At 60.0% G+C, this 47,524-nt stretch carries 46 protein-coding genes, 1 tRNA gene and 1 pseudogene (1 of these 48 only partly in view); 23 read left to right on the top strand and 25 right to left on the bottom strand.

Annotation, left to right across the window (positions count from 1 at the left end; all coding sequences use genetic code 11):
• Nucleotides 1-269: 269 nt before the first annotated feature.
• Nucleotides 270-737 (bottom strand): GNAT family N-acetyltransferase, encoded by a 468-nt coding sequence (locus tag HBR94_RS15790; protein WP_170045164.1) that lies wholly within the window; start codon nucleotides 735-737, stop codon nucleotides 270-272.
• A gap of 224 nt (nucleotides 738-961) precedes the next feature.
• On the opposite strand from HBR94_RS15790, the gene HBR94_RS15785 reads away from it, so the two are divergent.
• Entirely contained in the window at nucleotides 962-2,212 is a 1,251-nt protein-coding gene (locus HBR94_RS15785; RefSeq protein ID WP_170045163.1) for a ribonucleotide-diphosphate reductase subunit beta, read from the top strand.
• A gap of 52 nt (nucleotides 2,213-2,264) precedes the next feature.
• Here the strand turns inward: HBR94_RS15785 and HBR94_RS15780 are convergent, their stop codons facing one another.
• Complete coding sequence (locus tag HBR94_RS15780) at nucleotides 2,265-2,564, bottom strand: putative quinol monooxygenase (protein ID WP_057441906.1); 300 nt, start codon at nucleotides 2,562-2,564, stop codon at nucleotides 2,265-2,267.
• Between the two features lie 83 nt (nucleotides 2,565-2,647).
• On the bottom strand, nucleotides 2,648-3,658 hold the full coding sequence (locus HBR94_RS15775; RefSeq protein WP_170045162.1) for a zinc-binding alcohol dehydrogenase family protein: 1,011 nt from the start codon (nucleotides 3,656-3,658) through the stop codon (nucleotides 2,648-2,650).
• 112 nt (nucleotides 3,659-3,770) lie between these two features.
• Here HBR94_RS15775 and HBR94_RS15770 point away from each other — a divergent pair, with 112 nt between their 5' ends.
• Together HBR94_RS15770 and HBR94_RS15765 are read left to right on the top strand one after the other, a co-directional pair.
• The gene (locus HBR94_RS15770; RefSeq protein ID WP_057441899.1) at nucleotides 3,771-4,661 is read left to right on the top strand and encodes a LysR substrate-binding domain-containing protein; all 891 of its coding nucleotides are present in this window, start codon (nucleotides 3,771-3,773) and stop codon (nucleotides 4,659-4,661) included.
• 36 nt (nucleotides 4,662-4,697) lie between these two features.
• Complete coding sequence (locus HBR94_RS15765; RefSeq protein WP_057441896.1) at nucleotides 4,698-5,186, top strand: DUF1289 domain-containing protein; 489 nt, start codon at nucleotides 4,698-4,700, stop codon at nucleotides 5,184-5,186.
• Nucleotides 5,187-5,318: 132 nt separating this feature from the next.
• On the opposite strand, the gene mdeB is transcribed toward HBR94_RS15765, so the two are convergent.
• Nucleotides 5,319-7,997: an alpha-ketoglutarate dehydrogenase gene (mdeB, locus tag HBR94_RS15760; protein WP_169990552.1), complete on the bottom strand. Its 2,679-nt coding sequence runs from the start codon at nucleotides 7,995-7,997 to the stop codon at nucleotides 5,319-5,321.
• Nucleotides 7,998-8,189: 192 nt separating this feature from the next.
• Between mdeB and HBR94_RS15755 the strand changes: the two genes are divergently transcribed.
• A complete protein-coding gene (locus HBR94_RS15755; RefSeq protein WP_057959537.1) occupies nucleotides 8,190-9,128 on the top strand; it encodes a class I SAM-dependent methyltransferase in 939 nt (312 codons plus the stop codon).
• 150 nt (nucleotides 9,129-9,278) lie between these two features.
• Nucleotides 9,279-10,001 carry a phosphatidylcholine synthase gene (gene pcsA / locus HBR94_RS15750; protein WP_057441892.1) on the top strand — a complete coding sequence of 241 codons (723 nt, stop codon included), beginning with the start codon at nucleotides 9,279-9,281 and terminating at the stop codon, nucleotides 9,999-10,001.
• A 58-nt stretch (nucleotides 10,002-10,059) separates the two neighbouring features.
• Here pcsA and HBR94_RS15745 read toward each other — a convergent pair whose 3' ends face one another.
• Complete coding sequence (locus HBR94_RS15745; RefSeq protein ID WP_170045161.1) at nucleotides 10,060-10,845, bottom strand: sulfite exporter TauE/SafE family protein; 786 nt, start codon at nucleotides 10,843-10,845, stop codon at nucleotides 10,060-10,062.
• Nucleotides 10,846-11,048: 203 nt separating this feature from the next.
• On the opposite strand from HBR94_RS15745, the gene HBR94_RS15740 reads away from it, so the two are divergent.
• From HBR94_RS15740 to HBR94_RS15715, 6 genes are all read left to right on the top strand, one after another.
• Nucleotides 11,049-11,570: a DUF3455 domain-containing protein gene (locus tag HBR94_RS15740; protein WP_057959536.1), complete on the top strand. Its 522-nt coding sequence runs from the start codon at nucleotides 11,049-11,051 to the stop codon at nucleotides 11,568-11,570.
• Nucleotides 11,571-11,661: 91 nt separating this feature from the next.
• The gene (locus HBR94_RS15735; protein WP_170045160.1) at nucleotides 11,662-12,201 is read left to right on the top strand and encodes a sigma-70 family RNA polymerase sigma factor; all 540 of its coding nucleotides are present in this window, start codon (nucleotides 11,662-11,664) and stop codon (nucleotides 12,199-12,201) included.
• Nucleotides 12,198-12,890 carry an anti-sigma factor gene (locus HBR94_RS15730; protein ID WP_170045159.1) on the top strand — a complete coding sequence of 231 codons (693 nt, stop codon included), beginning with the start codon at nucleotides 12,198-12,200 and terminating at the stop codon, nucleotides 12,888-12,890. Before HBR94_RS15735 ends, HBR94_RS15730 begins: the two co-directional genes overlap by 4 nt.
• 84 nt (nucleotides 12,891-12,974) lie before the next feature.
• Nucleotides 12,975-13,532 (top strand): UPF0149 family protein, encoded by a 558-nt coding sequence (locus tag HBR94_RS15725; protein ID WP_170045158.1) that lies wholly within the window; start codon nucleotides 12,975-12,977, stop codon nucleotides 13,530-13,532.
• A gap of 102 nt (nucleotides 13,533-13,634) precedes the next feature.
• A complete protein-coding gene (gene aroA, locus HBR94_RS15720; protein WP_170045157.1) occupies nucleotides 13,635-14,891 on the top strand; it encodes a 3-phosphoshikimate 1-carboxyvinyltransferase in 1,257 nt (418 codons plus the stop codon).
• A 32-nt stretch (nucleotides 14,892-14,923) separates the two neighbouring features.
• Entirely contained in the window at nucleotides 14,924-15,325 is a 402-nt protein-coding gene (locus tag HBR94_RS15715; protein ID WP_057959531.1) for a hypothetical protein, read from the top strand.
• A 41-nt stretch (nucleotides 15,326-15,366) separates the two neighbouring features.
• On the opposite strand, the gene HBR94_RS15710 is transcribed toward HBR94_RS15715, so the two are convergent.
• Complete coding sequence (locus tag HBR94_RS15710) at nucleotides 15,367-16,047, bottom strand: GNAT family N-acetyltransferase (RefSeq protein WP_057441879.1); 681 nt, start codon at nucleotides 16,045-16,047, stop codon at nucleotides 15,367-15,369.
• Nucleotides 16,048-16,074: 27 nt separating this feature from the next.
• Nucleotides 16,075-16,980 (bottom strand): LysR family transcriptional regulator, encoded by a 906-nt coding sequence (locus HBR94_RS15705; RefSeq protein WP_057441905.1) that lies wholly within the window; start codon nucleotides 16,978-16,980, stop codon nucleotides 16,075-16,077.
• 119 nt (nucleotides 16,981-17,099) lie between these two features.
• Here HBR94_RS15705 and HBR94_RS15700 point away from each other — a divergent pair, with 119 nt between their 5' ends.
• The 6 genes from HBR94_RS15700 to HBR94_RS15675 all read left to right on the top strand — a co-directional run bounded on the left by HBR94_RS15700 (nucleotide 17,100) and on the right by HBR94_RS15675 (nucleotide 25,042).
• Complete coding sequence (locus HBR94_RS15700) at nucleotides 17,100-18,320, top strand: MFS transporter (RefSeq protein ID WP_170045156.1); 1,221 nt, start codon at nucleotides 17,100-17,102, stop codon at nucleotides 18,318-18,320.
• A 54-nt stretch (nucleotides 18,321-18,374) separates the two neighbouring features.
• Nucleotides 18,375-19,085, top strand: coding sequence for a FadR/GntR family transcriptional regulator (locus HBR94_RS15695; protein ID WP_057441875.1), 711 nt, complete (start codon nucleotides 18,375-18,377; stop codon nucleotides 19,083-19,085).
• Between the two features lie 109 nt (nucleotides 19,086-19,194).
• Nucleotides 19,195-20,388: an L-2-hydroxyglutarate oxidase gene (lhgO, locus tag HBR94_RS15690; protein WP_169961162.1), complete on the top strand. Its 1,194-nt coding sequence runs from the start codon at nucleotides 19,195-19,197 to the stop codon at nucleotides 20,386-20,388.
• 173 nt (nucleotides 20,389-20,561) lie between these two features.
• Nucleotides 20,562-21,890, top strand: coding sequence for an MFS transporter (locus HBR94_RS15685; RefSeq protein ID WP_169961161.1), 1,329 nt, complete (start codon nucleotides 20,562-20,564; stop codon nucleotides 21,888-21,890).
• Between the two features lie 80 nt (nucleotides 21,891-21,970).
• A complete protein-coding gene (locus tag HBR94_RS15680; RefSeq protein WP_120732807.1) occupies nucleotides 21,971-22,822 on the top strand; it encodes a CAP domain-containing protein in 852 nt (283 codons plus the stop codon).
• A gap of 27 nt (nucleotides 22,823-22,849) precedes the next feature.
• Entirely contained in the window at nucleotides 22,850-25,042 is a 2,193-nt protein-coding gene (locus HBR94_RS15675) for a response regulator (protein ID WP_170045155.1), read from the top strand.
• On the opposite strand, the gene HBR94_RS15670 is transcribed toward HBR94_RS15675, so the two are convergent.
• From HBR94_RS15670 to HBR94_RS15655, 4 genes are all read right to left on the bottom strand, one after another.
• Nucleotides 25,039-26,166 carry a GGDEF domain-containing protein gene (locus tag HBR94_RS15670; protein ID WP_170045154.1) on the bottom strand — a complete coding sequence of 376 codons (1,128 nt, stop codon included), beginning with the start codon at nucleotides 26,164-26,166 and terminating at the stop codon, nucleotides 25,039-25,041. The two genes, HBR94_RS15675 and HBR94_RS15670, sit on opposite strands and share 4 nt — an antisense overlap.
• 191 nt (nucleotides 26,167-26,357) lie before the next feature.
• Nucleotides 26,358-26,921, bottom strand: a complete 564-nt coding sequence (locus tag HBR94_RS15665) for a nucleotidyltransferase family protein (RefSeq protein ID WP_115128065.1) — start codon at nucleotides 26,919-26,921, stop codon at nucleotides 26,358-26,360.
• Between the two features lie 54 nt (nucleotides 26,922-26,975).
• On the bottom strand, nucleotides 26,976-27,455 hold the full coding sequence (locus tag HBR94_RS15660; protein WP_169961157.1) for a VOC family protein: 480 nt from the start codon (nucleotides 27,453-27,455) through the stop codon (nucleotides 26,976-26,978).
• A 71-nt stretch (nucleotides 27,456-27,526) separates the two neighbouring features.
• Nucleotides 27,527-28,741, bottom strand: coding sequence for an EAL domain-containing response regulator (locus HBR94_RS15655; protein WP_115128063.1), 1,215 nt, complete (start codon nucleotides 28,739-28,741; stop codon nucleotides 27,527-27,529).
• A gap of 241 nt (nucleotides 28,742-28,982) precedes the next feature.
• On the opposite strand from HBR94_RS15655, the gene HBR94_RS15650 reads away from it, so the two are divergent.
• The 6 genes and pseudogenes from HBR94_RS15650 to HBR94_RS28715 form a co-directional block, all read left to right on the top strand.
• Entirely contained in the window at nucleotides 28,983-30,203 is a 1,221-nt protein-coding gene (locus HBR94_RS15650; RefSeq protein WP_170045153.1) for a multidrug effflux MFS transporter, read from the top strand.
• A gap of 15 nt (nucleotides 30,204-30,218) precedes the next feature.
• Nucleotides 30,219-30,830, top strand: a complete 612-nt coding sequence (locus tag HBR94_RS15645; RefSeq protein WP_115128061.1) for a TetR/AcrR family transcriptional regulator — start codon at nucleotides 30,219-30,221, stop codon at nucleotides 30,828-30,830.
• Nucleotides 30,831-31,192: 362 nt separating this feature from the next.
• A tRNA-Leu gene (locus HBR94_RS15640) sits at nucleotides 31,193-31,279 on the top strand.
• A gap of 169 nt (nucleotides 31,280-31,448) precedes the next feature.
• The gene (locus HBR94_RS15635) at nucleotides 31,449-31,655 is read left to right on the top strand and encodes a hypothetical protein (protein WP_128593564.1); all 207 of its coding nucleotides are present in this window, start codon (nucleotides 31,449-31,451) and stop codon (nucleotides 31,653-31,655) included.
• A 97-nt stretch (nucleotides 31,656-31,752) separates the two neighbouring features.
• The gene (locus HBR94_RS15630; protein WP_092239207.1) at nucleotides 31,753-32,100 is read left to right on the top strand and encodes a hypothetical protein; all 348 of its coding nucleotides are present in this window, start codon (nucleotides 31,753-31,755) and stop codon (nucleotides 32,098-32,100) included.
• Nucleotides 32,101-32,122: 22 nt separating this feature from the next.
• Nucleotides 32,123-32,392 (top strand): annotated as a pseudogene (locus HBR94_RS28715) (SOS response-associated peptidase family protein); the annotation flags it as partial.
• Nucleotides 32,393-32,396: 4 nt separating this feature from the next.
• Here the strand turns inward: HBR94_RS28715 and HBR94_RS15625 are convergent.
• The 14 genes from HBR94_RS15625 to HBR94_RS15560 form a co-directional block, all read right to left on the bottom strand.
• Complete coding sequence (locus tag HBR94_RS15625) at nucleotides 32,397-33,896, bottom strand: acyltransferase (RefSeq protein ID WP_170045152.1); 1,500 nt, start codon at nucleotides 33,894-33,896, stop codon at nucleotides 32,397-32,399.
• Nucleotides 33,897-34,257: 361 nt separating this feature from the next.
• Nucleotides 34,258-34,770, bottom strand: coding sequence for a lysis system i-spanin subunit Rz (locus HBR94_RS15620; RefSeq protein WP_170045151.1), 513 nt, complete (start codon nucleotides 34,768-34,770; stop codon nucleotides 34,258-34,260).
• A complete protein-coding gene (locus HBR94_RS15615) occupies nucleotides 34,767-35,300 on the bottom strand; it encodes a glycoside hydrolase family 19 protein (protein ID WP_170045150.1) in 534 nt (177 codons plus the stop codon). Before HBR94_RS15615 ends, HBR94_RS15620 begins: the two co-directional genes overlap by 4 nt.
• 61 nt (nucleotides 35,301-35,361) lie before the next feature.
• Entirely contained in the window at nucleotides 35,362-35,910 is a 549-nt protein-coding gene (locus tag HBR94_RS15610; protein WP_170045149.1) for a tail fiber assembly protein, read from the bottom strand.
• A 2-nt stretch (nucleotides 35,911-35,912) separates the two neighbouring features.
• On the bottom strand, nucleotides 35,913-36,671 hold the full coding sequence (locus HBR94_RS15605) for a hypothetical protein (protein ID WP_170045148.1): 759 nt from the start codon (nucleotides 36,669-36,671) through the stop codon (nucleotides 35,913-35,915).
• 38 nt (nucleotides 36,672-36,709) lie between these two features.
• Nucleotides 36,710-37,435, bottom strand: a complete 726-nt coding sequence (locus HBR94_RS15600) for a hypothetical protein (RefSeq protein ID WP_170045147.1) — start codon at nucleotides 37,433-37,435, stop codon at nucleotides 36,710-36,712.
• Nucleotide 37,436: 1 nt separating this feature from the next.
• The gene (locus HBR94_RS15595; protein WP_128593550.1) at nucleotides 37,437-37,832 is read right to left on the bottom strand and encodes a hypothetical protein; all 396 of its coding nucleotides are present in this window, start codon (nucleotides 37,830-37,832) and stop codon (nucleotides 37,437-37,439) included.
• A gap of 20 nt (nucleotides 37,833-37,852) precedes the next feature.
• Nucleotides 37,853-41,728, bottom strand: a complete 3,876-nt coding sequence (locus HBR94_RS15590) for a DUF1983 domain-containing protein (protein WP_170045146.1) — start codon at nucleotides 41,726-41,728, stop codon at nucleotides 37,853-37,855.
• A gap of 59 nt (nucleotides 41,729-41,787) precedes the next feature.
• The gene (locus HBR94_RS15585) at nucleotides 41,788-42,399 is read right to left on the bottom strand and encodes a tail assembly protein (protein ID WP_170045170.1); all 612 of its coding nucleotides are present in this window, start codon (nucleotides 42,397-42,399) and stop codon (nucleotides 41,788-41,790) included.
• Nucleotides 42,400-42,878: 479 nt separating this feature from the next.
• Complete coding sequence (locus HBR94_RS15580) at nucleotides 42,879-43,976, bottom strand: hypothetical protein (RefSeq protein WP_170045145.1); 1,098 nt, start codon at nucleotides 43,974-43,976, stop codon at nucleotides 42,879-42,881.
• A 103-nt stretch (nucleotides 43,977-44,079) separates the two neighbouring features.
• Nucleotides 44,080-44,868 carry a C40 family peptidase gene (locus tag HBR94_RS15575; RefSeq protein ID WP_170045144.1) on the bottom strand — a complete coding sequence of 263 codons (789 nt, stop codon included), beginning with the start codon at nucleotides 44,866-44,868 and terminating at the stop codon, nucleotides 44,080-44,082.
• A gap of 2 nt (nucleotides 44,869-44,870) precedes the next feature.
• Nucleotides 44,871-45,623, bottom strand: coding sequence for a phage minor tail protein L (locus HBR94_RS15570; protein WP_170045143.1), 753 nt, complete (start codon nucleotides 45,621-45,623; stop codon nucleotides 44,871-44,873).
• Nucleotides 45,624-45,634: 11 nt separating this feature from the next.
• On the bottom strand, nucleotides 45,635-45,973 hold the full coding sequence (locus HBR94_RS15565) for a phage tail protein (RefSeq protein ID WP_170045142.1): 339 nt from the start codon (nucleotides 45,971-45,973) through the stop codon (nucleotides 45,635-45,637).
• Nucleotides 45,973-47,524: the 3' portion of a phage tail tape measure protein gene (locus tag HBR94_RS15560; RefSeq protein WP_170045141.1), read on the bottom strand. The gene runs 1,511 nt beyond the window's last position; 1,552 of the gene's 3,063 nt are visible here — the last part of the coding sequence; its start codon lies off the right edge, out of view; the stop codon is at nucleotides 45,973-45,975. Before HBR94_RS15560 ends, HBR94_RS15565 begins: the two co-directional genes overlap by 1 nt.

The raw sequence follows: 47,524 nt of genomic DNA, 5'->3' as shown, positions 1-47,524 counted from the left end.
GGATGGCCGATCGCGGCGGGCCCACGGAGCAATGCCTGACTGCGGGCATGCCGAGCCTAGGCGAGGCACCGAGTGGTGGGGCAAGAGCCCTTTTGGTTACTTTTGGGGCTCTTTTCCAAAAGTGACCCGCCGTAAGGGCGGAACCAATAGCCGCCGTCATACAAAAAACGGATATGCCCCCCGAAGAACCCACAGTGTTGTTCCGATCTTCCAGAGCAGACGCAAGCAGTCTTGCAGGACCAGCAAGAAGCAACTGGTAGAGCACCGAACTACAAAGCCCGCTCCATCTTGATGATCTCAATAGACACCGGGCTATTGCCCCGGCTGAATGTTCCCTCTCCAATCTTGCGGAAGCCATGCGAGGCATAGAATTTTTCGGCGGTCAGGGTCGCCTCCAGATAGGCCCTGTCATGCCCAGCTGCGGCGATGCGCTGCAAAGCTTCGGCCAGCAGACGCGCACCAAGCCCCTGCCCGGCTGCCTCCCCGCGAATAAACAACTTGCTGACTTCATGGCCGTCGATCTCCACGAAGCCCTGGAGCGTGTCGTTGCAAGCCAACCACAGGTTGCCCGCGTCGATGGCCGAGCGGTAGGTCTCAGGTGAGCGACCGTCGAGCCACATGGCAATCTGCTCGGGACCGTAGTCGGCATTGCACAGGTTTTCGACGGAGTTTTTATGCACTAGGAAGATGCTCTCGGCGTCTTCTGGGGTCGCTGGGCGGATCAGTAGATTTTTCATTCCCTTGAGATTCCGAGTGTGGCCAGTAAACCCAGGCGTTATAGCCGATCTTGCGCCGGGCAGCGACCGAAGACCGCACATCTTGTGCGTTGACCAACTTTCCGACACACCATATAGTGTGCCCACCCAGGCAGCCGACCACTACATAGTGTGCGAAGCCGGTAATTATCGAGTTTTCTGGACGGTTTCATACGCCGCCAGAACAGACCAGGAAGGAGTATTTCATGCTGAGTTGGGACGAAGTCGACAACGAAGACACCGGTGCAGCGGTCATCCGTGGCACCAACGCCGGCCACGCCACCGAAGCCAACATGGACCGCCTCGACGGTGCCGGCGCTGCCGCCGCCATCGAAGCCCGCGCCGTCACCGCCAACGACTCCGCCGCCATCGTGCGCGCCAAGGCGGCCCTGGACAAACTCGACGTTGCCGAAGGCCTCGCTGAACTCGAAGGCGCTTCCGCCCGTGTCGCCGTTGACGAAAAGCGCATGATCAACTGCCGCGCCGACCTCAACCAACTCGTACCCTTCAAGTACGACTGGGCCTGGCAGAAGTACCTCGACGGCTGCGCCAACCACTGGATGCCGCAAGAGGTCAACATGACCGCCGACATCGCCCTGTGGAAAAACCCCGAAGGCCTGACCGACGACGAACGTCGCATCGTCATGCGCAACCTGGGCTTCTTCTCCACCGCCGACTCCCTGGTCGCGAACAACCTGGTGCTGGCCGTGTACCGCCTGATCACCAACCCGGAGTGCCGCCAGTACATCCTACGCCAGGCCTTCGAAGAAGCGATCCACACCCACGCCTACCAGTACTGCATCGAATCGCTGGCCATGGATGAAGGCGAGATCTTCAACATGTACCACGAGATCCCATCGGTCGCCAAAAAGGCAGCCTGGGGCCTGAAATACACCCGTTCGATCTCCGATCCGAAGTTCGAAACCGGCACCGTCGACACCGACAAAGAGCTGCTGCGCAACCTGGTCGCCTACTACTGCGTGCTGGAAGGCATCTTCTTCTACTGCGGTTTCACCCAGATCCTGTCCATGGGCCGCCGCAACAAAATGACCGGCGTGGCCGAGCAGTTCCAGTACATCCTGCGCGATGAGTCGATGCACCTGAACTTCGGCATCGACGTGATCAACCAGATCAAAATCGAAAACCCACACCTGTGGGATGCCGACATGAAGGAAGAAGCGACCCAGATGATCCTGCAAGGGACCCAGCTGGAGATCGAATACGCACGCGACACCATGCCGCGCGGCGTGTTGGGCATGAACGCGGCGATGATGGAGGACTACCTCAAGTTCATCGCCAACCGTCGCCTGTCGCAGATCGGCTTGAAAGAAGAATACCCAGGGACCACTAACCCGTTCCCGTGGATGAGCGAGATCATGGACTTGAAGAAAGAGAAGAACTTCTTTGAGACCAGGGTGATCGAGTATCAGACCGGTGGGGCGTTGAGCTGGGATTGATCCGATGCTATCGCCGGCTTGCCGGCGATAGCGATCTATCAGGCGCCACGCATCAGTTCGAGACTTGCTCAAGAAAGATCAGTTTCAGGGGTTCCTGGAGCAAGTCATCCGCCGTGGCGGCAAAGCGCTGGAAGTACGGCATTGCGAAATGCGCATCGAGGGCCGCCTGGTTTTTGAACGCTTCACGCATATAGAACGTGCCCGGCTCATCACGCAGTTCGAACAACACGTAATCCAGGTTGCCAGGCTCGGTGCGGGTTGGCTCGACCAAGGCCAGCAGGCCTGCCTTGAGTGCTTGTTCCTGGCCTGGCTTGGCCTTGAGTACGGCGATGGATATCAAAGGTTTGGTCATGCTGGCGACTCCGTTGGTAGGTTGGCTGGCACATGCAGCGAGCATCATACACAGCGATAAGCCCATGGCTTTGATCAGGGTGGTCATTGGAAATCCTCAAGCACAATCTTGCCCCGCGCCTTGCCGCTTTCGACCAGGGCATGGGCGCTGCACATATTGGCCGCGTTGATCGCACCGAAATGTGCGCCCAGGGTGGTGTGCAACACGCCCTGGTCGATCAGTTGTGCAACCCGGTTGAGCAGGTGGTGTTGCTGGATCATATCCGCCGTTTCAAACAACGAGCGGGTGAACATCAGTTCCCAGTGCAAGGACAAGGATTTGAGCTTGAGCGGCATCACATCCAGGCTGGCGGGATCGTCGATCAACCCCAGCCGCCCTTGTGGGCGCAGCACTTCGACCAGTTGCGGCAGGTACTCCTCGGTATGCGTGAGGCTGGCGACATGGCTGACCGCGTCAATGCCCAACGCTTGGAGCTGGGCCAGCATCGGCCGGCGATGGTCGATCACATGATGGGCCCCCATGCGCTGGACCCACCCAATGGTTTCCGGGCGCGAAGCCGTGCCGATCACCGTCATGTTGGTGAGTTGACGGGCCAGTTGCACCAGGATCGAACCCACGCCGCCGCCAGCCCCCACCACCAGCAGCACATCGCCCTCGCCGCCGCCTTCGGTCACGCCCAGGCGGTCGAACAGCAGCTCCCAGGCGGTGATCGAGGTCAGCGGCAAGGCGGCGGCGTGCGCCGCATCCAGTGTGCGCGGACGATGGCCGACGATGCGCTCATCAACCACCTGGAACTCGCTGTAGCTGCCGGAGCGGATCAGGGAGCCGGCGTAGTACACCGCGTCGCCCGGTTTGAACAAGGTCACGTCGGCGCCCACCTGGCGCACGATGCCCGCCGCGTCCCAGCCGAGGATTTTCGGCTCCTTGGCAAAGGTGCCGGAACGCACCTTGGTATCGACCGGGTTGACCGCCACGGCCTGCACTTCCACCAGCAGGTCCCGAGGGCCCGGCTGCGGGGCTTCGATATTCACATCAATCAGCGAGCGCGGGTCGTCGATGGGCAGGCCATGCTCGGTAAAGGTAATTGCTTTCATGGGAACTCACGAGTGATGAGGGGCGATGGCCCTCGATGGCTTGCATCTTTACCGTTCCCAGGGAGAAGAAAAATCGACAAAATGCAGCAACACTTTCATTGTTGGAGTGAAAATGATCCGCATCGATGATCTCGGGCTGTTTCTGCGCAGCGCCGCCCTGGGCAGTTTCACCGCCGCGGCCGTGGAGGCCAACCTGTTGCCGGGCCAGGTGGCGGCGGCGATCAAGCGCCTGGAGCGGGAGCTGGAGGTGCGCCTGTTTACCCGCACCACCCGCAGCCTGCGCCTGAGCGCCGAGGGCGAACAGTACCTGCCCACCGCCCGTGGCGTGCTGGAGCAATTGGAGCTGGGCCGCGAACGCTTGCGCGGCGATGACGCGCCACTGCGTGGCACCTTGCAGATCGCCGCGCCGTCGGACCTGGGGCGCAATATCCTGCTGCCGATGCTCACCGAGTTTCGCCGCCAGCACCCTGAGTTGAGCTTGCGCTTTCTGGTGTCGGACCAGGTCACCAACCTGTTTCGCGACCCGGTGGACGTGGCTCTGCGTTATGGCTGGAACGAGGACGCCAATTACATCGCCCTGCCCCTGGCGCCCTGGAACCGCCGGGTGCTGGTGGCATCACCGGACTACGTGGCGCGCCACGGCACACCGACATCCGTCGACGACCTGACCCGCCACCCGTGCCTGCTCTACCTGCAAAACGGCCGCCTGCATGACCGCTGGGAGCTAGGCGAACAGACCGTGCAAGTCACCGGCCCCCTGTTCAGTGACGACGCCGATGTGGTGCGGCGCTGGGCCGTCGCCGGTGAAGGCATCGCCTACAAGACCTGGCTGGATGTGTATGCCGATGTGCAGGCCCAGCGCCTGGTGGTGCTGTTGCCGGAGATTCCCGGGGATGTGTACCCCTTGAGCTTCGCCTGCCCCCATCGCGGGCAGATGTCGCGGGCGGTCACCCAGTTGTATCAGTGGTTGAACCAGCAGTTCAGCGCTCTGCAGCGCCTGTGAACCCTTTTGTAGTGGATTAGGAAAGACGCGGTTTTTATGCCCAATCAAACCATCAAGACGCCGTGCGTCGGCCTGTGTTCCACCGTGTATGGCGACCTGGTGTGCCGTGGCTGCAAGCGCTATCACCATGAAGTCATTCAGTGGAATGGCTACAGCGCCGAGGAAAAACAAGCGGTCTGGCTGCGCCTTGAGCAGTTGCTGGTGCAGGTCATGACCAGCAAGCTGGAGGTGTTTGACCCGGCGCGCCTGCGCCAGCAACTGGAAGAGCGCAAGATCCGTTTTATGCCGCACCAGTCGCCTTATTGCTGGGCCTATCAACTGATTGCCCGGGGCGCGCGGGTGATTTCCAGGCTGGATGCGTATGGCTTGGCGTTGCTACCGGAGTTTCGCGAGCGGCACCTGGCGGATTTGCGTGATGCGATTGATCGGGAGTTTTTCCTGTTGTCGCAGGCGCATTACCAACGCTACATCGCGCCGGATTTTTTGCGCGAGGCGTTTGGGCCGGCGTTAATTGCTACCCTCTAAAGCACACCCAACCCCCCCTGTGGGAGCGGGCTTGCTCGCGAAGGCGGTGAATCAGTCACCTATGCACCAACTGACACTACGCCTTCGCGAGCAAGCCCGCTCCCACAATTGGTCCTCATTTACCTTGAGGTGTCAGTGAGTCCACGACGCCGCACGCTCGGTGTGCAGGCCGTATCGCTCAATCGCCCGCTGACACACCTGCGCCTCCAGGCTGCCCTGTTCCACCAGGGCGGCCAGCGCGGCGAGCACGATGTGGTGGCGGTCCACCTCGAAGAAATCGCGCAACGCCGCACGGGTGTCGCTGCGCCCGAAGCCATCGGTGCCGAGCACGGTGTAGTGGGCCCCCAGGTAGGAACCGATCATCTGCGGCACCGCCCGCACGTAGTCCGAGACGGCAATCACCGGCGCGCCGTCGGGCAGGCAGGTCGCCAGGTGGCTGCGCTGCGGGATTTGCAGTGGATGCAGGCGGTTCCAGCGCTCCACCTCACGCGCATCGCGGGCCAGTTCGCTGAAGCTGGTCACGCTGAATACCTCGCTGTCGATCTGCCAATCGTCCGCCAGTAACTGCGCGGCGGCCTGGGCCTCGCGCACCAGGGTGCCGGAGCCGAGCAGGCGCACCTTGGCCCCGGCACTGCCCTCAAGGCGGTACATGCCCTTGATAATCGCCGCCTCGACGCCTTCGGGCAGGGTCGGTTGCGGGTAGTTTTCGTTCATCAGGGTCACGTAGTAGAACTCGTCCACATCGTGTTCAAGCATCTGGCGCATGCCGTGGTCGAGAATCACCGCAAATTCGCCGGCAAACGCCGGGTCGTAAGCACGGCAGTTAGGCACGGTCGCGGCCATCAGGTGGCTGCTGCCGTCCTGGTGCTGCAGGCCCTCGCCGCCCAAGGTGGTACGCCCCGCCGTGGCGCCGAGCAAAAAGCCCCGGGCGCGCTGGTCGGCGGCGGCCCAGATCAGGTCGCCCACGCGCTGGAAACCGAACATCGAGTAGTAGATGTAGAACGGCAGCATGCGCAAGCCATGCACCGAGTAGCTGGTGGCCGCCGCGACCCAGGAACTGATAGCGCTGGCTTCACTGATGCCTTCCTCAAGGATCTGCCCGTCGGTGGCTTCGCGATAGCTGAGGATCGAACCGATATCTTCCGGCTCGTAGCGCTGACCGACGCTGGAATAGATGCCGATCTGCTTGAACAGGTTGGCCATGCCGAAGGTGCGTGCCTCGTCGGCGACAATCGGCACGATGCGCGGGCCCAGGGCCTTGTCTTTGAGCAGGTTGCTGAGCATGCGCACAAAGGCCATGGTGGTGGACATTTCCTTGCCTTCGGCCTGGGTCGCAAAACCGCCGTAGCCACTCACCGGCGGCACCTGTACCGGTTCAGCGCTCTGGCTGCGGCTGGGCACATAACCGCCCAAGGCTGCGCGGCGCTGGTGCAGGTAGCGCATTTCGGCGCTGTCGGCGGCGGGTTTGTAGAAGCTCAGGGATTCGGTCTGCTCGTCGCTCAGGGGCAACTGGAAGCGGTTGCGAAAGCCGATCAGCGCGTCGCGATCGAGTTTTTTCTGCTGGTGGGTGGTCATCTTGCCCTGCCCGGCCTCGCCCATGCCAAAGCCTTTCTTGGTCTGGGCCAGGATTACCGTAGGGCGCCCCTTGACCCGCCGCGCGGCGTGATAGGCAGCATGGATTTTCAGCATGTCGTGGCCGCCGCGCTTGAGACGGTCGATCTGCTCATCGCTCAAGCCGGCCGCCAGCTTGGCCAGGGATTCATTTTGGCCAAAGAAGTGCTCGCGGTTATAGGCCCCGTCCTTGGCGGCAAAGGTCTGGAACTGCCCGTCCACGGTCTGGGACAAGGTGCGCACCAACGCGCCGTCCTCATCCTTGGCCAGCAAGGCGTCCCAGTCCGACCCCCACACCAGCTTGATCACGTTCCAACCGGCACCGGCAAACAGTGCCTCCAGCTCATCGATGATCCGGCCATTACCGCGCACCGGGCCATCGAGGCGTTGCAGGTTGCAGTTGACCACCCAGGTCAGGTTGTCCAGGCCTTCGCGGGCGGCCAGGGTCAGGGCTGACATGCTTTCCGGCTCGTCCATCTCGCCATCGCCGAACACACCCCAGACATGCCGGTCGGTGGTGTCCTGCAAGCCGCGATGGTGCAGGTAACGCATAAAGCGCGCCTGGAAAATCGAGCTGATCGGGCCTATGCCCATGGAGCCGGTGGGGAACTGCCAGAAGTCCGGCATCAACCACGGGTGCGGATAGCTCGACAGGCCACGGGCGCCGGCCTTGACCGCACCCAGCTCCTGGCGATAGTGGGCCAGGTCCTGCTCGCTCAGGCGCCCCTCAAGAAAGGCCCGCGCGTAAATACCGGGCGCGGAATGCGGCTGGTAGAACACCAGGTCGCCGCCAACGTTGTCGTGACGTGCACGGAAAAAATGGTTGAAACCCACCTCGAACAGGTCCGCCGCGCTGGCATAGCTGGCGATATGGCCACCCAACTCGCCATAGGCCTGATTGGCACGCACCACCATGGCCAGGGCGTTCCAGCGCACCAGCGAGGCCAGGCGCTCTTCGGTCGCCAGGTCGCCGGGAAAGTGTGGCTGCTGGTCTACGGCGATGCTGTTGATGTAGGGCGTGCCATGGCGCGGTTTCCAACCGATGGCTGGCGTATTGCCGGCATCGGCCAGCATATCGAGGATCTCCCGCGCGCGCTCCGGGCCGGCATGGCGTACCAGGGAGTCCAGGGCGTCGCGCCACTCGGTGAGCTCCTGCTGGTCAATGGCTGTTTGATTGACTGTCTTTACGAAACCGTTCATGGGCACCTCCGAGCTGTTTTTTCCAGTTTATGTCTGCCCAAAAGGATTTTTTGACTGTTCTGGGTAGGTCAAAGGACGATTTGCAGCACAAAACGCTTAAACATGGCTGATTAAAAGCACGTTGTGCTTCCTTCACCTGAGTCAACGCAATTGTGTTTAAAATGCCGCCCGTTTAATGATCGACGCTGCCCGATGACCCCAGACGCCCTCGCCCTGCTCCACACTCACTTGCTGACCGCCCTGCGTGACGTGCCCGTGGAAACCCGTCGCCTGTTCCACGGCCGGGGTCGTTGCTGGCCGGGGCTGGAGCAGTTGACCGTGGATTGGCTGCAAGGCGTGGTGCTGGTTTCGTTGTTCAAGGAGCCTGAGCCCGCGCAACTGCAAGCCTTGCAACACCAACTGCGCGAGCTCTGCGAAAGCCGCGAATGGCAACAGGCCGGCGCCCACACTCTGGCCCTGCAACATCGCTACTTGCCGCAAAGCACCACCGAATGGCTGTGGGGCGAGAGGGTCGAGGAATTGACCATCACCGAAGGCGGCCTGCGTTATCGCATCGACCTGGGCAAAAAGCAGAACAGTGGGCTGTTTCTGGATATGCGCTACGGCCGCAACTGGGTGCGCGAACACGCCCGTGGCTTGCGGGTGCTGAACCTGTTTGCCTATACCTGCGGGTTTTCCGTGGCCGCCATCGAGGGCGGGGCCGAGCATGTGGTCAACCTGGATATGGCCCGTGGCGCCCTGAGCCGGGGTCGCGACAATCACCGGCTCAATGGCCATGACCTGGGCAAGGTGAGCTTCCTGGGGCATGACTTGTTCAAGTCCTGGGCGAAAGTCACCAGCAGCGGCCCCTATGACCTGGTGATCATCGACCCGCCGTCGTTTCAGAAAGGCAGCTTCCTGCTGACCAAGGACTACCAGCGCGTGCTGCGTCGCCTGCCCGACCTGCTGACACCCCAAGGCACGGTCTTGGCCTGCATGAATGACCCGGCGCTGGGCGAAGACTTCCTGATCGAGGGCGTCACCCGCGAAGCGCCGGGGCTGCGTTTTGAGCAGCGCCTGGCAAACCCGCCGGAATTTCCCGACATTGATCCGCAAAGTGGTCTGAAGGCCCTGGTGTTCCGTCAGGGCTGATGCCGAATCCTTCTGCGCTTGCTACGCTCAACCTAAGGCCTTGGTGGTGAACCTTATCCCCTCCTTCCCGGTCGATACCTGCATCCCTTGGCCAGATTCGACGCTCAACCGCCGTCGGCTGCCCCGTTTCACCTTTTGGAGAACGCCCCTGTGATATCGACCCTGCATGTAGCCAGACTCAAAGCCTGGGGCGCCCATGGCTTTACCGCCACCGGCGTGGTGCTGGCCTTCCTTGCGACGCTGGCGCTGCTTGAGAACCAACCCAAGGCCTGCCTGCTGTGGCTGGGCCTGGCGTTGATTGTGGATGGCGTGGACGGGTCGCTGGCGCGGCGGGTCAATGTGCAGACCGTGCTGCCAAGCTTCGATGGCTCGGTACTGGACCTGGTGATTGACTACCTGACGTATGTGTTTATCCCGGCGCTGTTTATCTACCGCTATATCGACCTGCCGGACTTCACCCACCTGTTCACCGTCTCGGTGATCCTGGTGTCGTCGTTGTTCTGCTTCTGCAACGTCAATATGAAGAGCAAGGACAACTACTTCCAGGGCTTCCCCGCAGCCTGGAATGTGGTGGCGCTGTGTGTCTACATTATCGACCCGGACGCCTGGATAACCTTGGCCACGGTGATCGGCCTGGCGCTGCTGACGGTGACGCCGATGAAGTTCCTGCACCCGTTCCGGGTCAAGCGCTTTATGCCGATCAATATTGCGGTGACCACGGTGTGGCTGCTGTGCAGCCTGTTGCTGGTGATCGACCAGCCGTACACCAACAAGCTGACCATGGGCTTGTGGTTGTTGATGTCGGCGTATTTCCTGGGGATTTGTATCTGGCGTACGGCGATGGAGTGGTTGGATAAATCGCGCAAGGCATAAACCGTGAAGTGTTGTGGCGAGCCGCCCTCGCCACAGCAACCCAGCGCAAGACCGGCAGTCAGAACGCCAGCTTGAAACTAATCAACCCCAGCATCACCGCCAGGCACGGACGCAGCAGCTCATCCGGCACCCGGCCGGACATATGGCTGCCGAAGTAGATACCCGGCAGCGAGCCCATCAGCAAGAACCCCAGCAAATGCCAGTCCATATTACCCATGCTCGCATGCCCAAGGCCCGCGACCAGGGTCAGGGGGACTGCGTGGGCGATTTCGGTGCCCACCAGGCGCTTGGTGGCCAAAAACGGGTACAGGATAAACAGCGCCACGGTGCCCAGGGCGCCGGCACCGATGGAGGTCAGGGCAACCATGGTGCCGAGGATCGCCCCAGTGAATACCGTCAACCCATTCAGGTTGCGCGGGCTCATATGGTAGTTGTCGCCCGCATGGCGCTGGGCAAAGGCCAACAATCGCTTCTTGAACAGAATCGCCAGGGCCGTCAGCAACAGCACCACACCCAGGGCTTGCTTGATCACTTCGTTCATCGCACTGGGATCGGTATGCAGGCTCTTGAGGAACCACAGCGTCAGCAACACCGCCGGCACACTGCCCAGGGTCAGCCAGCCGGTGATGGTCCAGTCGATGTTCTTGTTCTTGCCATGCACCAGCACCCCACCGGATTTGGTGATGGCGGCATACAGCAGGTCGGTACCCACGGCGGTCGCCGGGTTGATGCCGAACCACAGCAGGATCGGGGTCATCAACGACCCTCCACCGACGCCGGTCATGCCGACGATAAAACCAACAATCAGGCCCGCCACCACAAAACCAAAATTACCCACATCCATTACAGCTACCTGCGGCCTTATAAAATTCTGGCGGCAGCATAGCGATTTTTCTTATAACTACTTATATCAATACGATCTGACTTTATTCCTTTTGTGTTTTGCAGATTTATTTGCCGCGCCGTGCATCCAATCGGCCACGCCGTGAGTAGTACAGGAAGCAGCCGCAGCGCTGCTCAGCTGTTCACCCTTACGGAGAGACACCGATGAACGCTAAACCCCTGCTCTGCCTGACCTGCCTGCTGATTGCCGCACCGGCGGCCTTTGCCCAGACCAGCCTGCCCGACAGCATCAAGGTGCCGGACGGGCACAAGCTGATCCTGGAAACCACCGGTGTCGGCGAAATCACCTACGAATGCCGCGACAAGGCCAACGCTGCCGGCCAGACCGAGTGGGTCTTTGTTGGCCCCAAGGCGGTGCTCAACGATCGTAGCGGTAAGCAAGTGGGTACCTACTTCGGCCCGCCTGCCACCTGGCAGGCCAAGGACGGTTCTAAAGTCACCGGCACCCAACTGGCCGTGGCGCCGTCCAGCGCCGGCAACCTGCCCTATCAGTTGGTCAAGGCCAATCCGGCTGAAGGCCAGGGTGCCATGACCGGCGTCAGCTATATCCAGCGCGTGGCGCTCAAGGGTGGCGTGGCGCCGAGTGCCGAATGCAGCACCGCCACCAAGGGCCAGCAGCAAGTGGTGAAGTACCAGGCGGACTACCTCTTCTGGGCGGCCAAATGACTCGCCCGGCCAGAAAACTCGTCTAAGCTGCTGCGATAGCACCCCGGCCACTCTGGGCCGGGGGTTGACCCTGAAATGGCGGCCCCAGTCCTTGCCCGAACTTCTCTTTGACTATGAAGCCTGCCTGTTGGCCTGCGCCCGTGGCGAACAGCAAGCCTTGCGTCAGTTGTATGAACAAGATTGCGCCCGTCTGCTCGGCGTGGCCAAGCGCATCGCACGGGACACGGCCCTGGCAGAGGACATCGTGCATGAGGCATTTATCAACATCTGGAACGGTGCCAGCGGGTTCGACCCGCGCCGAGGTTCGGCCCGTGGCTGGGTGTACAGCGTGACCCGGCATATGGCGCTCAACGTTATGCGTAAAAATCAGCGTGAGGTCGCGCTCAGTGATGAGCACGAACGCACACTGGTAGCTGAGCCCACGGCCGAGCACTTCGAGTACCGCGCCCGCAGCGGCAAGGTTTATCAGTGCCTGGAGCATCTGGAACCGTCGCGCCGCAGTTGCCTGTTGCATGCGTATGTCGATGGCCTGTCCCACAGTGAAATCGCACAGAAACTGGACACCCCGCTGGGGACTGTCAAAGCCTGGATCAAACGCAGCCTCGCGGCCTTGCGTGAGTGCATGGCATGACACCCGACGAATTGGACGAACTGGCCAGCGAATACGTGCTGGGGACCTTGGCCGCAGATCAACGTTTGCAGGTGCAGCAACGCCTGGAACACGACGCGCCCTTGCGCGCGGCGGTGGATGCCTGGGAACAGCGCCTGCTGCCCCTGACCGAACTGGCCGAGCCGCTGGCGCCGTCGCCCTACCTGTGGCGACGCATTGAACGCAGCCTGGGCCATCACACCCTGGGCGATGCGCGGTCGATGCCGTGGTGGAACCTGCTCGCCCTGTGGCGTGGCCTGGCCGGTGCAGGCTTGTTGGCCAGTCTGGTGCTGGCCACACTGCTGCTGACCCGCCCCGCCGCCGTCAACCCGACCGCCTACGTGGTGGTGCTGATGGCGCCACAGAGCCAGGCGCCGGGCTGGGTGATCCAGGCCAGCAACGATCAGCAAATCCAGCTGATCCCCCTGGGTGTGGTGCAGATACCGGCAGACAAGGCGCTGGAGTTCTGGACCAAGGGTGATGACTGGCAAGGCCCGGTTTCGCTTGGGTTGGTCAAGCCGGGGCAAAGCCTGTCGATCCCTCTGGATAAACTGCCGCCGCTGGCGCCCAACCAACTGTTCGAGCTGACCCTGGAAGGCCCCAATGGCTCGCCGACCCGCAAGCCGACCGGGCCGATCCAGGCGATTGGCCGTGCGGTAAAGGTGATCTAGCACTGGATTAAAACGCCGACTCGCGCCATCCTCCGCGTTTTACGCCGCCTTATCTGCGGCGCTTGACGCTCAAAGGATATGTTCATGCACGACCACGCCCTCGCCCCTGCCGATTTCGAGTTCATCGAAGACATTCTGCTCAAATACGGCGACGACAACTCGGTGTTGAACCTGGCCGAGCTCGACGGCTACTTCACGGCCCTGGTGTCCGGCCCGGCGCCGGTGGACGTTGCCATCTGGTTCCCGGCCATCTGGGGTGGGCAGGTCCCGGCCTGGGAAAGCAAGGAAGAACTCGGGCAGTTTATCGACCTGTGCACGCGCCATCTCAACAGCCTTGCCCTGCAGTTAGCCAGCGATGCCCAGGGTTTTGAGGCACGCTTTGAACAAACCGAACACCAGGACCAGCCGCTGACCCTCGCCGAGGAGTGGTGCTTTGGCTATATCCGTGGCGCCGCGATCAGCGAATGGCCGCCGCTGCCGAGCGAACAGGCGGCACAGTTGGAAGCCATCTCCTGGTGCGCCGAGCAGGACAACTTCGAATTGCCGGCCGACCTGGATGTCACCGCGCATCAACAGCAGGTGGCGCGCATCGAACCGGCCGCCAGGGCCTTGCATGCCTATTGGCTGAGCCAGCGCGGTTAAACCTGCGCCACGATTTGACCCTGCCGTGCCGGATGGTCGATTATTCGTCTCCGCCAGCCGGCCACTCCCAGCCACCGCGCCTTGAATCAGGAGCCTTGTACCTTGAGTTCGCAGAAAACCGTGACCGTGACACCGCCCAACTTTCCATTGCACGGCAAGGTAGCGCCTCCCGGCTCCAAATCCATTACCAACCGCGCCCTGTTGCTGGCGGCCCTGGCCAAGGGCACCAGCCGCCTGAGCGGCGCGCTGAAAAGCGACGACACCCGGCATATGTCCGTGGCCTTGCGCCAGATGGGCGTGACCATTGATGAGCCGGATGACGTGACCTTTGTCGTCACCGGCCACGGCAAACTGCAACTGCCGGCGCAACCCCTGTTCCTGGGCAACGCCGGCACCGCAATGCGCTTTCTTACGGCCGCCGTGGCGACCGTGGAAGGCAGCGTGGTACTGGATGGCGACGCGTACATGCAAAAGCGCCCGATCGGCCCGCTGCTGGCGACCCTGAACCAGAACGGCATCCAGGTTGAAAGCCCCACCGGCTGCCCGCCCGTGACCGTACATGGGCGCGGCAAGGTGCAGGCCAAGCGCTTCGAGATCGACGGCGGCCTGTCCAGTCAGTACGTGTCGGCGCTGTTGATGCTCGCGGCGTGCGGCGAGGCCCCTATCGAGGTGGCCCTGACCGGCAAGGACATTGGCGCCCGTGGCTATGTCGACCTGACCCTGGATTGCATGCGCGCGTTCGGCGCCCAGGTGGACGTGGTCAACGACAGCACCTGGCGCGTGGCCCCCACCGGCTACACCGCCAACGATTATCTGATCGAACCCGACGCTTCGGCGGCCACCTACCTGTGGGCGGCTGAAGTACTCACGGGCGGCAGCATCGACCTGGGCGTCGCGGCCCAGGACTTCACCCAGCCCGACGCCAAGGCCCAGGCCGTGATCGCGCAATTCCCGCAGATGCCGGCCACAGTGGTCGGCTCGCAGATGCAGGACGCCATCCCGACCCTCGCGGTGCTGGCGGCGTTCAACAACACCCCGGTGCGGTTCACCGAACTGGCCAACCTGCGGGTCAAGGAATGCGACCGCGTCCAGGCCCTGCATGACGGCCTCAACGAGATCCGCCCGGGGCTGGCGACCATCATCGGTGACGACTTGCTGGTGGCCAGCGATCCGGCGTTGGCGGGCACTGCGTGTACCGCACTGATCGACACCCACGCCGACCACCGCATCGCCATGTGCTTTGCGCTGGCAGGCCTGAAAGTCTCGGGCGTCAAGATTCAGGACCCGGACTGCGTGGGCAAGACCTATCCTGAGTACTGGAACGCCCTGGGCAGCCTGGGCGTGCAACTGACCTACTAAGCCGTCAGCACCAGCGTGGGGAGGGAGTGATCATGACAATTCGCCAACCCTGCCCACCGGCTGTGTGTGACTGCGAGCGCGAGCAACTGCTCGAGGCCCCCGGTGCCGACCAGCGCATCCTGCAACTGACCCGTCAGGAAGAAAAAAAGCTGCTCGAGCGCCTGGAAAACCTGCAAAGCCTGGCCGACCTGGAACGCATGCAACACCTGATGCACCAGCAACTGGGCATCCGCGTGCATATCGCCCCGGGGCATACCGAAGTCAAAAGCATGCGCGGGATCCAGATCGTCATCGACGACCTGCCGGGGCTGTGTCGCAAGACGCGGCAGTCGATTCCGGCAGCCATTCGCAAAGGGATGGAGAAACGGCCGGAGATTGCTTATCGGTTGCTGGATGCCCATGACCTGTTTCGCGACAGCCCGCCGTTGTTGTGAGCAACGGGCTTGATCAGACCCGTTGCCACAACAGCCGCCGGTCAGGCCAAGCGGTTTTGCACAAACACCTGGGCCTTGCGCGCCATCTGATCGAAATGCCGGTCCCGCTGTTTCTCGGCGTCGATCATCGCGCGTTTGCCGTGTTTGTTTAGCAAATAGGTGTGAATCTGCCGCACTTCCAGGGAGCTGTAGATCGACGCCACATCCAACACGCCCATCAGACCATCGGTGCTGTAGTCACGGGTATTCATCAATACCTGAGTGCCACGCACGCCGCGCACCTGAAAGCCCATGGCTTCGAACGCCGGGACTTTTTCCACCGCGCAGGTCAGTTCGCCATGGGGGTAACGGCCGAGCATGTCATCCATCATCGCCCGCGCCACGCCCTGGCGGCGGTGGCTGGCATGCACGGCCATATAGGTCACGCCGCAAGCCTCAGGATCGTCCTTGACCGGCAGGTACAGCAGGAAGCCAATGACCTTGGCCGGATCCTGCTCATCCATCGCGACAATCAGCTCAACCGCAATGCCCTTGCCCCCGCCCAACGCTTCCAGGTACAGGTGCACTTCGTAGCCGATTGCATATTGGTAGATGTTGTACAGCAGGTTGCTCGGCGGGATGGCGACCATGCTGATATCGGTCAGGTAGTCGACCACCATCTGCAGAATCTGGCTGTTGACCGGCTCGGGGCATGGGCTTGCGTAGTGGGTAAGGGTGAACATCGAATTCCTGTTTCCTGGTATTTCGCATCAAGGCTGGCGAGATTGTACCCGTTCTGCGCCACACACCTCGCGCAAACAGCCACGCAGCCAACGATGCGCGAGGTCGGCATCCAGGCGTGGATGCCAGAGCATCGCCACGCTGAACTCCGGGACGTCGACCGGCAGGGCAAAGCTGAACAGACCATCGCGCAGGCCATGGGTATAACGCTCAGGGACGCTGGCGATCAGGTCGGTCCTTTGCGCCAGTGCCACGGCGGTGGAGAACCCGGTGACGATGGTCGCCACGTCACGCGTGAGGTGCAAGGCCTCAAGGGCATCGTCGATCTGCCCGCGCTCGCGCCCGCGCCGGGACACGTAGATATGCCGGCCGGCGGCGTAGCGTGCAGGGGTGATGGGCCCCTGGCTCAGTGGATGGCCGGCGCGGACCACGCCGATAAAGCGGTCGCGAAACAGTAACTGGGTCAGCACTTCGGGGTTGGCCGTGCTATCGACCACGCCGGTTTCCAGGTCCACGCCGCTGTCGCGCAGCGGTGTGCCGGGCTTATGCACAAAGTGCAGGCGTACGCCGGGCGCCTGCGCGGCGATATGGGCCAGCAGCGCCGGGCCAAAGCTCTCGACAAACCCTTCGCTGGTGCGCAGCACAAAGGTTCGCTGCAGGCTCTTGAGATCCAGGACCTGCAGCGGACGCAGCAGCGCTTCGGCATCCTGTACCAGTTGGCTGACCCGTTCGCGCAGCTCCAGGGCGCGTGGCGTCGGCACCAGGCCTCGGCCGGCGCGCACCAGCAACGGGTCACCGGTGGTTTCACGCAGCCGCGCCAACGCCCGGCTCATGGCCGAGGGGCTCAGGCCCAGGCGCTGGGCGGCACGGGCGACGCTGCCTTCGGCGAGCAGCACGTCCAGGGTGACCAGCAGGTTGAAATCGGGAAGCGACACGGCGGCAATCCTCATCAGGCGTTTGACGCAGGCATAGAGTGCAACTGCTGCGTCTTCCGCCATGCTAGGCGAGACCATAGAGTGCAGGCAACGACTAGGTGCAGCACAAGGAAAATCCCATGACGTCCCCTACCCCACGCGGCGCGCTCGCCGGTTTATCGTTGTGCATGCTCCTGGCTGCACTGGGCACCAGCATTGCCAATGTCGGCCTGCCGCAGATGGCCGAGGGCTTTACGGCAGCCTTTGCAGCGGTGCAATGGGTGGTGCTGAGTTATCTGCTGGCGATCACGGCCGTGCTGGTGGGTGTGGGCCGCCTGGGGGATCGGTTCGGCCATCGACGCCTGCTGCTGGCGGGTGTGGCGGTCTTCGCCGTGGCATGCGCCCTGTGCAGCGCCGCGCCCTCCCTCGGTGCGTTGGTCGCGGCGCGGGCGCTGCAAGGGCTCGGCGCAGCGACCATGATGGCAATGACCATGGCGCTGGTCACCGCCACCGTGCCCAAGGAGCAGACCGGGCGCGTCATGGGTTTGCTGGGAACGATGTCGGCGGTGGGTACCGGCTTGGGGCCGGCCATCGGTGGCGCACTGATTGCGGCGTCGGGCTGGCGCGCGCTGTTCCTGGTCATGCTGCCGTTGGCCGCCCTGGCGTTTGTGCTGGTGCAGCGCACACAGGCCGACAGAGATCCGCCACCACCCACTGGCGGCCGCGTCAGTGTCTTCTCGGCACTCCATGACCGAGCCCTGGGCGCCGGGCTTGGCATGAGTACGCTGGTGGCGGCCGTGATGATGACCACCCTGGTCGCCGGGCCGTTTTACCTGAGCCATGGCCTAGGGCTGGATCCCACGCCTATGGGCCTGGCCATGGCTGTCGGCCCGTGCGTCGCGGCGCTCGCGGGCATACCGGCCGGGCGCCTGACCGACCGCTGGGGCAGCTATGCCACGACGCTTGGCGGCCTGTTGTGCATGCTCGCCGGCTGCTTGATGTTGGTGTTGCTGCCCTTGGACGCTGCAGGTTATATCGGCGCGCTGGTGATCCTCACCCTGGGCTACGCGCACTTTCAGGCGGCCAACAACACAGCAGTGATGAGCAATCTGTCGGCGGATCGACGCGGCGTGATCGCGGGCTGGCTGAACCTGTCGCGCAATCTGGGCCTGATTATCGGCGCCTGGGCCCTGGGCGCGGTGTTTGCCTGGGGCACTGGCGATCTCCAGTCAGCCCTCCCCGCAGCAGTCGGCCAAGGCTTGCGCGTGACCTTTGCGGTGGCCGCAGGGCTGGTTGTGCTGGCGCTGCTGCTGGCCTTGGGGCGCCAGGTAAAAACGCTGCAAGCCACAGCGGCGCCTTGACAAGGGAAAATCGTAACAGCTATTGTCTGACAACCTGATCACCTAGGTTTTGCCATGCTTGAGCTTCAGCGTCCAGATTCCCTCGTTGTGCGTGTTGTCAGCGCCATACGGGCCGAGATTGACTCCGGACAACTGGCGCCCGAGTCGCGCCTGCCCACCGAGCAGCAACTGGCGGAACAGTTGAATGTCAGCCGTTCGGTGGTGCGCGAGGCGATTGCCCAGCTCAAGGCCGATGGCGTGCTGACCGCCCGCCGTGGCCTGGGCTCGTTTATTTCGCAGACCCCGGCCGGTACGGTGTTCCGCTTTCCGGAAAAGAATGGCCGACGCCCTGACCTCGCGCAAATGTTCGAAGTGCGCCTGTGGATCGAAACCCAGGCGGCCTCCATTGCCGCCCAACGCCGCGACGCCGAGGACCTGCAACGCATGAAACGTGCCCTGCAGGAAATGCACGATAAGCGCGCCGACTTTGAGGCCGCTGCACTGGCCGACGTGGAGTTTCACCGGGCCATCGCCGACGCCAGCAAAAACGAGTATTTCGTCGCCTTCCACGACTTTCTGCGCAGCCAGTTGGCCAGCGCACGCAAGACCGCCTGGGAAAACTCGGCGTCGCGCTTTGCCAGCGGCTCGGCGGATGCCACCCAGGAACACCAGGCGTTGTACCAGGCCATCGTCGACGCCGACCCCCAGGGCGCTGCCGCCGCCGCCGAGGCGCATTTGCGTGCCGCCGCCAAACGCTTGCAACTGGAGCTGCCGGCCACCCATTGATCCATCGAACACCTATAAAGCGTGCCCGCGGGCACGCTGTTTTTTTAACAAAAACATTAGTCTGACAACCTGATAAGCAGACTGAAATGTACTGATTTAGGTAGCCCACATGATTTATGACTTTTGCATCATCGGTGGCGGCATTGTCGGCCTGGCCACCGCGATGGAGTTGCTCAAGCGCCAGCCCAACGCGTCCCTGGTGATCCTGGAAAAGGAAGCGGTGCTGGCCAAGCACCAGACCGGCCATAACAGCGGCGTGATCCATGCCGGCATCTACTACGCACCCGGCAGCCTCAAGGCCGACCTGTGCAAGCGTGGCGCCGAGGCCACCAAACAGTTCTGCAGCGAGCATGGGATCAAGTTCGAGGTGTGCGGCAAATTGCTGGTGGCCTCCACGGCCCTGGAAGTGCAGCGCATGGAAGCGCTGTATGCGCGCTCGCAGCTCAACGGGATGAAGGTCGAGCGCCTGGACGCCGAGCAACTGCGTGCCCGCGAGCCGAACATTGTCGGCCTGGGCGGGTTGTTCCTCGATGCCACCGGGATAGTCGACTACCGCCAGGTCTGCGAAACCATGGCTGCAGTGATTCGCCGCAACGGGGGTGAGATCTGCCTGGAAAAAACCGTCACGGCGATTGCCGAAGACACCGACAAAGTCACCGTCAGCACCCACGACGGCGCCTGGCAAGCGCGGCACCTGGTGGTGTGCGCGGGCCTGCAATCGGACCGCCTGGCGACCCTGGCCGGGATTGATATCGACCACCAGATCATCCCCTTCCGTGGCGAGTATTTCCGCTTGCCGGCGTCGAAGAACAACATCGTCAACCACTTGATCTACCCGATCCCGGATCCGGAGCTGCCGTTTCTGGGGGTGCACCTGACCCGCATGATTGATGGCAGCGTCACCGTCGGCCCCAATGCGGTGCTGGGCCTGGGCCGGGAGAACTACAAGAAGTTTTCCGTCAACTGGAAGGATGTGGCCGAGTACGCACGCTTCCCCGGCTTCTGGAAAACCATCTGGCAGAACCTCGGCTCCGGCAGCGTGGAAATGAAGAATTCGTTGTTCAAGTCCGGCTACCTGGAGCAATGCCGCAAGTACTGCCCATCCCTGGAACTCGACGACCTGCTGCCCTATGAAGCCGGGATCCGCGCCCAGGCGGTGATGCGCGACGGCAGCCTGGTGCACGATTTCCTGTTCGCCCAGACGCCGCGCATGTTGCACGTGTGTAACGCGCCGTCACCGGCGGCCACCTCGGCGATTCCGATTGGCGAAATGATCGCCGACCGCATGTTCACCCCCAACTAAACACCCCCCTGTAGGAGCTGTCTCGCCCCGCGAGGCTGCGATGACGGCGGCGCAGGCAACCAATGTATCGCCTGCCCCAGCGCTATCGCAGCCTCGCCAAGGCTAGACAGCTCCCACATTTGATCGCGTTCGCAACACCCTAATAAATATAATGACTGAGAAGGAAGTACAGCATGACGGCAAAAGCCCACAACCCGGCCACGGTGGAAACCCCGGTACAAACCAAGAAGCGCCTGCGCAAGGTGGCTGCTGCCACCATCTTCGGTTCGATGCTGGAGTGGTATGACTTCTACCTCTACGCAACCATGGCGGCGATTGTCTTTTCGAAGATCTTCTTTGATAACAGCGACCCGAAAACCGCGACCTTGATGGCGTTCTCCACCTTTGCCATCGGCTTTATCGCCCGCCCCTTCGGCGGCATCCTGTTCGGCTACCTGGGCGACAAGTTCGGCCGCAAACATGTGCTGGTGTTGACCTTCTGCATGATGGGCGTGTGCACCACCCTGATCGGCCTGATCCCCAGCTATGCCTCGATTGGCATCTGGGCGCCGATCATTCTGGTGTTTATCCGCATCATCCAGGGCCTGGGTGCCGGTGCCGAGCTGTCGGGCGCGGCGGTCACTTCCTACGAGCATGCTTCAGAAGGCAAGCGCGGCAGCCAGGGGGCCTGGCCGGCGCTGGGCTTGAACCTGGGCCTGCTGCTGTCGTCGCTGACCGTGTACCTGCTGACCATCAATGGCAATGAGTTCCTGTTGGCTGGCGGCTGGCGCATCCCGTTTATCTGCAGTATCGCCCTGGTGGGTGTGGGCCTGTGGGTGCGTAACAGCATCCCGGAAACCCCCGAGTTCAAAGAGCTGAGCCAGGAGCCGGCCAAGGCCAAGGTCTCGCCGCTCAAGGCCCTGTTCAAGAATGATCTCAAGGGCCTGGCGGTGGTGTTCTTCGTGGCCATTGGCTACAACGCCCTGAGCTACATCTTCAAGACCTTCTCCCTGGCCTATCTGACGCAGTTCAAGGGCGTTGATGTGCACGTCACTTCGCTGTCGGTGACCATCGCCAGCCTGGTGGCGATTGTCGCCGTGCCATGCTTCGGTTGGCTGTGTGACAAGTGGAGCAGCAAGTCGGTGCTGGTGCTGGGCGGCGTGCTGTCGCTGCTGTTCGCCTACCCGTTCCTGGCGCTGTTGAACACCGGCGAAAGCCTGATGATCTACCTGGCCATCGGGATCGGCACCGGGATCCTCGCGCCGATGATGTTCGCGCCACAGGGCTCGTTCCTCAGCCGTCAGTTTCCGACCCAGACCCGTTCTTCGGGTTTCGGTACCGGCCGTGAAATCGGCACGGCTATCGCCGGTGGCCTGGCGCCTTTGGGGGCCTTGTCGATGGTGGCTGCCTCGACCACTCACTCGACAGACGGCGTGGTGATCATTCTGGCCATCGCGTCGGTGCTGGTGGTGGTGTTTGCCCTGTGTGACCAGGGTCGCAAGCACTCGGCATTCAAGAACTAAGGGCAAAATATTGCCCAAGGGGTGCATCTGCGCCCCTTGATCGCGCATCATGGGCACTTTCATGCTCAAGGGAAACGTCCATGCGCGTTCTGTCATTGATGATGGGTGTTACCACGCTGGCCGCCAGTCTGGTGTTTTGTGCCACCGCGTCGGCGAGCGAAGAGAGTCAATTGATCGACTCGATCAACCAGTACCGCAGCCAGGTGCAGCGCTGTGGCGACCAGGGCTCCCAGGAGTTGCCGCCGCTGGCGGTCGACCCACGCCTGGTGTTGCCGGTCAATAATGTCGGCGATTTGCAGCAGGCCCTGGCCCAGGTGGCCTACCCGATGGTCAACGTGCAGGCGATCAGCCTGTCCGGGCCTCGCGACTCGCAATCGGCGATGAAAGCGGTACGCGAGAGCTTCTGCCGGGTGGTGCTCGACCCGCAATTCGTCGATATCGGCGTCAGCAACAATGGCCAGGACTGGCGCATTGTCCTCGCCCGCCCACTGTTGAGCCGTGGCTTGGCCAGCTCCCAGGACGCCGGCCCGCAGTTGCTGGAGATGGTCAACGCCGCCCGCAAACAACCGCGCCAGTGTGGTGAGCAGGCCTTCGCGGCCACCACGCCACTGGTCTGGAACGCCCAGTTGGCCAGCGCCGCCGACAGTCATGCACGCAATATGGCCAACCACAACTTCTTCGACCACCTGGACCGCGACGGTCGGACCCCGGGCGACCGCGCGGAACTGGCCGGTTATGTGGCGCAACAGGTCGGCGAGAACATCGCGGCCGGCCTGGACACGCCGCGCAAGGTGGTTGACGGCTGGCTCGCCAGCCCCGGGCATTGCGCCAACCTGATGAACCCACAATTTCGCGAATTGGGCGCCGCCTATGGGCTGGATCCGAAAAGCGATGCGGGGATTTACTGGACGGCATTGTTGGGCACGCAATAGCGTCGAAACGAACAAGGTATTGAGTCGATGACAGACTGGCTGCAAGGCGGCGGTGAGATGGCCGAACGGGTTCGCCGCCATGACTGGGCCAACTCGCCCCTGGGGCCAATGGAGCAATGGCCGGACGTGCTCAAGACCACGGTGTCCCTGAGCCTTGCTTCCCGTTTCCCCCAGGCGGTGGTGTGGGGGCCCGAATTGATCACGCTGTATAACGACGCGTTCATTCCGGTGCTGGGCAACAAACCAGAGGCCCTGGGTCAACCCTTCAGCACGATCTGGCAGGAAGCCTGGAGCCAGATCCGCCCGATCGCCGATGCTGCATTCGACGGCCAGGCAACGTTTATCGAAGACTTCCCACTGATCGTCGAGCGTGGCGCGGCGCCGGAACAGGCTTATTTCACGTTCTGCTATAGCCCGATCCGCGACTCCACAGGCAAGGTGGTGGGGATGCTCGACACCGTGACCGAGACCACCAATACGGTGTTTATGACGCGCCGCCTGGCCGTGCTGGATGCCATCAGCCTCGGTGTGGCCAACGCCACCGATCCGGCGGCGATCATGGCGGCCACCACGCGGGTGCTGGCGACCCACCTGAACCTGTCCAACTGTGCCTATGCCGACATGGAGGCCGACGAAGACGGTTTTACCATCCGCGGCAACTGGGCCGCAGAAGGCTCGCCCAGCATCGTCGGGCATTATCGCCTGACGGACTTCGGCCAATTGGCGGTCGAGCGCCTGCAGGCCGGCGAGCCATTGATCATCAATGACAACCTGACGGAACTGACGCCCGAGGAGGCCGCGACCTTCCAGGCCATTGGCGTGACGGCAACGATTTGCATGCCGCTGATCAAGTCCGGGCGCCTGACCGCGCTGATGGCCATTCACGACCGCGTCCCGCGGCGCTGGTCTTCCTACGACCTGGCGCTGCTGGGTGAGGTCACGGAGCGCTCCTGGGCCCATATCGAACGGGTGCGGGCCGATGCCATTGTGCGTGAGGGCCTGTCGGCGCTGGCCGATTTGAATGCGACCCTGGAGCAACGGGTCATGGAGCGCACCACCCTGCTCAACCAGACTGAAGCGGCGTTGCGCCAGTCGCAGAAGCTCGAAGCCATTGGCCAGTTGACCGGCGGCGTTGCCCACGACTTCAACAACCTGCTGACAATCATCCGCTCGTCGGTGGACTTCCTGCGCATGCCCAACCTGCCCGAAGAGCGCCGCGAGCGATACATGAGTGCGGTGACCGATACCGTAGAACGCGCCAGCAAGCTGACCAGTCAATTGCTCGCCTTCGCCCGGCGCCAGCCGCTGAACCCACAAGTGTTCAATGTGGGCCAGCGCGTGCAAAACATCGGCGACATGCTGGAGACGCTCACAGGTGCGCGGATCCACGTCCGCGTCCAATTGCCTGAACAGGCCTGTTACATCTGCGCGGATTCCAGCCAGTTTGAAACCGCGCTGATCAACATCGCCCTCAATGCGCGGGATGCAATGAATGGCCAGGGTACGTTGGTGTTACGCCTGGACCGGGACCAGCCGTTGCCATGCATTCGCGGGCATGGCGGCTCCGGCAAACCCTTCGTCGCGATCTCCCTGGCGGACACCGGCAGCGGGATTGCCTCGAGTACCTTTGAACGCATCTTCGAACCGTTCTTCACCACCAAGGAAGTCGGCAAAGGCACCGGGCTTGGGCTGTCGCAGGTATTCGGGTTCGCCAAGCAGTCGGGAGGCAATGTCGATGTCGCCAGTGTGCTCGGCCAGGGCACCGTGTTTACCCTGTACCTGCCGCAAGTGGAGCCGGAGACGATCCTCGACAACGTGGTCGAGACGCCGCTTGAACTGGCCCCGGACGCCGGGCGACGGCGCATCTTGATCGTGGAGGACAACCTCGAAGTGGGCCGCTTCGCCAACCAGATTTTGCAGGACCTGGGCTACCAGACGGTGTGGGCCACCCATGCCGAAGAAGCCCTGGAAATGATCGGCCCGGATGCCCGGGCATTCGATGGGGTGTTCTCCGACGTGGTGATGCCCGGCATCGGCGGCGTGGCGCTGGCCCGGGAGTTGCGCCGGCGCCGGCCCGATCTGCCGGTGGTCCTCACCTCCGGCTACAGCGAGGAACTGGCCAAGTCCGGTTATGACGGCTTTGAATTTCTCGCCAAACCCTACTCCGCCGACCAGGTCTCACGGGTGCTGGCCAAGGCTATGGCAAGGACTGAAGCCTAGGACGCGACCACCACCTGGTTGCGCCCCAAGGCCTTGGCGCGGTACAGGGCTTTGTCGGCAGTGTTCATCAAGTGCTGCAAGTCGTCGCCCACGGCAAGCGTCGAGGCCACCCCCAGGCTCGCACTCAACACCTGCACCGGGTCAATGGTCAAACCGGCAATGGCGCGGATCAGTTGTTCGCCGATGTCCCGTGCTACCTCAAGCGTGGTGTCGGGCAACAATACCGCAAACTCCTCGCCCCCCAGGCGGCCGTAGATATCCGTCTGGCGAAAGGAGGCGCTGATCACCTGGCCAATCTGCTGCAACACCCGGTCACCCGTCTGGTGGCCGTAGGTGTCGTTGATGGCCTTGAAGTGATCCATGTCCAGCATCAGCGCACACAGGGGCTGGTGAGTGCGTTTGCATTGGTCATACAGCACCTGGGCCTTTTCGAAAAACGCCCGGCGGTTCATCAGCCCGGTGAGTTCGTCGGTCTCGGCAGCGCGCGTGGAAATACTGTGGGCCCGCTCTATTTCGCGGGTCAGGCGAAAGGCCTTCTCCAGGGCCTCGGACAATTTCCGCGAGGCGCCTACGACAAAGGATGAGAACACCAGCACTGCGATAGCCATGCCCATTTGCATCTTGGAAGGTTGAAACAGCAACCACAGGGTGCACGGCAACAGCACCAGGGCCATGGACACCATGGTCATGTAGCGGTAGGCCGAGTAACACGACACCGCGCTGACGGACATCCCCACGGTAAAGAGGATGACCAGCGCCTGGGTCAAGCGGTCATCGGTGGGCATTATGGCAAGGGCGCCAGCGCCCCAGATCCCCGCAGAAAGCACCAGCGTAAGCCAATAATGGAGCTCCCAGCGGCGCGGCGTGCGCTCACTTCTGGGGCTGCGAAAATACTGGAAAAACATCAAAAAGCGCAGGAGCGACGAGCCGGACAGCAAGATCAGCCAGCCGATCATCAGGTCGCGATCAAGGCGGTCCCAACACAACCAGCACAACATGCCGGCGGCCAGATAGCTGCCGAAAACCGCAGAAAAGGATTGGCGAAACAACTGATGCAGGCAATCAGTCCGCACCTGCGCTTCGATGAAAAAATCCTGGTCCTGCTCACGCCCAAGGCCATTCATTTGATTCGCCTGATCAGTAGTGCCGCGACAAAATGGCATTGTGGCACCCTGCCAGTATCCAGAACAGCGAAATCCGCTGTAGATACCGCGTAAACACCCATGTTAAAGCCATCGCGCCTCTGTAGGAGCCGGCTTGCTGGCAATGGCGATATGACTGTGAGCTGCGACGCCGCGTCGCCCGGCGTCCACAGCTACTGCGGGTTTTCAATCCTGAGCCACGGCCAGCGGGCCTGATAGCTTCTGGCCTTCTGCTGAAACAGATCCGGCTGCGGGGTGATGGGGTTGAGCCGAAGTATTCCCTGTTCGATGTCGGCCAAACCGAAAGGCGCATAAATTTCGCCCGTGTCTACGGCCAAGGCGATGCAGGTGCCCGCCACCAAATAGCGATCCACCCCATCCATGGCCGAGTGCAACTGGGGATAAGGCATGCCGAACCGCTGCGGGTACCAGAGGTGCACACGCGCCTGGTTCTTCACTTCAATGTTCGCATGCAGGTCGCGGAAAAGTTCGGCGGCGCGCTCAATCACCGCATTCTCGGCTTCCCAGGACAGATCGGGATCGAAGTAGAACACGTCGTAATCCTTCACGCCCCAATCGGCGCTCAAACCGGCCTGATGATTCCACACCGCCTGGAACAGGCAACCGGCCGTCAGCAGGCATTGATCCAGGCCAAGGGCTGGCAGGCGCGCGGTCATTTCAGCATTGATGGGGTTGGTCATCGCCAACTCAACCAGCCTCTGGGTCGTCAGTCTCATGTGCAGTCTGTTGCCATTGCTCGTGTTGAGGGCAAAGGTTATACCAGGGTTTCGTTACCCCTTGAGCGCCGCCTCGATGGCCGCGATGTCGATTTTCACCATGCCCATCATCGCCTCAAACGCACGCTTGGCTGCGGCCGGATCGGGGTCGGTGATCGCCGCTGTGAGCACCCGCGGGGTGATTTGCCAGGAAAGCCCCCACTTGTCCCGGCACCAACCGCACGCAACCTCCTCGCCACCATTGCCGACAATCGCCTGCCACAGGCGATCCGTCTCGGCTTGGTCGTCAGTGGCGACCTGGAATGAAAATGCCTGGTTGTGCTGGATACCCGGCCCGCCATTGAGGCCCAGGCACGGGATCCCCATGACGGTGAATTCCACGGTCAGGACATCGCCCTGCTTACCCGCCGGATAGTCACCCGGGGCTGTATGTACGGCCTCTACGCTGCTGTCTGGGAATGTCGCGGCATAGAACCTGGCAGCGTCCAGGGCGGCGCCGTCGAACCAGAGGCAGATGGTGTTTTTGTGGGTCATCTGGATACTCCCAAAAAGGCCATTGACCGCTACAGTCTAGCCACGCCCGGAGCGGGCCCAGTGACGAGCAATCAGAGCGTACCGCACGACACCGACTTCATGCCCAGCCAGGCCAGCGCACGCGTGGCACTCATGGGCCGCGCGCAGAGGTAGCCCTGGCCCAGCTCGCAACCGAGCTTGAGCAAGCCCTGGCGCTGGCTTTCGTGCTCGACGCCCTCGACCACCACCGCCATATCCAGCGCTTGAGCCAATGCCAGGGTGCTGCTGATCACTGCACGGTTACGGCTGCTGGTTTCAAGGTCGCGGGCGAAACGGGCATCGAGTTTGATTTCGGTAAAAGGCAGTTGGCACAGACGCTCCAACGACGAATAGCCGATACCAAAATCATCAATGGAAAGGCCGGCGCCCATCATCCGCAAGCGAATCAAGGTTTGCAGCACCCCGGGCGAGACCTCCAGTAATCCGCTTTCAGTGATCTCGAAGGTCAGGCGCGAAGGCGGGATGGCGTAGCGCTCCAGCGCTGCGCACAGACGCGGGAGCAAGGACTTACAAGCCAGTTGCCCGGCCTCCAGATTAAACGCCAGAGAGAGCACATGCCCCTGCTCCTGAGCCGTCTGCAGGAACGCCAACGCCTGTTCCAGCAGGCTGAAAAACAGTTCATCCATCAAACCGAAACGCCCTGCCTGGGCGAGGAAATCAGCCGGGGGTAACACGCCAAACTGAGGGTGTTCCCAGCGCGCCAGCACTTCAAGACTGTCGCTTTTACCGGTCATCAGATTGAACTTGGGCTGGAAGAAAGACTTGAGCTCATCCCGTGCAATGGCGTGCTCCAAACGTGCTTTGCTCGCGCGGGTATGGCGCGCCTGCCGAGAGACGGGATGCCCGTTAGCGACCGTGGTTTCCAGGTATCGGGTCAACAGCGCCGCAATCGCCGCCGCTCGCACCGGAGCATCGACATATCCCAGGAAACTCACCCCCAGCAGGCCGAGCATCCGTTCGATGGCGTCATGCAGATCCTGGGCATGGCTACTGCAAATGATCATGGACCTGACCCACCGGGTGCGGCTGAGTGCTTCGAGGGTCGTCAGCCCTTGCAGTCCTTCCTCCTTAAGGGTGCACAGCACGATATCCACCGGCCCTGTGCGGTCGAGCAGCTCCAGGGCCGCGGCCACGTCGGCCACGCCCATCACCCACTCACACCCCGAGTCCTTGAAGACCTGAGTGGCAACGAGCTGCTTGAAGGGGTGCTCTTCAACGACCAGAACACGAATTGGTAGAAAGGACATGACAAATCACAGATGACATGAAAGTACGGCCATTCTCGTCTCGCTTCCTACCGGCGTATTTAGGAAAAGTCTTAAATGGAAAACGAAAATTTCCTGGTTTGGTCGCTGACGCCAAACGACCATAACGCCGCAGCTCAACGGCGGGAGCTGGCTTGGCAACCCCGCGTTGACGGTTCAGAGAGCGGTGGTTATCATTCTCCAAACCTACCGACCGGTAGGCAGTCATTATTGTGGAGTTTTTATGAATGCCCAACCCACCCACAGGGTTCCCCTGAGGCTGGCTATTGGTCTGGGACTGATCGGCGCCCTCGGCCCGTCGGCTGTCGATATGTACTTATCGAGCCTCCCGCAGATTGCCCGCGAGTATCAGAGCAGCTTCGCCAGCGTGCAGTTGACCTTGACGTTCTTCCTCCTGGCCATGGGTGCAGGCCAGTTGATCTTCGGGCCCATCGTCGATGCCTATGGCCGACGCCGCCCCCTGCTGGCCGGCCTGCTGTTGTTTACCCTGTGCTCATTAGGCGCGGCGTGGGCACCGACCCTTGAGACATTGATCGCTCTGCGCTTCGTCCAGGGGCTTGGCAGCGCCCTGACGCTGGTGGTGATCATGAGCATGGTCCGGGATGTCAGCGAAGGCGTGGCCGCAACCAAGCTCTTTGCGTTGCTGATGACCATCGAAGGGGTTGCGCCCATCTTCGCCCCGGCACTGGGTGGGATTATCGACACCCATTACGGATGGCGCGCGGTGATGCTGGTCCTCGCCGGTTTTGGCCTAGCCGTGCTCGGCAACAGTTGGCTGTCGCTGCCGGAAACCCTGGCCCCCAGCCAACGGGAACCGCTGCGCCTGGGCGCGGCGTGCCGGACTTACCTGACCATCGCCAGGGACCCGCACTTCCTACGCCCGACCCTCGCCGTGGCCGCGGTGTTCTTCTTTCTGTTTGCCTACATCGGCGGTGCAACCCTGGTGTATCAGCAAACCTATGGCCTGAGCCCGCAAGCGTTTGGCATGCTGTTCGGCGTCACGGGCGTGGCCATCCTGATCGGGGCCATGAGCGCCGGGAAACTGGTCAGCCGCCTTGGCTTGAGCCGTCTTTCCTTGATTGGCGTGTCGTGCATGGCGGGTGGCTCGGCAATCGCCCTGGTTTCCAGCGTTACCCTCCTGGGCCTGCCCGGTATAGTGGCGGGCATGGCCGTTGCCCTGTTTGGCCTGGGTATCGCTGAGTCCACGCTGATGTCGCTGGTAATGTCCTCGCAAAAACGCGCGCTGGGCTCCACCGCCGCACTGTTGGGGGCATTTCAACTGTCGATCTCCGCCAGTGCGACGCCGCTCTCGGCCTTGGCGCTGACCTATGGACCAGTAGCTTGGGCCGCGTTGCTGCTGGCCAGCGCGTTGCTGACTTGCCTGCTGACCACCATCAGCCTCCCCCGGGGTGCAGGGCAAACCTATGACCTGACCGGGCATTGATCAAGGAGCAGCACCATGACATCCACCATCCTGACCTCGGCCGCCGAACGCATCGCGCAACTGGCGCTGGAGCAATTTGCCGAGCATGGTTACGACGCCGCCTCACTGAATGACATCGCCGTTCGCGCAGGCATCAAGAAGGCTTCGCTATACGCGCACTTTGCGAGCAAGGACGCGCTCTACGTGGTCGCACTCGAACTCGCCCTACGGGCCGAGCTCGATTACGTGCAAAGCCAATTTGCGAGGAACTCACGATCGATCAAGGCCCCCGGCGAGGTCTATATCAACAACCTGCAACGCCGCCACAGCGCCAATCAATCCCTGCGGTTCTTGTTACGGGCCGCGTTCTACCCGCCGACGCCGCTGAGGGACGTGGTCATGTCCGGGTTCAATGACTACATGGCGACGATCCGCGGCCATTTCCAACAGGCGCTGCTTAAGGCCTATCCGGACGTAGACGAACAGGCCATGCAAGTGTTGGCAGAGGCTTACCTGGTGATGATCGACAGCCTGCATGTAGAACTGACCTACGGTGATGCGCCGGCCTACGCACGCCGCCTGGAGGCGCTGCAACGGTTGTCGCGGGCGGTGGGTTACGATGAGATTATTCTTCGGTTACGGGGGTAAATACCTGAACGGCCTCGGCAGATTCAAGTTCCGTTTTGGTTCTCATCGGAATGACGCCCAGGCCACTTCCCGAATCGAATGTTCTAAACATAGGTGATCGCACGATGCTATGCGTTAAACGGCGGCTACAAGGCCGGTAGAGTGTCCACCGTGGTGATGCGCCGCCGAGTCGAATGCCCCCCAGGAAAATGTAGATCACTGATATGGCGGGCTTTTTTTCAAAGCTGGCGCACGCATTCCAACAGAAAAAGAGCGCATGCAAACTTGCGCCAAGGTGCCTGGATCTATATATTCCCTAGCCTGCTGCACCGCTCAAGCGCTTTGTTCGACAACGCCCCCTTGAGCAGCTTCATCGCGCTGCCGCCCGAATGGCGAAACTGGTAGACGCATGGGACTTAAAATCCCCCGCTCGTAAGGGCGTCCCGGTTCGATTCCGGGTTCGGGCACCATAGATATCAAGGGCTTGCATGATGAACTTCATACAGGCCCTTATCTTTTCTGTTCCGCAATTCTACAAGCTGTTCCGCAATTATCCCTTCCCCGGCGTCCTGCCGACCGCTCACAATCCACCACCAAGCAACCCAACTGCTACGCTGTTCACTCCAAGGAGGAACACCGATGCCGAACTCTGACCTGCTCCCTTCCCTGCTGTCCAAAATCAATGAGAACCAACTCGCCCTTGAAGCGGCCATCATGGAACTGACGAGCTGGGTTGACCAGCAAGGCGGCACCGAAGTAGCCGACAACGTTCGCGGCGCGCTGGACACCATCGACCGCAACGAAGAGTTCATCAAGCTAACCTTGGCCGTTCTCAACGCTCCCTGACTGATCGTCGGGAACACCTGCAGTTCGTCGCCTCGCAACCTCAGTCCGCACAAATCTCGATTACTGTATGAATGTACAGCTTTCGAATTCCCCAACCATGAACATCGATGAAGACACCTGCGAGTGGCTTGGATGCCCTACGCCTCTAGAAATGCACAAACAACACGCGCTGCTCCTAGAGAATGAGATTCAGGAACTGCAACTGCAGCTTCGCAAAGCCAGAGAGGACATCTACGGCTTGGTGCGAATGCACGCTGAGTTATCTACCGAGCGCGACAAGCTTCGGGCAGAGCTCAAGGCGTCAGATAGCGCTCTTTCTAGCTGCAATACAGACCTGGGTTTTGTCACAAGCAAGCTCAATTCACTTGAATGGGCGCTTGCGCGGGCTACAAACGGGGCCTGGGGAAGCACCCCCATGAAGATTCTGCCGAGTGATCTAAGCTGAAGTTTCTACCGAGGGCTTGCCGATGTGCGGAAGACTTTCACAGTACAGCGGAATTCATGACTTCGTTGCGGTACTGAGCATGCCCGACGCCCTGGCAAACTCAGTGGGTGAGGCACCCCTTGAGCGGTACAACGTGGCACCAACCACCCAGGTCGCCCTGCTCCACCAGCAGGATGAAACGCTGCACGCAGACCTAGTGCGGTGAGATTGTCGGCCGCACTGGGCCAAGGACCGTGCTGCGCCGATAAACGCCCGCGTAGAGAAAGTGGCCCACGGACCATTCTTCCGGTCGAACATCAATCCACTATTTGAATTTTCTCAGGATAGCCTAGCGATTCTCCATCCATTGCTTCGCCCTCCAAATAAACATGCAAGTACGGTCCAGCCTTAAGCACTGCCGAAACCTTTCTTACCTCACCATTTGAAAATCTCACTAACGCACCAACCTTATACGCCTCAAGATTAGCTCTTTTATTTTCAACAAAAAAACCAGCAACAGACCTTGAAAAACCATTAACCCAATTAACATCGGTTAGATTTACCGCCGTCGAAGAAGGTTCCTTTTTCAAAGCCGCTTGATCGGCATATACATTACCGAGAACAATTACCGGGAGTAAAAAATATACTGCAACCAACGCTCGCGGGACAGCTAACGACTTGCCAGCCGATTCATTAGAACCCTTTGATAGAAAACGTCCAGAGTGTCTATAGCTGTCAACTTTCTTATCGACAAGAAAATACACCACCAGCCCAAGAGCGCAAGACACCACCGCCACCCACGACCCCATACCTATAAAACCAAAATACTGAGAATGGGTTGCTGCGTATTCTTTGAAAAGCAGCAATATAGGGAAGTGCAAAATATAAACAGGATAAGACAACTCGCCAACGAGCCTATCCACCTTATTATTCTTAGTGTATTTAAAAAGCACAGGAATAGACATGGCAAAAAACAACAGGTGAGCAAACGGCATAATGGTTACGGCGAAGGATATGGCAAAGATTGTTCCAACAGCCACTAGGTAATTTGGTTCCTGCAGTCGCTTACTCATATGATAAGCTAAGGCCCCACCACCAAAAAACATAAATGAAGACGGGTAAAAATAGTAATTAAAAATCACTTGCCCAGCAGTACTTAAATCTACAAAACCTGCATCAAACAACGAAAACTCTTTTACAGGAAACGACACACCGTTAAGTAACAACAAGTAGACGCATCCGACCATAAAAAACAAATACGTTTTCGTTTCAGACTTCAAGATAAACGGCGCAACCAAATAAAAACCCAACTCCAAGGCCAGCGACCAAGCAGGCGGATTTATTGTCATTGCAACTGAATCACCGCAGATGCCAGCTGCAGTCTTCATACAAAAAACATAAGACAAGTCCTGACCAAATATAAAGAGATTCTGAAAAACAAAATAAAATTTAGCTCCTAAAGACAGCCCTCCGAAACGGTCTGCTATTGCAGCAAACGAAACAACAAGAGCCAAAACAAGCCCAATATAATAAGTAGGGAACAATCTAAACAACCTACTCTTATAGAAAACAATTGGACTTATCTCTTTGTACTTCTCGTTCAGGACCATAGCCATGTAAAATCCTGAAATTATAAAAAACGCACTAACTGCATATAATGGATTAACCCCAGCAAATCCAAAAACAGAGCCACCAGCATGCCCTGCAATTACAGATAGCGCTAAAAACAATCTTAAAAAACCCATTAAAACACCCACTCCAAAAAAGAAAAGCCACCCGCAATGCAGACTATTTTTTATTAAAGCTGGCCAAGTCACTTATAAGACATCACCACATCCCTGTTTAAAACGGTATTATTTACAGTAAAATTATTAATTTACATATACGAATAGCCGCGCGAGGATATCATCACTCTTCTCCCGCGTCGATTGTTCGGGCAGACCTACTTTTCCCAAATACAGAGCGGTGAGCTGGATGTCGGTGAGGGTTTCAGAGCGGCACATTTTCTAACGCTCAGAGACCCTATACGAACAGGGCGCCTCTTTGAACTGGCTCACGAGTTCTTCCAGGTGGCGTCTCCACGACGCGATAAAGTATCACTGCATCCGTTGACATCGTTGGGGCTTCAACGGAAGGTGACCGGGTCAGGCGTTGACGCATGCTGCCCGGCCGCTCCTTTTACTTCGCTGTAGAGACTTCTTTTGCGTAGGCCTGACACGCCCGCAGCGCAATCAATCCTCGGTCGCCGGCATCGGTGATGGCGATAATTCGTTGAGCATGCGCTGGGTCAAGTTGGGCTCGACGGGCTGCATGAACCACGCCGATGGCGCCGGGGGCGGCAGGCACGTTGCAGCCACTGGCTGAATCCGTGGCGTCGAGAAGGACTGACAGCCGCACATCAGCAGTAGCAAGGCGGCCACGCAGCAGAGCCTGGTTGCGTTGAGCATCGGAAAGTTCTCGGGTGTGTTGTTGATCGGAGGTGGCCAGCGTCCTCTCCAGGGCCAGGCGCCTGTCCTGCTCGTCGCGCACTTGCTTGATGGCCACAGCGCTGATCCTGGTCAGTTCGCCCTGGTGCAGGCCGGCCTGCTCGGCCAACCTCTTGCCCATGCGCCAGTCCTGTACCTGCCAAGTGCCGCCGGCGCTGATCGCCATCGCCAGCAGGATTGCGGCTAGGATCTGCCCGGGCGTCATGCGAGCACCTTCTGCGCCTGGGCGTACAGCGGCTGGCGATCCTCAAGGCCATTGACCCCGCCATTGACCCGGCGGGTGATCTTCACGAACTCCCCCTTATCTGCCAGGGTGTTCAGGCCTTTCGTCGACCAGAACCACGCCGCCGACATTGCGGCGTGCTGCGGCTGCTCCAAAAGCTCGGGCTGATTGATCAGGTCCAGGCCCAAGGCCTCACCGCACGCCGCGTAATTGGCCCGGCCTGTGATCTGGATCAGCCCCCGGCCCCGATACTTTGATCCATCCCCTTTAACGGTGTTGCCCAGGTCAGCACGGCCTTCATATCCGACTTGCTGCGCCGTGGGGCCCCAGATCTCCCGCACATCGCGCAACTGGCACGACTCATGTCCGACCTGGGCGATGAACGCCGCAATGCGAGCAATCGTGACAATTCCGTGTTTGCTCATGGCCGTGTTCAGCACAGGAACAAAAACGCCGGCTTGGCGGCCGGCGTTCGGGAGAATCCGCAGCAACTGCTGCTCGGTGATTGGCATAGCTCTCTCCTGGCAAAAATAAACCCGCTCGATGGCGGGTGTGGTCGACGACGGCGCGGCGTTACGGCGCGGCGGGCCAATCAATGGCGAGCGGGTAACCTTCCTGTTCGGGCACGCGGTTCAGGGCCACGCGATATTTCTTCCAGGCCTTGAGGGTAGCCAGCTCTGCTTCGGTCCCTTCGTCGATATCGACGGCGTCCTGAAGTGGCGCGATTGCGTAATCCGCCTCGGCTCGCAGGTGCGCGATCTGGGTTTGTGCAGCCACCACAGGATCAAGCGCCGGCGACGGCAACTCTTCCTGTGGGGGAAGATCCGGCACCAGGATGTGCAGCGTGATCATGACCTTCAGATCGTACGGCTCGCCATCTTTGGTCACGGTGACCGTGAGTAGGTCGTCCTCAAACGAGATGTTCACCTCGGCGGGGCTATCCGAGGGGTGAAGCCCGTAGCCCCAGCCCTGATCGAGCGGCGGGAATGGGACCATACCCTGGGTGCCGGTGACGCAGTAGACGCCCACGTCCTTGCGATAACAGGTCACCTCGGTCCCGCCCAGCGAGACGAAATCGAACTTTTCACCCGTGCCGGTGATGTTAATTGCTGCTCTTGCCATGATCAGATCGCCCTCAGCGTGTTGTCGGCCATACGAGTGGTGTTCCCGGTGTGATACACCTGCACCCAAGGGGCGAAAGCACCGAATGCAGATCGAAAGAAGAGACGGTTATCGCCGTTGTAAATCATCAGTTGGGCTCCCACCAAACCGCCCCGCCTGAGGTTGATACCAGTTGCGTTGACCGATTCTCCTGTGCCGCCAGGAGAGACAGCGTTGCCCGCGATGAACGCGCTACCAAGATTGTTATAAGCATCGTTCCAATCAGAGACGATTACGCAATCTGCGCCAACGCCAAAATCTCCGACTTTCAACACCCGGCCACCCGTGGTGTCGCTATTACCCACGGTCAAGGACGCCGTTGCAGCAGTGCCCAGCCCTAGGCCCGCGCGAGCCTCAACCTGGCTTCTGCCACCCGTACCCCCCTTGGACACCGGCACGACGTTCTCCGTCGATACGCTACCCAGGCCCGCGAGCGTTGCGCCCCACTGCTGAACAAATTGGTTCACTGCGTCGGCCAGGGCTTTGGGGTATCCGTTAACGGGCACAATCCCGTACCCGGCGCCGCCAACGGCCGGCCCACGGTATGCCGGGGAGATCGACAACGAGGCATCGCTTGCAGGGTTGATCACTTGATAGATGCCCTGGTCAGGGCCAACGAACATATCCCCGGCACGGCAGTTCGAGAACTTGGTGCCGACGCCCGTTACTGTCGGGCTCCCGTTCTGCACGCTCACAGTCCCTTCTGAAAACCAAGAAGCCATAGGTTTCTCCAGTTGAGTGCCCATATCAGCACTTGAAATTAGTTGTAGTAACGTTCTATTGGAAACTTGCAGACGGGAATACTTAGACAAAAACCATCTGAGCCCTGCCAATAAAATCGTTCTAAGTAGTGCCTCTGATTAAAGATCTGCAACACCGGAACCCCACCCTCTAAAATTGTGATGCCCGCATATTTTGAGTCGTTTGCAAACCACATTATTCCTCGATCAAGGCTCGACACGCTTATAAAGTCGTCAGTATCTACCGTTACATCGCTGTAGTAGATATCTACGAAACGTCCTCTGCCTACCGTCCAACTCTTTGAAAACTTCCCATAACGAACAACCCTATCACTGGACACAAACATGATCCGGTTTTGCGCATCGCGCACTTCAAGTCCGTATTCAGATGAGCTGCTTTGGTCGGAATATTTGCAAGACACAAACTCCATTAAATAGTCTTGCAACACGCTTCCGCCCCGAACTGCTGATGTGACATGAAAGCCGGTCCAGTTGCCGGAAGATCCTTCAATGGAGGTATACAGCCCAAGGCTGGCGTGTGATGCCGATATCGTCCTCAAAAATATTTGGGGCGGTTCCACGGTGCGAATAGGTTTGGCAAAGGTAAACTGCCCTTTGCCTTCCTTGTCAGTGTAGCGAGACTGGATTTTGAACTGCCCTCGCTCGGAGAACACCAGAACTTTGTACACGCTGCTGATGCTGACAGATCCGTGATCGTTTACAGCGACAAAACCGTAGTCATCCATATCAATTTACCTTGACCACTTCTACGACGCTCTCCACAACATTGCGCGTCCACATCTCGCGGTTTTTCCCGCCACCACCACCGTCCGGCTCGCGGTAATTGATTTGTGTGTAAATCGCAATTCTTGTCCCACCCAAGTTTGTGTAAGTCGGTAAGCCACCCCAAGTATCAGGGTAACCAGGCTGATCATACGGCGCGTAAACTTTGGGGGTGATCGTGACAAAGCAGGTGGCAGGGTCATAACCTGGCACATCCATAAGGATGTACTCGTAGTTAGACCCCCTCCCCCCACCAGTCGCGGCAGGAACTATCATCACCGCTAACTTTTGCAGGGTGAAATCTTCAATCCCCAGAGTTTGAACTTCGTTTTCATCAAAAACCCAGAAGCCATACTCCACGGTAATACCTCCAAAAGTAATTAGCTTGGCGGTGTGAGCCTGCCGTTCATTGTTCTGCGCTTGTAGTTGCCGTCATACACTGCAAGGCCATCGCTGTTGAGCAAGATAGATCCATCTTCATGCTCACTACGGAAGACGAGTTTCCCTGCCGGAACGTTGATCTCAAGTAGAGGCCGCCCTTGCGAGTCAACCGCTGGAGACCGGATGTTCATCCCTAGGATGATCTCCTGGATAAGCGCCTTGCTGATGATCGCGGTGTTGAACACAACCTGATTGTTCTGGACCACAAACATCGGGATAACTGTTCCGTCGATCTCGTTCACGACTGCAAAGCGCTGCGCGAAGATCAGGAACTCCGACTGTTCACCATCCGAACCAAACGCCAACCCGGTCACAACCTTCCGACCACCCACAATGGTTTGAGCCTTCATGGTGGTCTGGGCAGACACCTTACCGTCGAGCTGGACCACGGTCTCGCTGACGGCCTGCACTGATGCACTGGTCTGGCCGATGCTCGACTGCAGGGTTTCTGTCCTCTTGGCCAGCGCCTCAGTCGCAGTAGCCTGGACCTTCTTCTCAACCTCAAAACTGGCCGTCGCCTCCCAGGCCTTGATAGCGCCGGCAAGATCGCCGGCACCATCATCGCCGCGCACCGAAGCCCGCAGCGCCTCATTGCTGGACGCTTGAGACGTGACCTTCCCGTCGAGGTTGGTGACCTTGGTGTCGAGGCCGGTGATTGCCTGCGCATTCCCAGCGACCTTCCCTTCGGTCAACTCCAGGTCGCTTTTGAGCTGAGTCAGTTGGGTGGCTGCCGTCTGCTTGTTATTGGCCACCACCTGCTCCAGCACGGTCAGCCCGGACTGGTTTGCCCCCACCCGCGCCTCCATCGTGGTGAGTTGCCGCGCCATTGCATCGCTTTCCGTGGCCCGGGTGCGCTTCTCAATCCCGAGGTCAGCGGTCGATTGCCACCCTTTCACAGCGTCCGCCAGGTCACCCGCGCCATCACCACCACGGGCGGCCGAGCGCAGCGCCTCTACCGATGTAGCCGTGGCCACCGCCTGGCCCTCGATCTCTTCGATCATGCTGGTGACCAGTTGAACCTGCTGGGCCAGCGCGTTGGTGGTTTGCAGGATCGTGCCGATGTCCTTCCAGTACAGCGGGTTTGGCGGCGCTTCGCCGGCCGGTACCGGGCCAGTCGCCTGGTACAGGTGCCCATCCTTTTGCGTGAATGCGCCGGCGCCGTATGGCTTCGTCGGGTTGTATGGCTCTGCCCCGGTGATCTGCCCCAGCAGCCCCTCCAGCTCTGCCTTGGCCTCTTTCAGCCGTTCGTTGACCGATCCGTCGCCGTCCCCCGAAATCAGAGCGATCTCCTCTCGTAGGCTTGGATACAGCGCGCCCTTGCCGATCTTGCCAGCAAAGTACTTGTCGTACTCGGTCTGGTCCGAGCTGGCCTGGCCATTGACCGCGCCAGGGATCGGGAAGAACGGCCCGACGTTGCCGGTACGGTCCACCAGGCGCGCCCAGAAGAACAGGCTCGCACCCGCCAGCAGGCTGTGCATTTCGTGCGTGGCCTGCGGGTAGCTGAAGTCGCTCAGCTTCTTGGCGGTCTCCAGATCGGGCGACTCGCTATACCAGACCTCCGTGCGCTGGGTGTCCTCAGCACCTGGTGGAAAGCCCCACTGGATGCCGATGCCGTAGACCAGGCTGGTGGTGGTCAGGAACGCCACCGCCGGCGGCAAGCCTACCTTACCTTCCAGGTTGGTCAGGTTTGAGTTCTTCCAAATCGAAGAAATCTCAAATGCGCTCACTGAACGCACCCGGGCCAGATAGGCGCCCGAGTAGATGCCCGTAACGTCCACGCTCGTCGAGCCAGTGCGCTGCAGCTTGATCCAGTTGCCGTTGTCCTTGCGCCATTCCACGTCATATGCGACCGCGCCAGCTACGGCGGGCCAAGAGAGGTTCATGGTGCTGATAGAGATACCCTGGTCCACGGAGTCATTCGAGGAGATGCTGACGCTCGCCGGCGCCGGAACCACAGTGATCGGCACAACGCTGATTGGGCGTTCTTCCAGGCGGGCACCGGTGTCGATGTGCGCGAATTTACTTGGGTCGTACTGCACGGCCGAGATTTCAAAGACGCCGGGCTCCGGCCGGGCCACACTCACCACCCTGTACAGCGGGATGGCGAGGTCGTCGGCATCCAGCGCCCACACCAGTTCGGGCTCGGGCGCAACGGAGTAGGCAACGGTAACGGTGACCTGCCGGCCGCTGACCAACTGCACGGTGCGCCCCTCGCACTTGCCGTCAGGCAGGTTGAGGATCAATCGGTCCCCGGGTTTGGCCTGAGTATCACGGTCCAGTTTGATGACCTTGCCGTTCACCGCCGAGATGCGCCCGCCCACCGGCCGACCGGCCAGCAGTTCGTCGGCGATCGGGATCACGTAGCCAGGCAGCGGAATGCGCCCGTCGAGGCCCACTTTAAAGGTAACGGCCCGGTCCTTGGAGTTGGTGAGCAGCGCCCATTTACCGCGGCGCTGGGCCTCCGACTCGCGGTCACATGCAATAGCGCTGATTTCAAGCGGGTTATCGCCGTAGCGACGCTGCAGCTTCTGGTCAGTGACAGAAGTGACGTCGGTATCGTGGTTATTCTCACGGTTGTCGTAGCTGACCAGGGCCCGGCTATAGCGGGTACGCTCCGACGCGCTGGAATATGTGAACTTGCCATCAATAACGTTCGCGCGGGTGTAGGCGAAGTCAAAGTCCGTAGCGCGCGGCATATCCGACAGGGTGAAGACCTGGCCCTGAGCCCAGTAAGTCATGCCCCGATAGATCGCTGAGATATCACGCAGCAGCGACCACGCGTCAGCCTTGCTCTGAAGGTTGAGGTTGCAGATAAAGCGCGGCTCCATGCCACCCTTCCCATCCGGCACCTGCTGGTCGCAATACTGCGAGATGCGGTACAACTCCCACTTGTCGACCATCCACGGCTTGATGCGGCGGCCCAGGCCGAAGCGGTCGTTCGTGGTGATGCCGTAGGTGTGCCAGACGGGGTTGTCCGTCCAAGCCTCTTTGAAGGTGCCATCCCACACGCCTGTATAGCTGCGAGAGCGCGAGTCGTAGTTGCTTGGAACCTGCCATTTTCGGCCATCACACACAACAGTCACGGCGGGAATGCTGCGGAACTGCTCAGCGGAGAACTCGATGTAAAGTAGCGCGGTATTCGGGTAGCGGATCTTCGCGTCGATCACCTCCGTGAAGCCGGCAATCTGCATTGTGTCGGAGATTTTGTTGTTGTTCTGATTGATCGTCAGTCGGGTGATGCGCATGAGCCAACCGCTGGCTGCCTTAGGCAGGTCGATTCGGCGAGTTCGCTCGTACACAGTCGTGGTCTTGCCGTCGACGGCCTCGCTCAGCACCTGCTGGTAGGCGCCGCCATCGGTGGCCACTTCGACCTTGTATTCGATCCGGTAGCCATTGATATTGCCACTCGCATCCACGGACTGGAGCGCCGGCCAGGCGAAACGTACCCGCACGGCAGAAAGCTGGATGTTGCTGATCGCTCGAACCCAAGGCGTACCGCTACGTAACTCGGTGCTGATCGTCGTTTCGTTCTCGATCGACGGAATGCCCCGGATATAGGCCTGGTCCACCGCTCCGGTACGCCACTCCCACTTCACGTTCGGGAAGTTCGTGTTGCCTTGGGGGTCCTGCAACGGGGTACCGTCGAGGCGGATGTCGCGATCCGTAGGCGTGCCTTCAAACTCGCCCTCGCCTACAGCAATCAGCATCTTTGCAATGGCTACTGAGCGCAGACTGTCCGGGGCCTCAGTTGGGGTTTTAGGCTTTGCTTCACCACCCTTGGCGCCGCGGATATCAATTTTGCGTACTGCGCCCATGCTTTCCTCCAGGCAATAAAAAACCGCCTCAATGGCGGCTGCGGTACTTCACGTGCGGGCTACATTTGGTCTTCGGCGTAAATCGCTGCACTAATGATTGCCCCACCCCAAGGACGTCGTCCTGCGCACAGAGGGACCGGGTTTCCGGACGCCGTGGTGTTCTTGGCGCTACCGAAAGCATAGCCCGGCGTGTTCTCTGGCGCGGCGCTGGTCTTGAGGCCGCCGGCCTGGGGACTGAGCATTTGGATTACGCCGCCAAGTGCAAGGGAGGCCCCCATCATCATCATTCCAGAAGTAAAAGGTGTGGCTGTGCCGCCAGAGGCATAAGTCAATACCGCCCCTACCGCAAGCAAAACAACGCCCACGATTGTTTGAAGTACACCGCCACGCTTGCTCCCGCAGATGACCGGGGCAATACGAATATCTCCAGCTCCGCCGTAGCTAAGCTCTTTTTCTTTGAGGTTCTTGCTCCCGCGAAATACAGCAAACTCAATACCTCTCGACTTTGCATTTGAGATGAATCGCTCAAACCCAGGAATCTGCACACAAAGCGCTTTAATTGCCTCGGCGGGCGATCTGACGGAAAGCCGGAAAGAGCGCCCGAATTGGCGAAGTTGCCCATACAACAAGATTGTCGTCATCCGCTGATATTCGATAGCGAGTGCGGCCATAACTTTTCTCCAGATAATAAAAAACCACCCGAGGGTGGTGTGCATGCCTGATCTGGCGGTCACATGGATGTTGGCTTGATATCAAGGCCGACTTCGGTGTCACCGCCTATCCTGAATTTGCCTCAGTATGAAGGCACCCATTGATGCGATAACAGTCGCTAGCGCCAGATGCAAAAAGCCCAGCGCTAGCTGGGAGGTTGGCTACCACAAAGCAACTCGAAAGCTACTGATACCTCGAATGCTCGCACGCAGCCTTCAATCGTTGCATCACATCCGGCGCCATGGGCGCGGTTATCATTGATCTGTAGCTCATGCACTCTTGAGTTTCGTGGGGCTGCGGAACATCAACGTGACTCGACGCGCACCCCGCCAGCATCGCCACCGCCACCACTGCTATCAAAATCCGCATATCAAGACCCTGCCTTAGACAAACAAACTCTCTCCCCTCCACCATATGCAAACTAGAATCACTAGGAGCTTCACTTTATAACATTTTGGCGTTGCACATGAGAGAGCCAAATTTTTGGATGGTAAGAATCCAATGCAAGGGATGTAGCTTTCTCGCCGAAAAGTAGATCAACAGCACCAACTGCCGTCCCCGCCGCAAAACCCAAAATCGGATCAGGTATCATAGTTCCGATGGCGGTACCAAATCCAGTGGAGGATCCGAACCTGAGCCAGTTCGTCCAAGCGCTTTTAGAGGGAAGTAATTTTTCAGCATTATCATAGGCCGAGCGAACATCCAGATCGGAAGTAAGATTAGCCGCAAGCCAACTCCTCAAGTCGCCAGCCTCATCGCTCAACACAGCCTTTACGACAAGCTTAATTTCATCATCGGTTCGATGGACCGGTTTACGACCGGGTTTCTCAAAAGATGGTAAACCCTCGATTTTATGGAGATCTTTAATTACTTTTTGCGACTTCAAGTAAGCCGACTCTTCGTCAAAGATATTATTATTAAGGGTTGGAAAACAGAGTTCCAAAAGCGTAGGAAGCTCGGAGTCCATCTCCATTGCTGGAACACCCACCGCAAGTAAATCATTCATTCTTGCTACGCCGAAAATAGCACCTGTGCGGTAATAGCGTGGCATACCGACAGGATAAAAATGGCTATACTTATTATTCCCAGCAAATCGATCAAAGGAATCATCAACTTGATTCTTGGCAGGCAGCCAGTTCGAGTAGTCGGAAATTAATGGATCGAGAAAAGTTTTTTCAATCTGCTTAAATAATAATTTTCGATCGAGATGTTCTCGAAAAACCTCTTTACTCTTTACACCTTCAAGAAATTCATCTCGATCAAATCTGTTCGGCTTGTTTTTATTTGCATATTCCATTGAAAAGCCAGGGCAAAATCGCAGTCGCCCCTCACTGATCAAGGCAATTAATTGATCAGTCCCAAAAGTATCCTCCAGCTCACTTAGAGACATAGCGTCAAGTGGAACCACTACTTCATTATGTACAAGCAAGCAATCTGCAATGTACCCCAAGGAGTCAGAAATCCCGAGAGTTAGATCAGCAGCTATACCTAGTTTAGCAGGCAGGCAAAACTTTTGTACGCCTGAGTTCGCGGTCATTGAGTATCTCCTTCCATGGCTTCGGGGCTAGTATATTTATGAGCTGTAGGCATCCGATAGGCATTTTAATCATAAATTCTCTTCGGTACCTAAATCGGTTCCACTATATCGTTTCGTGCTCGACGGGTGTAAGTGGTACGCATGTATCTTTGTGCCTAAGGATCAGGCTTGTTCTGTCGAGCCATGGGCCGCCGAACACCAAAATTTCAGATGGCCGACCGTACATGTGGTGCAACATGAATGGCCCGGGCCCGAATACATTCGACTCTTCGCCAAGTAGCGTCGGGTCGGTGTCCAGATAGATCCCAGCATGGTTCGGGTGAACCGTCCGCCCAATTGACATGACGATCATGTCGCCACGCTGCGGACGGTCGACGCGCACAAAGCCGGCGGCCTCGTAGTGCTGTTCATACAGGCTGGAGTTCTCCGCGCTCTCCCACCAGCCATCGGTGCGCTGGAAGGCTTCGAACTCCAGCCCCCACTCACGCTGGTACCAATCAGCGCAGACCTGCCAGCAGTCCCAGGCGCCGTGTACGAACGGACGATTGAGCAGCGGCGTGCTGCCGCTCGGGGTGATCGTTCGCAAATCCCCCTCGGGCCACGACAAAATGTGCCAGGGCAAGGCCGTGGCCTCGCACATGGCCAGGTCATGAGGTGAGGGCCGGCTGGTGGCGTCCGGGTGCGAGTGGACAATGCCGATCACCTCACCAAGGTCTTCCGCCGCGGCGTAGTCCTCGGGATCGAGCCGAAACTCTTCGTTCGGCTCCGTGGCGGTGTTCCGGCACAGAAAATACTTCTGCTTGCGCCCGATGGCGAGCAGTAGGCCGCAACATTCTTTCGGATACTGAGCCGCCGCGTGCGCCTGGATAGCCGCAATGATGTGCTTGCGCATTGTCAGCTCCGGGCAATCAGGGAAACGGCGGGAAATCCACCGAAGGACAGTTCGTTGTTCTCGCCGAAGCGCAGCTTGCAGGACGACAAACAGCCCTTGCACTGGTCAAGCGCGGAGTCATCAGTGGGGTTGTCCTCATCGTCGAACATCGCCGCACCGGTGTAGCCACAGTCTGGCCCGCGATAGCCATTGGTCATGGCCCAGTGGCAGAGCGTCGTCATTTGCCGCCCTGGCAGACCGTGGTTGTCGATCTCGCCCGGGGAGGACAGCTCCCAGACCACCGCCTCACCGTCTTCACTGGTTTTCTGGTCGATGTACCAGATCTCCAGCGCTTCCTGCGTCGGATCAGCCGTTGGGTTCCCCTCCGGGAAGTTCGCCGCATCTAGGTACTGCACCAGCGTCTCGCGAACCGTCAGCTTGAACTTGAGCAGGTCCTCGAAAGTGAGGCATAGCGCCGTGACGCGCCCATTGACGTTGCCGGCGGCGAAAGTCGGTCGAGCGGCGGTGCCGTCGCTGCTCGAGGAAATACCCTCAATCTGAACCGGCCAGGCCGCGTACTCCTCGCCCTGCCACCAAATCGACTTGGCCGGGAGCTCCTCATCGGAATGCTCGTAGGCCAGCAGTTCTTCGGGTGTATGCGGAATAGCGTGCCCGTGAAAGCGCAGGTAATCCGCGCCGTACTCGGTCCCGTCAATTTCAAAAAGGCGAATTTCGCCGCCGGGCTCCAGTTTCTGGATGTCCGTGATCAGTGTCATGGGCGGTTATCTCAGGGGTGAAAGGTTTGCTGGAAAGTCGCGGTGATGGCGTAGACCTGGCCTCCGCGGTGCACAGGCTTGTAGCCGTTGCACTTGTAGAGGCCCAGATCCCCAAGGGGAGGCGTCCAGAGAAACGCCTTTGCCCCCTTGTGCCGATCAAGGAACGCCTTGATTAACAGAACCCGGGGCTTGGCGCCGGTGAAGGTGAGCGGCCAAGACTGGGACTGGTTGTTGAGGCCGTCCTCGACCGACTGCTCGTACCCATCCCCGAACTGCTTGGCGCGGACGCGCTGGGCGACATCCCCTTCCGCGCCCTTCTCCGTCTCCCAGATGAATCGTTCGATGGCCATCAGCGCCCCTTGATTGCTTTGTTGATGACGCCGCCTTGGCGCATGTCCTTCGTCCGCAGCTCCTGGTACTTCTGCTCGACGAACGTTGCCAGCTCTTTGCCGAATAGGTCGTAGCCAGGATCGTCAGAAGAGGACGACGCGTTGCCGTCACCATCGATGTGCACCTCGACGTTGATCTGAGTTGCACCCGCCCCGCCACCACCCATGGCCATAACACCCAGCTTCCCGCTGGAGGTTCTGGTCAGCGGCATAATTGCCTCTTCTCCTGCCTCTCCCATGACGCCGGTCTTGCCATTGGCCATACCGAAGGCCGTTGGCGTACTGACAATGGAGTTGGTGAACGCACCGCCGTCGGCGAACATCTGCACACCGCTCGACCACGCGCCGCCCTTGGCTTGCGGGAAGTAGGTGCTGGAGTATCCGGCAGATGATGCCCCGAGGTTTGACGACGTGGCACCCGCAGACCCGGCGGCCATGCCATTGCCTCCACCAGCAGCGCTACCACCGAAGTAGCTCGCTGCTGCGCCAACCAGGCTACCCAGCAAAGCCGAACTGGCCTGGCGGGTAGCGATACGCGCCATGTCCGCCAGTATCGACTTGGTGAAGTCCGCAAAGGAAAGCTTCCCAGTCATGGCGAAGTTGACGATCGAGTCCTCCATGGAGCTGAAGGCATTACCGAACAGGCTTTTTGTCTGTCCGGCAATGTTGCGCGCCGAATCCAGGTAGTTGTCCCACGCCGCAGTCGCGCCCTTGGTCCAATCGACCTGGGCATTCTCCACATCCGCATAGTTCTGCCGGATCTGGTCGGTGGCGGCCTTGTTCGCGTCTGCGAGTGCCTGCGACTTCCGTTTAAACTCTTCCTCCGACATGTTGCGCGATGGGTCGGACTTCTGGCTGGCAAGCTCCAGCGACTGCTGAGCAAACCGGTCCTGCTGGCTGTTCAACTCGCCGCTCAGCGCGTTCTGGCGATCACCCTGCCCCACGCCGAGCACTGCGCGCTGACCTGCAAGCTCCAAGGCCCTCTGTTGCTGCCCCAGCGCCTGCACGTACGAGCTGATCGCCCGCTCCTGCTTGGCAAGTCGCCCGGTCTCATTGGTAGCCAACACCTCTAGCTGGCTATCGGCATCCTTCTGCGCCTTGACCATCCCTGCGCGCGCGTCGGCTATCTTCTGGTCGAGTTGAATGCTTTGCGCTGCCGATGTGGTTTTCTTGCCCTTGGCGGCTTCCAGCGCCGCAATTTCGGCCTCGTACGCTGCCGTGGTCTGGTCGAGCTGATTGCCGATCAGCGCCTGGCGCCGCAGCAGGTAATCAGCCTCTGAAAGCAGGCCGGCCTTCTGCGCCGCGTCCAGTTCCTTCTGGTAGTTTTTGTAGGTGTTGGTGATGGCAGCCAGGTCGTTCTTGGCGCTGTTGAAGCTGGTCAGATCGACCTGACTGCCGGGCGCTTTGGGGTCTTTGAACTTGGCGTTGATGTTCGCTATGTTCTTATCGACAGCGTCCTGCTGTAGGCGCGGATCGTTTGGCGAAACCTTGCGGATATCAGCCAGTTGCTGC

It is taken from the genome of Pseudomonas sp. WS 5412, from assembly GCF_012985615.1.
Taxonomy (GTDB): domain Bacteria; phylum Pseudomonadota; class Gammaproteobacteria; order Pseudomonadales; family Pseudomonadaceae; genus Aquipseudomonas; species Aquipseudomonas shahriarae.
This window is presented reverse-complemented; position numbering and strand designations above follow the sequence as displayed.

What these genes read in the sequence shown, in the direction of transcription:
- HBR94_RS15790 (WP_170045164.1), bottom strand. Translation starts at nt 737, where the DNA reads ATGAAAAATCTACTGATCCGCCCAGCGACCCCAGAAGACGCCGAGAGC.
- HBR94_RS15785 (WP_170045163.1), top strand. Translation starts at nt 962, where the DNA reads ATGCTGAGTTGGGACGAAGTCGACAACGAAGACACCGGTGCAGCGGTC.
- HBR94_RS15780 (WP_057441906.1), bottom strand. Translation starts at nt 2,564, where the DNA reads ATGACCAAACCTTTGATATCCATCGCCGTACTCAAGGCCAAGCCAGGC.
- HBR94_RS15775 (WP_170045162.1), bottom strand. Translation starts at nt 3,658, where the DNA reads ATGAAAGCAATTACCTTTACCGAGCATGGCCTGCCCATCGACGACCCG.
- HBR94_RS15770 (WP_057441899.1), top strand. Translation starts at nt 3,771, where the DNA reads ATGATCCGCATCGATGATCTCGGGCTGTTTCTGCGCAGCGCCGCCCTG.
- HBR94_RS15765 (WP_057441896.1), top strand. Translation starts at nt 4,698, where the DNA reads ATGCCCAATCAAACCATCAAGACGCCGTGCGTCGGCCTGTGTTCCACC.
- mdeB (WP_169990552.1), bottom strand. Translation starts at nt 7,997, where the DNA reads ATGAACGGTTTCGTAAAGACAGTCAATCAAACAGCCATTGACCAGCAG.
- HBR94_RS15755 (WP_057959537.1), top strand. Translation starts at nt 8,190, where the DNA reads ATGACCCCAGACGCCCTCGCCCTGCTCCACACTCACTTGCTGACCGCC.
- HBR94_RS15745 (WP_170045161.1), bottom strand. Translation starts at nt 10,845, where the DNA reads ATGGATGTGGGTAATTTTGGTTTTGTGGTGGCGGGCCTGATTGTTGGT.
- HBR94_RS15740 (WP_057959536.1), top strand. Translation starts at nt 11,049, where the DNA reads ATGAACGCTAAACCCCTGCTCTGCCTGACCTGCCTGCTGATTGCCGCA.
- HBR94_RS15730 (WP_170045159.1), top strand. Translation starts at nt 12,198, where the DNA reads ATGACACCCGACGAATTGGACGAACTGGCCAGCGAATACGTGCTGGGG.
- HBR94_RS15725 (WP_170045158.1), top strand. Translation starts at nt 12,975, where the DNA reads ATGCACGACCACGCCCTCGCCCCTGCCGATTTCGAGTTCATCGAAGAC.
- HBR94_RS15715 (WP_057959531.1), top strand. Translation starts at nt 14,924, where the DNA reads ATGACAATTCGCCAACCCTGCCCACCGGCTGTGTGTGACTGCGAGCGC.
- HBR94_RS15710 (WP_057441879.1), bottom strand. Translation starts at nt 16,047, where the DNA reads ATGTTCACCCTTACCCACTACGCAAGCCCATGCCCCGAGCCGGTCAAC.
- HBR94_RS15700 (WP_170045156.1), top strand. Translation starts at nt 17,100, where the DNA reads ATGACGTCCCCTACCCCACGCGGCGCGCTCGCCGGTTTATCGTTGTGC.
- HBR94_RS15695 (WP_057441875.1), top strand. Translation starts at nt 18,375, where the DNA reads ATGCTTGAGCTTCAGCGTCCAGATTCCCTCGTTGTGCGTGTTGTCAGC.
- lhgO (WP_169961162.1), top strand. Translation starts at nt 19,195, where the DNA reads ATGATTTATGACTTTTGCATCATCGGTGGCGGCATTGTCGGCCTGGCC.
- HBR94_RS15685 (WP_169961161.1), top strand. Translation starts at nt 20,562, where the DNA reads ATGACGGCAAAAGCCCACAACCCGGCCACGGTGGAAACCCCGGTACAA.
- HBR94_RS15680 (WP_120732807.1), top strand. Translation starts at nt 21,971, where the DNA reads ATGCGCGTTCTGTCATTGATGATGGGTGTTACCACGCTGGCCGCCAGT.
- HBR94_RS15675 (WP_170045155.1), top strand. Translation starts at nt 22,850, where the DNA reads ATGACAGACTGGCTGCAAGGCGGCGGTGAGATGGCCGAACGGGTTCGC.
- HBR94_RS15670 (WP_170045154.1), bottom strand. Translation starts at nt 26,166, where the DNA reads ATGAATGGCCTTGGGCGTGAGCAGGACCAGGATTTTTTCATCGAAGCG.
- HBR94_RS15665 (WP_115128065.1), bottom strand. Translation starts at nt 26,921, where the DNA reads ATGAGACTGACGACCCAGAGGCTGGTTGAGTTGGCGATGACCAACCCC.
- HBR94_RS15660 (WP_169961157.1), bottom strand. Translation starts at nt 27,455, where the DNA reads ATGACCCACAAAAACACCATCTGCCTCTGGTTCGACGGCGCCGCCCTG.
- HBR94_RS15655 (WP_115128063.1), bottom strand. Translation starts at nt 28,741, where the DNA reads ATGTCCTTTCTACCAATTCGTGTTCTGGTCGTTGAAGAGCACCCCTTC.
- HBR94_RS15650 (WP_170045153.1), top strand. Translation starts at nt 28,983, where the DNA reads ATGAATGCCCAACCCACCCACAGGGTTCCCCTGAGGCTGGCTATTGGT.
- HBR94_RS15645 (WP_115128061.1), top strand. Translation starts at nt 30,219, where the DNA reads ATGACATCCACCATCCTGACCTCGGCCGCCGAACGCATCGCGCAACTG.
- HBR94_RS15635 (WP_128593564.1), top strand. Translation starts at nt 31,449, where the DNA reads ATGCCGAACTCTGACCTGCTCCCTTCCCTGCTGTCCAAAATCAATGAG.
- HBR94_RS15630 (WP_092239207.1), top strand. Translation starts at nt 31,753, where the DNA reads ATGAACATCGATGAAGACACCTGCGAGTGGCTTGGATGCCCTACGCCT.
- HBR94_RS15620 (WP_170045151.1), bottom strand. Translation starts at nt 34,770, where the DNA reads ATGACGCCCGGGCAGATCCTAGCCGCAATCCTGCTGGCGATGGCGATC.
- HBR94_RS15615 (WP_170045150.1), bottom strand. Translation starts at nt 35,300, where the DNA reads ATGCCAATCACCGAGCAGCAGTTGCTGCGGATTCTCCCGAACGCCGGC.
- HBR94_RS15610 (WP_170045149.1), bottom strand. Translation starts at nt 35,910, where the DNA reads ATGGCAAGAGCAGCAATTAACATCACCGGCACGGGTGAAAAGTTCGAT.
- HBR94_RS15605 (WP_170045148.1), bottom strand. Translation starts at nt 36,671, where the DNA reads ATGGCTTCTTGGTTTTCAGAAGGGACTGTGAGCGTGCAGAACGGGAGC.
- HBR94_RS15600 (WP_170045147.1), bottom strand. Translation starts at nt 37,435, where the DNA reads ATGGATGACTACGGTTTTGTCGCTGTAAACGATCACGGATCTGTCAGC.
- HBR94_RS15590 (WP_170045146.1), bottom strand. Translation starts at nt 41,728, where the DNA reads ATGGGCGCAGTACGCAAAATTGATATCCGCGGCGCCAAGGGTGGTGAA.
- HBR94_RS15585 (WP_170045170.1), bottom strand. Translation starts at nt 42,399, where the DNA reads ATGGCCGCACTCGCTATCGAATATCAGCGGATGACGACAATCTTGTTG.
- HBR94_RS15580 (WP_170045145.1), bottom strand. Translation starts at nt 43,976, where the DNA reads ATGACCGCGAACTCAGGCGTACAAAAGTTTTGCCTGCCTGCTAAACTA.
- HBR94_RS15575 (WP_170045144.1), bottom strand. Translation starts at nt 44,868, where the DNA reads ATGCGCAAGCACATCATTGCGGCTATCCAGGCGCACGCGGCGGCTCAG.
- HBR94_RS15570 (WP_170045143.1), bottom strand. Translation starts at nt 45,623, where the DNA reads ATGACACTGATCACGGACATCCAGAAACTGGAGCCCGGCGGCGAAATT.
- HBR94_RS15565 (WP_170045142.1), bottom strand. Translation starts at nt 45,973, where the DNA reads ATGGCCATCGAACGATTCATCTGGGAGACGGAGAAGGGCGCGGAAGGG.